Source organism: Nocardioides sp., from assembly GCF_047602075.1.
Classification (GTDB): domain Bacteria; phylum Actinomycetota; class Actinomycetes; order Propionibacteriales; family Nocardioidaceae; genus Nocardioides.
In genome coordinates this window covers 163,697-220,157 of record NZ_JASGIF010000001.1, presented here as the reverse complement: position 1 = coordinate 220,157, position 56,461 = coordinate 163,697, and the positions used below count along the sequence as shown (strand labels likewise).

Annotated in this window: 54 protein-coding genes, 2 tRNA genes and 2 pseudogenes (2 of these 58 cut by a window edge); 18 read left to right on the top strand and 40 right to left on the bottom strand. The window is 68.9% G+C overall.

Translation table 11 applies throughout. The features are described from left to right. Positions 1-1,598, bottom strand: the 5' portion of a protein-coding gene (locus QM714_RS01240; RefSeq protein WP_415096826.1) for an ATP-dependent DNA helicase RecG. It extends 634 nt beyond the left edge of the window; the window shows 1,598 of its 2,232 coding nt (coding positions 1-1,598); it begins with the start codon at positions 1,596-1,598; the stop codon falls past the left edge of the window. 10 nt (positions 1,599-1,608) lie between these two features. Continuing rightward, positions 1,609-3,258 carry a DAK2 domain-containing protein gene (locus QM714_RS01235; protein WP_415096824.1) on the bottom strand — a complete coding sequence of 550 codons (1,650 nt, stop codon included), beginning with the start codon at positions 3,256-3,258 and terminating at the stop codon, positions 1,609-1,611. 157 nt (positions 3,259-3,415) lie between these two features. Between QM714_RS01235 and rpmB the strand changes: the two genes are divergently transcribed. Continuing rightward, positions 3,416-3,601 (top strand): 50S ribosomal protein L28, encoded by a 186-nt coding sequence (gene rpmB, locus QM714_RS01230; protein ID WP_415096822.1) that lies wholly within the window; start codon positions 3,416-3,418, stop codon positions 3,599-3,601. Between the two features lie 581 nt (positions 3,602-4,182). Here the strand turns inward: rpmB and QM714_RS01225 are convergent. Further along, positions 4,183-5,133: a thiamine-phosphate kinase gene (locus tag QM714_RS01225; protein WP_415096820.1), complete on the bottom strand. Its 951-nt coding sequence runs from the start codon at positions 5,131-5,133 to the stop codon at positions 4,183-4,185. Positions 5,134-5,239: 106 nt separating this feature from the next. On the opposite strand from QM714_RS01225, the gene QM714_RS01220 reads away from it, so the two are divergent. Continuing rightward, a complete protein-coding gene (locus QM714_RS01220; RefSeq protein WP_415096818.1) occupies positions 5,240-5,476 on the top strand; it encodes an Lrp/AsnC family transcriptional regulator in 237 nt (78 codons plus the stop codon). Beyond that, positions 5,463-6,002, top strand: coding sequence for a DUF3515 domain-containing protein (locus tag QM714_RS01215; protein ID WP_415096817.1), 540 nt, complete (start codon positions 5,463-5,465; stop codon positions 6,000-6,002). The genes QM714_RS01220 and QM714_RS01215 overlap by 14 nt, the downstream gene beginning before the upstream one ends. Before the next feature lie 19 nt (positions 6,003-6,021). Here QM714_RS01215 and QM714_RS01210 read toward each other — a convergent pair whose 3' ends face one another. Then, complete coding sequence (locus QM714_RS01210; RefSeq protein WP_415096815.1) at positions 6,022-7,158, bottom strand: D-alanine--D-alanine ligase family protein; 1,137 nt, start codon at positions 7,156-7,158, stop codon at positions 6,022-6,024. 25 nt (positions 7,159-7,183) lie between these two features. Between QM714_RS01210 and QM714_RS01205 the strand changes: the two genes are divergently transcribed. Further along, positions 7,184-8,254 carry a trans-sulfuration enzyme family protein gene (locus tag QM714_RS01205; RefSeq protein WP_415096813.1) on the top strand — a complete coding sequence of 357 codons (1,071 nt, stop codon included), beginning with the start codon at positions 7,184-7,186 and terminating at the stop codon, positions 8,252-8,254. Positions 8,255-8,301: 47 nt separating this feature from the next. On the opposite strand, the pseudogene QM714_RS01200 reads toward QM714_RS01205, so the two are convergent. From QM714_RS01200 to leuC, 5 genes and pseudogenes are all read right to left on the bottom strand, one after another. Next, positions 8,302-9,304, bottom strand: a pseudogene (locus QM714_RS01200) (NAD(P)H-dependent glycerol-3-phosphate dehydrogenase). After that, positions 9,301-10,095 carry a lysophospholipid acyltransferase family protein gene (locus QM714_RS01195; RefSeq protein WP_415096811.1) on the bottom strand — a complete coding sequence of 265 codons (795 nt, stop codon included), beginning with the start codon at positions 10,093-10,095 and terminating at the stop codon, positions 9,301-9,303. The pseudogene QM714_RS01200 and the gene QM714_RS01195 overlap by 4 nt, the downstream one beginning before the upstream one ends. A gap of 125 nt (positions 10,096-10,220) precedes the next feature. Beyond that, a complete protein-coding gene (locus tag QM714_RS01190; protein ID WP_415096809.1) occupies positions 10,221-10,889 on the bottom strand; it encodes an HU family DNA-binding protein in 669 nt (222 codons plus the stop codon). Between the two features lie 140 nt (positions 10,890-11,029). Then, a complete protein-coding gene (gene leuD, locus QM714_RS01185; RefSeq protein ID WP_415096807.1) occupies positions 11,030-11,629 on the bottom strand; it encodes a 3-isopropylmalate dehydratase small subunit in 600 nt (199 codons plus the stop codon). A gap of 2 nt (positions 11,630-11,631) precedes the next feature. Then, positions 11,632-13,059, bottom strand: coding sequence for a 3-isopropylmalate dehydratase large subunit (leuC, locus tag QM714_RS01180; protein ID WP_415096805.1), 1,428 nt, complete (start codon positions 13,057-13,059; stop codon positions 11,632-11,634). Positions 13,060-13,179: 120 nt separating this feature from the next. On the opposite strand from leuC, the gene QM714_RS01175 reads away from it, so the two are divergent. Continuing rightward, positions 13,180-13,902, top strand: coding sequence for an IclR family transcriptional regulator (locus QM714_RS01175; protein ID WP_415096803.1), 723 nt, complete (start codon positions 13,180-13,182; stop codon positions 13,900-13,902). A gap of 215 nt (positions 13,903-14,117) precedes the next feature. Here the strand turns inward: QM714_RS01175 and QM714_RS01170 are convergent, their stop codons facing one another. The 5 genes from QM714_RS01170 to QM714_RS01150 form a co-directional block, all read right to left on the bottom strand. After that, positions 14,118-15,653 carry a hypothetical protein gene (locus QM714_RS01170; RefSeq protein ID WP_415096801.1) on the bottom strand — a complete coding sequence of 512 codons (1,536 nt, stop codon included), beginning with the start codon at positions 15,651-15,653 and terminating at the stop codon, positions 14,118-14,120. 68 nt (positions 15,654-15,721) lie between these two features. Then, complete coding sequence (locus tag QM714_RS01165) at positions 15,722-16,201, bottom strand: methylated-DNA--[protein]-cysteine S-methyltransferase (RefSeq protein ID WP_415096799.1); 480 nt, start codon at positions 16,199-16,201, stop codon at positions 15,722-15,724. A gap of 1 nt (position 16,202) precedes the next feature. After that, a complete protein-coding gene (locus QM714_RS01160; protein WP_415096797.1) occupies positions 16,203-17,702 on the bottom strand; it encodes an AlkA N-terminal domain-containing protein in 1,500 nt (499 codons plus the stop codon). A gap of 100 nt (positions 17,703-17,802) precedes the next feature. Next, positions 17,803-18,672: a DUF1707 SHOCT-like domain-containing protein gene (locus tag QM714_RS01155; RefSeq protein WP_415096795.1), complete on the bottom strand. Its 870-nt coding sequence runs from the start codon at positions 18,670-18,672 to the stop codon at positions 17,803-17,805. A gap of 29 nt (positions 18,673-18,701) precedes the next feature. Continuing rightward, positions 18,702-19,217 carry a cupin domain-containing protein gene (locus tag QM714_RS01150; RefSeq protein WP_415096793.1) on the bottom strand — a complete coding sequence of 172 codons (516 nt, stop codon included), beginning with the start codon at positions 19,215-19,217 and terminating at the stop codon, positions 18,702-18,704. A gap of 55 nt (positions 19,218-19,272) precedes the next feature. Between QM714_RS01150 and QM714_RS01145 the strand changes: the two genes are divergently transcribed. Together QM714_RS01145 and QM714_RS01140 are read left to right on the top strand one after the other, a co-directional pair. Then, positions 19,273-19,926 (top strand): TetR/AcrR family transcriptional regulator, encoded by a 654-nt coding sequence (locus tag QM714_RS01145; protein WP_415096791.1) that lies wholly within the window; start codon positions 19,273-19,275, stop codon positions 19,924-19,926. Positions 19,927-20,042: 116 nt separating this feature from the next. Continuing rightward, positions 20,043-21,209, top strand: coding sequence for a potassium channel family protein (locus tag QM714_RS01140; RefSeq protein ID WP_415096789.1), 1,167 nt, complete (start codon positions 20,043-20,045; stop codon positions 21,207-21,209). Positions 21,210-21,240: 31 nt separating this feature from the next. Here QM714_RS01140 and QM714_RS01135 read toward each other — a convergent pair. Next, a pseudogene (locus tag QM714_RS01135) lies at positions 21,241-21,414 on the bottom strand (winged helix-turn-helix domain-containing protein); the annotation flags it as partial. A 103-nt stretch (positions 21,415-21,517) separates the two neighbouring features. After that, the gene (locus tag QM714_RS01130) at positions 21,518-22,498 is read right to left on the bottom strand and encodes a YeiH family protein (RefSeq protein WP_415096787.1); all 981 of its coding nucleotides are present in this window, start codon (positions 22,496-22,498) and stop codon (positions 21,518-21,520) included. A gap of 70 nt (positions 22,499-22,568) precedes the next feature. On the opposite strand from QM714_RS01130, the gene QM714_RS01125 reads away from it, so the two are divergent. Continuing rightward, a complete protein-coding gene (locus tag QM714_RS01125; RefSeq protein ID WP_415096785.1) occupies positions 22,569-23,462 on the top strand; it encodes a LysR family transcriptional regulator in 894 nt (297 codons plus the stop codon). A gap of 22 nt (positions 23,463-23,484) precedes the next feature. Further along, the gene (gene tsaA / locus QM714_RS01120) at positions 23,485-23,976 is read left to right on the top strand and encodes a tRNA (N6-threonylcarbamoyladenosine(37)-N6)-methyltransferase TrmO (RefSeq protein WP_415096783.1); all 492 of its coding nucleotides are present in this window, start codon (positions 23,485-23,487) and stop codon (positions 23,974-23,976) included. A gap of 637 nt (positions 23,977-24,613) precedes the next feature. Here the strand turns inward: tsaA and QM714_RS01115 are convergent. Both QM714_RS01115 and QM714_RS01110 read right to left on the bottom strand, forming a co-directional pair. Further along, positions 24,614-25,459 (bottom strand): hypothetical protein, encoded by an 846-nt coding sequence (locus QM714_RS01115; RefSeq protein ID WP_415096781.1) that lies wholly within the window; start codon positions 25,457-25,459, stop codon positions 24,614-24,616. 381 nt (positions 25,460-25,840) lie between these two features. Then, positions 25,841-25,993: a hypothetical protein gene (locus QM714_RS01110; protein WP_415096779.1), complete on the bottom strand. Its 153-nt coding sequence runs from the start codon at positions 25,991-25,993 to the stop codon at positions 25,841-25,843. Between QM714_RS01110 and QM714_RS01105 the strand changes: the two genes are divergently transcribed. Both QM714_RS01105 and QM714_RS01100 read left to right on the top strand, forming a co-directional pair. Further along, on the top strand, positions 25,992-26,216 hold the full coding sequence (locus QM714_RS01105; protein ID WP_415096777.1) for a hypothetical protein: 225 nt from the start codon (positions 25,992-25,994) through the stop codon (positions 26,214-26,216). The two genes, QM714_RS01110 and QM714_RS01105, sit on opposite strands and share 2 nt — an antisense overlap. A 143-nt stretch (positions 26,217-26,359) precedes the next feature. Further along, positions 26,360-27,037 carry a DUF3800 domain-containing protein gene (locus QM714_RS01100; RefSeq protein WP_415096775.1) on the top strand — a complete coding sequence of 226 codons (678 nt, stop codon included), beginning with the start codon at positions 26,360-26,362 and terminating at the stop codon, positions 27,035-27,037. Positions 27,038-27,353: 316 nt separating this feature from the next. Here QM714_RS01100 and QM714_RS01095 read toward each other — a convergent pair. Next, a tRNA-Glu gene (locus tag QM714_RS01095) sits at positions 27,354-27,429 on the bottom strand. Positions 27,430-27,599: 170 nt separating this feature from the next. Between QM714_RS01095 and QM714_RS01090 the strand changes: the two genes are divergently transcribed. Next, a complete protein-coding gene (locus QM714_RS01090; protein WP_415096773.1) occupies positions 27,600-28,250 on the top strand; it encodes a dihydrofolate reductase family protein in 651 nt (216 codons plus the stop codon). A gap of 26 nt (positions 28,251-28,276) precedes the next feature. Here the strand turns inward: QM714_RS01090 and QM714_RS01085 are convergent. From QM714_RS01085 to QM714_RS01070, 4 genes are all read right to left on the bottom strand, one after another. After that, positions 28,277-28,351 (bottom strand) — tRNA-Gln (locus QM714_RS01085). Positions 28,352-28,386: 35 nt separating this feature from the next. Beyond that, a complete protein-coding gene (locus tag QM714_RS01080) occupies positions 28,387-29,571 on the bottom strand; it encodes a lysostaphin resistance A-like protein (protein ID WP_415096771.1) in 1,185 nt (394 codons plus the stop codon). Next, a complete protein-coding gene (gene gltX / locus QM714_RS01075; RefSeq protein ID WP_415096769.1) occupies positions 29,571-31,043 on the bottom strand; it encodes a glutamate--tRNA ligase in 1,473 nt (490 codons plus the stop codon). Before gltX ends, QM714_RS01080 begins: the two co-directional genes overlap by 1 nt. Further along, positions 31,036-31,857, bottom strand: coding sequence for a fumarylacetoacetate hydrolase family protein (locus tag QM714_RS01070; protein ID WP_415096767.1), 822 nt, complete (start codon positions 31,855-31,857; stop codon positions 31,036-31,038). Before QM714_RS01070 ends, gltX begins: the two co-directional genes overlap by 8 nt. A 60-nt stretch (positions 31,858-31,917) precedes the next feature. On the opposite strand from QM714_RS01070, the gene QM714_RS01065 reads away from it, so the two are divergent. From QM714_RS01065 to QM714_RS01055, 3 genes are read left to right on the top strand one after another with little or no spacing between them, the layout of a single operon-like run. Beyond that, complete coding sequence (locus tag QM714_RS01065; protein ID WP_415100927.1) at positions 31,918-32,811, top strand: 3-methyladenine DNA glycosylase; 894 nt, start codon at positions 31,918-31,920, stop codon at positions 32,809-32,811. Next, positions 32,808-33,080: an acylphosphatase gene (locus tag QM714_RS01060; RefSeq protein ID WP_415096765.1), complete on the top strand. Its 273-nt coding sequence runs from the start codon at positions 32,808-32,810 to the stop codon at positions 33,078-33,080. The genes QM714_RS01065 and QM714_RS01060 overlap by 4 nt, the downstream gene beginning before the upstream one ends. Then, positions 33,077-33,370 (top strand): DUF2087 domain-containing protein, encoded by a 294-nt coding sequence (locus tag QM714_RS01055; protein WP_415096763.1) that lies wholly within the window; start codon positions 33,077-33,079, stop codon positions 33,368-33,370. Before QM714_RS01060 ends, QM714_RS01055 begins: the two co-directional genes overlap by 4 nt. Before the next feature lie 33 nt (positions 33,371-33,403). On the opposite strand, the gene QM714_RS01050 is transcribed toward QM714_RS01055, so the two are convergent. The 3 genes from QM714_RS01050 to QM714_RS01040 form a co-directional block, all read right to left on the bottom strand. Then, positions 33,404-33,667 carry a hypothetical protein gene (locus tag QM714_RS01050; protein WP_415096761.1) on the bottom strand — a complete coding sequence of 88 codons (264 nt, stop codon included), beginning with the start codon at positions 33,665-33,667 and terminating at the stop codon, positions 33,404-33,406. A gap of 5 nt (positions 33,668-33,672) precedes the next feature. Then, positions 33,673-35,337, bottom strand: coding sequence for an IS1634 family transposase (locus QM714_RS01045; RefSeq protein WP_415096759.1), 1,665 nt, complete (start codon positions 35,335-35,337; stop codon positions 33,673-33,675). Positions 35,338-35,632: 295 nt separating this feature from the next. Then, positions 35,633-35,860, bottom strand: coding sequence for a hypothetical protein (locus QM714_RS01040; RefSeq protein ID WP_415096757.1), 228 nt, complete (start codon positions 35,858-35,860; stop codon positions 35,633-35,635). 858 nt (positions 35,861-36,718) lie between these two features. Here QM714_RS01040 and QM714_RS01035 point away from each other — a divergent pair. Then, the gene (locus QM714_RS01035) at positions 36,719-37,711 is read left to right on the top strand and encodes a hypothetical protein (RefSeq protein ID WP_415096755.1); all 993 of its coding nucleotides are present in this window, start codon (positions 36,719-36,721) and stop codon (positions 37,709-37,711) included. A 270-nt stretch (positions 37,712-37,981) separates the two neighbouring features. On the opposite strand, the gene QM714_RS01030 is transcribed toward QM714_RS01035, so the two are convergent. The 6 genes from QM714_RS01030 to QM714_RS01005 all read right to left on the bottom strand — a co-directional run bounded on the left by QM714_RS01030 (position 37,982) and on the right by QM714_RS01005 (position 45,307). Next, entirely contained in the window at positions 37,982-39,391 is a 1,410-nt protein-coding gene (locus tag QM714_RS01030) for an amidase (RefSeq protein ID WP_415096753.1), read from the bottom strand. A 19-nt stretch (positions 39,392-39,410) separates the two neighbouring features. After that, positions 39,411-40,991: a citramalate synthase gene (cimA, locus tag QM714_RS01025; protein WP_415096751.1), complete on the bottom strand. Its 1,581-nt coding sequence runs from the start codon at positions 40,989-40,991 to the stop codon at positions 39,411-39,413. A 240-nt stretch (positions 40,992-41,231) separates the two neighbouring features. Beyond that, positions 41,232-42,884, bottom strand: coding sequence for a serine/threonine-protein kinase (locus QM714_RS01020; RefSeq protein WP_415096749.1), 1,653 nt, complete (start codon positions 42,882-42,884; stop codon positions 41,232-41,234). A gap of 69 nt (positions 42,885-42,953) precedes the next feature. Beyond that, entirely contained in the window at positions 42,954-44,030 is a 1,077-nt protein-coding gene (locus tag QM714_RS01015; RefSeq protein WP_415096747.1) for a branched-chain amino acid aminotransferase, read from the bottom strand. A 70-nt stretch (positions 44,031-44,100) separates the two neighbouring features. Then, positions 44,101-45,156, bottom strand: a complete 1,056-nt coding sequence (locus QM714_RS01010; protein ID WP_415096745.1) for a 3-isopropylmalate dehydrogenase — start codon at positions 45,154-45,156, stop codon at positions 44,101-44,103. A 22-nt stretch (positions 45,157-45,178) separates the two neighbouring features. After that, a complete protein-coding gene (locus QM714_RS01005; protein WP_415096743.1) occupies positions 45,179-45,307 on the bottom strand; it encodes a hypothetical protein in 129 nt (42 codons plus the stop codon). 391 nt (positions 45,308-45,698) lie between these two features. Here QM714_RS01005 and QM714_RS01000 point away from each other — a divergent pair, with 391 nt between their 5' ends. Next, positions 45,699-46,265 (top strand): O-methyltransferase, encoded by a 567-nt coding sequence (locus QM714_RS01000; RefSeq protein WP_415096741.1) that lies wholly within the window; start codon positions 45,699-45,701, stop codon positions 46,263-46,265. On the opposite strand, the gene QM714_RS00995 is transcribed toward QM714_RS01000, so the two are convergent. After that, positions 46,246-46,920 (bottom strand): YczE/YyaS/YitT family protein, encoded by a 675-nt coding sequence (locus QM714_RS00995; RefSeq protein ID WP_415096739.1) that lies wholly within the window; start codon positions 46,918-46,920, stop codon positions 46,246-46,248. The genes QM714_RS01000 and QM714_RS00995 overlap by 20 nt on opposite strands. Positions 46,921-46,974: 54 nt before the next feature. On the opposite strand from QM714_RS00995, the gene QM714_RS00990 reads away from it, so the two are divergent. Next, positions 46,975-48,441 carry a PLP-dependent aminotransferase family protein gene (locus QM714_RS00990; protein WP_415096737.1) on the top strand — a complete coding sequence of 489 codons (1,467 nt, stop codon included), beginning with the start codon at positions 46,975-46,977 and terminating at the stop codon, positions 48,439-48,441. A gap of 6 nt (positions 48,442-48,447) precedes the next feature. Here QM714_RS00990 and serA read toward each other — a convergent pair whose 3' ends face one another. The 7 genes from serA to efeU all read right to left on the bottom strand — a co-directional run. Next, entirely contained in the window at positions 48,448-50,034 is a 1,587-nt protein-coding gene (serA, locus tag QM714_RS00985; protein WP_415096735.1) for a phosphoglycerate dehydrogenase, read from the bottom strand. Positions 50,035-50,274: 240 nt separating this feature from the next. After that, entirely contained in the window at positions 50,275-50,442 is a 168-nt protein-coding gene (locus QM714_RS00980) for a hypothetical protein (RefSeq protein WP_415096733.1), read from the bottom strand. 68 nt (positions 50,443-50,510) lie between these two features. Beyond that, a complete protein-coding gene (locus QM714_RS00975) occupies positions 50,511-51,353 on the bottom strand; it encodes a GNAT family N-acetyltransferase (protein WP_415096731.1) in 843 nt (280 codons plus the stop codon). Then, positions 51,350-52,468 (bottom strand): o-succinylbenzoate synthase, encoded by a 1,119-nt coding sequence (gene menC, locus QM714_RS00970; RefSeq protein WP_415096729.1) that lies wholly within the window; start codon positions 52,466-52,468, stop codon positions 51,350-51,352. Before menC ends, QM714_RS00975 begins: the two co-directional genes overlap by 4 nt. Continuing rightward, the gene (gene efeB, locus QM714_RS00965; protein ID WP_415096727.1) at positions 52,468-53,757 is read right to left on the bottom strand and encodes an iron uptake transporter deferrochelatase/peroxidase subunit; all 1,290 of its coding nucleotides are present in this window, start codon (positions 53,755-53,757) and stop codon (positions 52,468-52,470) included. Before efeB ends, menC begins: the two co-directional genes overlap by 1 nt. Position 53,758: 1 nt before the next feature. Next, positions 53,759-55,000 (bottom strand): iron uptake system protein EfeO, encoded by a 1,242-nt coding sequence (gene efeO, locus QM714_RS00960; protein ID WP_415096724.1) that lies wholly within the window; start codon positions 54,998-55,000, stop codon positions 53,759-53,761. Positions 55,001-55,022: 22 nt separating this feature from the next. After that, positions 55,023-56,461: the 3' portion of an iron uptake transporter permease EfeU gene (efeU, locus tag QM714_RS00955; protein ID WP_415096722.1), read on the bottom strand. 109 nt of this gene lie beyond the right edge of the window; 1,439 of the gene's 1,548 nt are visible here — the last part of the coding sequence; its start codon lies beyond the right edge, outside the window; it ends in the stop codon at positions 55,023-55,025.

The window sequence follows — 56,461 nt, the reverse complement described above, 5'->3', positions numbered from 1 at the left end:
CCCTCGTCGTCGAAGTCGACGATCTCGGGGAGGTCGTACTCCCCCTCGTCGCCGTCGATGCGCGGGCACAGCACATAGACCTGGTGCCCTGCCTCGACCTCCTCGCGGACGCGCGCCCAGACGCGCGAGATCCAGGCCGGGTGCTCTCGGAGGGGGACGACGCTGGTCTGGATCGGCGCCCGCCCGGCGGGCAGCTCGGTGAGCGTCGAGGTCTCCAGGTCGCCGAAGACCGTCATCGCGACCGTGCGCGGGATCGGTGTCGCGGTCATCACCAGCAGGTGGGGTGGCGAACCTGCCTTGTCGGTGAGCGCGGCCCGCTGCTCGACGCCGAAGCGATGCTGCTCGTCGACCACGACCAGACCGAGGTCGGCGAAGCCGACCTTCTCCTCCAGCAGGGCGTGGGTGCCGACCACGACACCGGCCTCCCCGGACGCGATGTCGAGCAAGGCCTGGCGACGCTGCGCGGTCGTCATCGAGCCGGTGAGCAGGGCGACCCGGGTGCCGTCGACAGCTCCGCCGAGCAGGCCGCCCTGGGCTAGATCACCCATCAGCTCGGCCACCGAGCGGTAGTGCTGCTGGGCAAGCACCTCGGTGGGCGCCAACAGCGCCGCCTGTCCCCCGGAGTCCACCACCCGCAGCATCGCGCGCAGGGCGACCAGCGTCTTGCCGGAGCCGACCTCGCCCTGGAGGAGGCGGTTCATCGGCCACTCGCGCGCCAGCTCCGTCTCGATGGTGTCTCCGACCTCACGCTGACCTGTGGTGAGCTCGAAGGGCAGCCTGCTGTCGAACGCGGCCAGCAGCCCACCCCCGCCTGCTCGGGCCTGTGCGCCGACGGCACGGATGGCGGCGCGGCGTCTGGCCAGGACGAGCTGGGTCACCAGCGCCTCCTCCCAGCGATAGCGGCGCTGGGCAGCGGCCACCTGGTCGCGGTCGTCAGGCGCGTGGATCCAGTCCAGGGCCGTCCGGGCATCGGGCAGCTGATGTCGCTGACGGATGTCCTCGGGGATCATCTCGGGAAGGTCGTCGACGACGGTGCGCGCGAAGTTGATCATCCGCTGCAGGTCCCAGGAGTCGAGCCCTTTGGTCAGTGGATAGAGCGGGTAGAGCCCACCCACCCCGCGCATGACCTGGACCGTCTCCGGGTCGTCGGCGGTGGCGCTGAACAGGACGGCCTTGGGATTGGTGAGCTGCCAGGTCTGCCCGAATCGGCCGACCTGGCCGGCGAACACACCTTGCTGGCCGGTCGTGTAGCGGCGCAGGAAGTAGTCGGCGAGGTGCTTCTTCTTGGCGAAGAAGGTCATCGTCAGCTCGGCACCGTCGGTCCGGAGCAGGGTCTCGACGCGGTAGGCCGGTCTGCCTGTGCGCCGATCCTGGTAGGTCTTCAGCTGGCTCTCCACGATCTCGCCGACCACGGTGAGCATCTGCCCGACCGACAGACCACGAACGGTGCTCAGCTCACCGGTCTCGAGGTAGCGGCGAGGAAAGTGGGCGAGCAGGTCCCCCACGGTCTGGAGCCCCAGCCCGTTGACCACGGCATCGCGCTTGCCCTTGGCGGCATCGCCGAGGACCGTCTGGATCGGTGAATCGCGGGTGATCACGGGACGGCTCCTACTCGACGGCGATCAGGAGCGGGTATCGCTCCTGTCCACCGTCGTACACCACGGCATCGACAACCGGGTGGTGCTCGGCGAGATAGTCCGCGCACCGCCCGGCGAGGCCAGCGTCGTCGGCGCCACCGACCAGGGTGACCAACTCGCCGCCGCCGCCCAGCAGCCGGTCGAGGACCCCGCGGGCGACGGCGTCCCGATCGTCGCCCACGATGACGAAGTCACCGCCGATGACACCGAGCACGTCGCCGGGCTCACAGGCACCTGCCATGGTGATCGCCTGCCGTGCGGCGATGGTCACCGCGCCGTGCCGCGCGTGCCGCGCCGTGGCCGTCATCTCCAAGACGTCCTGCTCGAAACTACGACCCGGCTCGTGCACCGCCAGAGCCGCAATGCCCTGCACCTGTGCCTGGGTGGGGATCACCGCGACTCGCAGGCCGTGGTCCTCCTCCGCGGTGCGGGCGGCGATCTCGGCCACTCGCACCGAGTCACGGTCGTTGGGCAGCACCACGACCTCCGCGCTCTGGGCACCGAGGATGGCGTCGAGGATCATCCCGGTGGACGGGCGCCGGGCCGGGCCGCCGGGCACGACCGTGGCCCCAGCCTCTGCGAAGAGTGCGGCCAACCCCTCGCCGGCCGCGACGGCGACCACCGCCCGACCGCTCCGGTGGGCGACCTTCTCCCTCGCTGCCGCCACCTGATCGGCGAAGTGGGTCACCCGGATGCGGTGGGGTCGCCCGGCCGCGATGCCCGCCTCGATCGCGGCACCGACGTCGTCGACGTGGACATGGATGTTCCACAGCCCGGAGCCACCCACGACGACCAGCGAGTCTCCGAGTCGGCCGAGCCGCTCCCGCAAGGCAGGGACCTGGGCGTCGTCCGCATCGAGGAGATACATCACCTCGTAGGCCGGTCCGTCCTCGCTCAGGTCGATCCCCGGTGTGGGCACGGGGATGTGGTGGCGTCCGAGAGACTCGCGTGCCGGGGGCGGCCGGCGACCGGTCAGCACCCGGTCGGCCGCGTCCAAGATCACGCTGACCCCGCGTCCACCCGCATCGACCACCCCTGCGGCCGCGAGCGTGGGCAACTGCGCGGGGGTGCGCTCGAGTGCTTCTCGGGCCGCCGCCGCGGCTACGCCGAAGACCTCGCGCCCGAGGACGTCGTCACGCTCCGCGACCAGGGCCACCGCTGCGTCCGCCGCTGCGCGGGCAACGGTGAGCATGGTGCCCTCGACAGGGGTGCCCACGGCGGCGTACGACGCATCGGCCGCCTGCTGCAACGCCTCCGCCAGCACGACCGCCTGCCGTTCGTCAGCCCTTGCGCGTGCCAGCCGGTCGGCAATGGCGCCGAGCATCTGGCTCAAGATCACCCCGGAGTTGCCGCGAGCGCCGAGCAACGCCCCCCGGCCGAACTGGGCCAGCGCGTCGGGCAGCGCGAGGTCCGGATCGGCGTCGACGGCCTCCCGGATCGCGTCGCGGGCCGCCGAGACGGTCAAGAACATGTTCGTCCCGGTGTCACCATCGGGAACCGGGTAGACGTTGAGGGCGTCGATCTCCTCGCGCGCCTCGCTCAGCGCGTCGGTCGCGGCATCCACGAAGCGGAGCACGACCCGCACGCGGAACGCGTCAGCCCCGGTCTCCACCGTGTCCATCCTCGCCTACCCTGCCCCTGCTCGGTCAGGCCGACTCTAGAGGACCGGTGGCAGCGATTTCCGGCGCGGCGCGACCGTCGGATACTCTGTTGCGGTTGCCCGCTGTGATGCGGGCCCCCGATCTAGATCCTCGATTCGATTTCTCCAGGAGTTCCCGGTGGCCGCCGTCTGTGACATCTGCGCCAAGAAGCCGACGTTCGGCAACAACCGTCCCTGGTCGAAGAAGATCACCAAGCGCCGGTTCAACCCGAACATCCAGCGGGTCCGCGCCACGGTGAACGGCACCCCCAAGCGCCTCAACGTCTGCACCAGCTGCCTCAAGGCTGGCAAGGTCACTCGCTGATCTGACTCCGTCCTGGCGTTCGTCGGCTTGCGGGCCGTAGGCGGTGCTGGCCGATAGGGCAGCGACGACGGGTGAGCTCCGCCGTAGCCGAGACTGCTGGCCGGGTCGCGGGCATCTTGCGGTCGCCGGTCCGCTGCGGGGTGGTGGCGTCTGCCGCGGCATTCTTGCGTCTCCCGCGCCCTTGTCGGGGCTGAGTGCCCGGTCTACCGGACACTCAGCCCCCACAACCGCGCACCAGACGGGCCGGGATGCAGTTTCGGCCCAATCGATGACCCTTCCCGGCCCGGACTCGGGAGCTCTGGTCACAGCAGGCACACGGGTTGCTGCTTTCCCCAGGTATGTGGTGATGCCTGCACTGACCGTGCGTCGTTCATCGAGGTAAGCGGAGCGATCCCTACATACCTTGTGAAAGCGGTGACAGGAGTGACCACAGCAGGCCAGCAACCCAGACAGCAACCCGAATCACGAACCGCCTCTTCCGGTAGCTGCCCTGTCGATCGCAACCCAAGACGACCAGCAACCCGGGCGGCACCCGGGAGTCGAGCACCGCGGGAGATGGGGCGGGGCCACCACAGCACAGCTCAGAAGTGGGTCCACCCGGGCGGACCGTCGTACTCCGCACCGTCCACGGTGACACCGGAGCCTTCCTCGACGCGGCCGATCACGGTCCAGCCGGGGGGTAGGGCGCTGTCGGTGGGGAAGGTCGCAAGCAGGGCGTGGTCGTCCCCGCCGCCGAGGACGAACTGCAGCGGGTCGGCGCCGAGGGCGGCGGCCACCGCGTGGAGCGGCCCGGGGATCTCCAGGGCGGCGCTGTCGAGGGCCAAAGCGACGCCGGACTCCTCGGCTAGATGGCCGGCGTCGGCGACCAGCCCGTCGGAGACGTCGATCATCGCTGTCGCGCCGGCGTCGGCGGCAACCGGCCCGGCGTCGTACGGCGGCTCTGGGCGGCGGTAGGCCTCCACCAGCGCGCGGGGCGAGCGGAAGCCGCGGCCGAGCACGGCCAGCCCGCCAGCTGCCCAGCCCTGCCGACCGCACAAGGCCACCACATCGCCGGGAGTGGCTCCGGAGCGGACCACCGGCTCGACCGTGCACACGCCCAGCACCGTCACTGAGATCACCACCTCCGACGCGGCGGACAGGTCACCTCCGACCACGCTGGCGCCGACCGACTGGGCCTCCTCGGCGAAGCCCGTGGCGAACTCGACGGCCCACCCAGCCGGCAGCTCCGGCGGCGCCGCCAACCCGATGGTGAGCCAGGCAGCCCGGCCACCCATCGCGTTGACGTCGGACAGGTTCTGAGCGGCAGCGCGATGCCCGATGTCGGCGGCCGAAGCCCAGTCACGGCGGAAGTGCCGGCCCTCCACCATCAGGTCGGTCGACACCACGACGTGCCCGGTGCGCACTCGGAGCACCGCTGCGTCGTCACCCGGGCCGATCAGCACGCTCTCGCTCTGGTCGAACAACGGGGTCAGCGAGCCGATCAGAGCGAACTCGCCGACCTCGCCGATGGTGGCATCGGGCTGAAAGGGCATGGCCCCATCCCATCAGAAGCGGGGGGTGGTCCTGGCACGTCTGCCGACCCGCGTGGCGGGCACGGTAGGTTGGGGCCGGACGTGCCGCCGAGTTCGAGGAGCCACCATGGTCGTGCAGGCCTACATCCTGATCCAGACCGATGTCGGCAAGGCTGCCGAGGTCGCCAAGGAGATCGCCCAGGTCAAGGGTGTCACCCTCGCGGAGGACGTGACCGGCCCCTACGACGTGATCGTCCGCGCCGAGGCCCGCAACGTCGACGAGCTCGGCAAGCTCGTGGTCGCCAAGGTGCAGACCCTGGAGGGCATCACCCGCACCCTGACCTGCCCCGTTGTGCACATCTGACGGCTCCGTCCCTCCAGCTTCGCGGCGCCTCGGGTCCATCCGGACCCGAGGCGCTGTTGCACTGACTGCGGTCCTCGCCATGGCGACGGTGTCCGGATGCGGCTCCGACGAGGTGGCCCTCCCCTCCCCCAGCCCCGCGAACCCCGCCCAGGAGCAGCGCTGCCGCGACCTCATCGACGCGCTGCCGAAGACAGTCGCTGACCAACCGAGCCGCGCCGTCGATCCCCCCGACGCGCTGGGCGCGGCGTGGGGAGACCCGGCGATCACCTTGACGTGTGGCGATCGGATGCCCACGGAGTTCGACCGCTTCTCGGCCTGCCAGGTTGTCGACAACGTGGCCTGGTTCGTGCCAGACCAGCAGTTGTACGACGACGATCGGGACGCCGAGCTGGCGACGGTGGGGCGGCGGCCGGTAGTCCGCGTGCACCTGCCTGCGACGTATCGACCCGACGGCCTCGCCGCCGTCATGGTCGACCTCGCCCCCGCGGTCACCCAGCACCTGCGGCTGGTCAAGCGGTGTCGGTGACGACACCACGGCAGAGGCGTCAGCGCAACCCGGTGCCGCGAGCGAGCGCGAGCCGGATCAGCCGATCGACCAGACTGGGATAGTCCAAGCCCGTGGCCGCCCACATCCGGGGGAACATCGAGGTCGGGGTGAAGCCGGGCATGGTGTTGATCTCGTTGATCACCAAGTCGCCGTCGGGCATCACGAAGAAGTCCACCCTGGCCAGTCCTTCGCAGTCGACGGCCTCGAAGGCTCGGGCGGCGAGCTCCTGCATGCGCGCCGTCGACTCGGCGTCGAGATCGGCGGGGACGTCGAGCTCGGTGTGCTCCTCGGGGAGATACTTGGCGGCGAAGTCGTAGAACTCGTGGTCGCCGCCGATCCGGATCTCTGCGGGCACACTGGTCTCCGGTGGGCCGTCGAAGGCCTGCAGCACACCGCACTCGACCTCCCGCGCGCCGACCGCCGCCACTTCGATGAGCACCTTGGGATCGTGTTGCCGGGCCTCGTGGATCGCCGACGCGACCTCGCTGGCGTCGTGGATCTTGGAGATGCCGAGGCTGGAGCCGGCGCGCGCGGGCTTGGCGAAGAGTGGGAAGCCGAGCGCCTCGATGCGTGCCCGGCAGCCCTCTGGGTCGGTCCGCCAGGCACGCTCGGTGATGGTCACCGACGGCATCACCGGAAGCCCCGCCGCCGCGAGCACCACCTTCATGAACGCCTTGTCCATGCTGACGGCCGAGGCGAGCACGCCCGCACCCACATAGCGCACCCCGGCCATCTCGAACATCCCCTGGATGGTGCCGTCCTCACCCCACGGGCCGTGCAGCAGCGGGAACACCACATCGACCTCACCCAGCGTCCGCGGCGGCTGCGCGGGCTCCGACACCACCAGGTCGGTGCCGTGGACATCGCGGGACAGGGAGATGGCTGCCCGATCGCCGTCGACGTGCGGGAGCCGGTCGGCGCTCTCGATGCGCAGTCGGTCGGTGTCGGCGGACTCCAACACCCACCGACCGTCGGTGGCGATGCCGATCGGGACGACGTCGTACCTGCTCCGGTCGATGGCCGCCAGCACGCTCCCGGCAGTCACACAGGAGATCGCGTGCTCCCCTGACCGGCCCCCGAAAACGACTGCGACCCGTGGCTTGCGGTCGCCTGCTGGCCGGTGTTCGTCGCTCATCGCCGCCGACCCTACCCTGGGCAGCATGCCCGCCCACGCCGCCTCGCTGTCCCCTGCCACCGTCGCTGTGACCGTCGGTCGACCCGAGATGTCGCCCGATGCTCCGCTCAACGAGCCGATCGTGATGGCGTCGACCTACGTCGCTGGTGGCGACCGGGAGTACGGCCGCTACACCAACCCCACCTGGGTCGCCTTCGAAGACGCCCTCGGTGCCCTCGAGGGCGGCCGCTGCCTGACCTTCGCCTCCGGGCTGGCGGCCTGTGCCGCCGTGCTCGACCTGGTCGGCCAGGGCAACACGGTGGTCGCACCACGGCACTCCTACAACGGCGTGATCGGGCAGCTTGGTGACCTGGAGGCGCGCAGGCGCGGCAATGCCGTCCTGGTGGACGTCACCGACACCGCGGCCGTCGTCGCGGCTGCCGAGGACGCGGCGCTGGTCTGGTTGGAGTCGCCCACCAATCCCGCCCTCGAGATTGCCGATCTGCCGGCGATCATCGCCGGCGCCCACGAAGCCGGCGCACGGGTGGTCGTGGACAACACCTTCGCCACCCCGCTGCTGCAACGACCGCTCGACCTCGGCGCCGACCTGGTGGTGCACTCGGCGACGAAGTACCTCGCCGGTCACAGCGACGTGCTGATGGGCGCTGTGCTGACTCGCGACGAGGAGGTGTACGCCGCAGTCAAGGGCCGCCGTGACCTGATCGGTGGCATCCCGGGCTCCATGGAGGCCTGGCTGGCGCTGCGTGGTCTGCGCACGCTGCATCTGCGCGTCGAGCGCGCCCAGACCAACGCTCAGGAGCTGGTCCGCCGACTGACCGGTCACCGCGCGATCGAGGAGGTCCGCTACCCCGGCTTCGGCGGAATCATCTCGATCGTGCTGTCGGGCGGTGCCCTCGCCGGGGACCCGCTCACGCATGCCACCCACCTATGGGTGCATGCGACCTCCCTCGGCGGCGTCGAGTCGACCTTCGAGCGCCGCCGGCGCTGGGCGGTCGAGCCCGCCACCATCCCCGAAGGACTGGTCCGGATGAGCGTGGGCATCGAGGACGTCGAAGACCTCTGGGCCGACCTCTCCCAGGCGCTCGACCAGCTCTGACAACGACGAAGAGGAGTGAGTCAGAGATCCCGCCAGTAGGGGGCTGGTCAGTCGGTCTCTGCCTTGGTGTCGCGAGACAGCATCGCGTCGATCAGGTCCGGGGCGGTGAGCTTCCCGGCGATGACGGCGTCCACGGCCTCGGCGATGGGGGCGTCGATGCCGTGCTTTCGGGCGAGGGCGAGCAGCGAGGAGCTGGACTTGGCGCCCTCGGCGACCTGGCGGGTAGAGGCGTAGATCTCCTCGGTGGTCATCCCCTGGCCGAGATGCTCACCGAAGGTCCGGTTGCGCGAGAGCGGTGACGAGCAGGTGGCGACCAGGTCGCCGAGGCCCGCCAACCCCATCAGCGTCAGCGGATTCGCACCGAGTTTGGTGGCCAGCCGCGCGGTCTCGGCGAGACCGCGGGTGATGACCGAGGCGGTGGAGTTGTCGCCGTACCCGAGTCCGACCGCCATCCCGACGGCCAGCGCAACGACGTTCTTGTAGGCGCCACCCAGCTCGCAACCGACGACGTCGACCGAGCTGTAGGGCCGGAACGCCGGAGAATGCACGACACCTTGCAGGTGCCTGGCGACCTCCTCGTCCGCACACGCGACGACGGAGGCGGCCGGCTCGCGTCTGGCGATCTCGCGGGACAGGTTGGGTCCGCTGACCACGGCGATCCGCTCGGGACCGGCACCGGTCACCTCGGCGATGACCTCGCTCATCCGCTTCAGCGTGCCCAGCTCGACGCCCTTCATCAACGAGACGAGGACGGCGTCGGAGGGCAGCACCGGCGCCCACTCGACCAGGTTTCCGCGCAGGGTCTGCGACGGCACCGCAAGCACGACGACCTCCGCGTCCGCAACGGCCTGCTCGGAGTCGTGGGTGGCCGTGATGGCAGACGGGAAGCTCGACACCTGGGAGGTAGTCAGGATTCTCCGCCCGCTCGTTGATGGACTCGCACACCTCGGGTCGGCGGCCCCAGATGGTGACCTCGTTGCCACCGTCGGCGAGCACGATGGAGAAGGCCGTCCCCCACGAGCCTGCGCCGAACACCGCCACCTTGGTCATGCCGACCGTCCCTTCTTGGTCCCATCGTTCTGGGGGTTGCCCGTCTTGTGCGGGTTGCCCGTCTGCGAGACACCGGCTCGGCGCGGGTCGAAGCGCTCGGCCGGAGGCTCCTCGCCTCTGATGTCAGCGACGAGGGCAGTGATGGCATCCATGATCCGCGCGGTGGCCCGGTTGACCACGGCCGCCGTGCGCGGCTGTTCGGCGATCAGGTCGCTGAGGTCGACCGGGTCGCCAGCCTTCATGGTGATGTGCTTGCGCGGCACCAGTTGCGGCTTCTTCGCATAGGGCCGCAAGATCTCCTGTGCCCCCCACTGTCCGACCGGGATCACCGGACAGCCGGTCTCCAACGCGATCCGCGCGGCCCCGGACTTGCCGGTCATCGGCCACAGCTCAGGGTCTCGGGTGAGGGTGCCCTCGGGATAGACGACGACGCACTCACCCGCCCTCACCGCGGCCACAGCAGCGTCGAACGCGCCAGCAGCGTTGGCGCTCAGCCGCTCGACGGGGATCTGGCCGGCGGCTCGCAGGAAGCCGCCCAGTGCCTTGTTCTTGAACACGCCGGCCTTGGCGAGGTAGCGCGGGATGCGGCCGTGGTCGTAGACGAAGTGCGCCATGAGCAGGGGGTCGATGTGCGAGACGTGGTTGCACACCACGACGCAGCCACCGGTCGCCGGGATCTTGGTGCCGTCGACCCAGGTCCGTGACGCCACCGCCAGCAGCGGCGGCTTGAGGGTGGGCACGGCAATGTTCCAGGCCCAGCCCCGCTTCTGCGACAGTTTGCGAACCGTCACCTCACCCTCCTACGACGTCGATGCCGGACGGGAGCAGGCTACCGGTCCCGTCCTCGCGCTCGGTTCCACCAACGCACGAGGCCACCGTCCGCGGGGGACGGTGGCCTCAGCGGCGTGCGAGTCGGCTAGGCCTTCTTCGCCGCGGTCTTCTTGGCGGCGGTCTTCTTGGCCGGTGCCTTCTTCGCCGGTGCCTTCTTCGCCGGTGCCTTCTTTGCCGCGGTCTTCTTGGCAGGGGCCTTCTTGGCTGTCGTGGTCTTCTTCGCAGCAGCCTTGGCCGGAGCAGCCTTCTTGGTCGTGGCCTTCTTCGCCGGCGCCTTCTTGGCTGTCGTGGTCTTCTTCGCAGCAGCCTTGGCCGGAGCAGCCTTCTTGGTCGTGGCCTTCTTCGCGGTGGCCTTGGCCGGTGCGGCCTTCTTGGTGGTGGTGGCCTTCTTGGCCGGAGCAGCCTTGGTCGCGGCGGCCTTGGCCGGAGCAGCCTTCTTGGCGGCGGGCTTGGGGGTGACCAGCTTCGGCAGCTTCTTGGCTCCAGAGATGACGTTCTTCAGGTCAGCGCCCGGAGTGAACTTCGGCACCGCCTTCTTCTTCGCCCTGATCCTGGCGCCAGTCTGCGGGTTGCGCACCATGCGGGACTCACGGATGCGCTTCTCAAACGACCCGAATCCGGTGATCGCGACCTTCTCGCCCTTGGCCACCTCGCGGGTGATCGTGTCGAGCACGGCGTCCAGCGCGTGTGCCGCCGCCTTGCGGTTTCCTTCGAATCGCCCGGCGAGCGAATCGATGAACTGTGACTTGTTCACGAGGTTTCCTTCCGATGAACGTGGTCGTCGGGCCTGTGCCCGACGGGTCAGGACTAGACGCTAGACAACCCCATCGCCACCTTGGAAGTCACACGCCGCAAGAGAACAAGGGAAAAACAAGGGATTTGCGGGCGTCTTCGTCACAACGTAGCGGGTTTGTACGACGGTCGGTGGCTCTCGAAGGCCGCGATCTCGTCCTCATGGGAGAGCGTGATGCCGATGTCGTCGAGGCCTTCGAGCAGCCGCCAGCGGGTGTAGTCATCGATGTCGAAGGAGTCCTCGAGGGCGAACTCGCCCTCTCCCGCGCGCACGGTGCGCGACTCGAGGTCGACGGTGATCGTGCTGCCTGGCGCGGACTCCACGATCTCCCAGAGTCGCTGCACGACCTTCTCGTCGACCTGGGCGGCGAGCAGGCCGGCCTTGCCGGAGTTGCCGCGGAAGATGTCGGCGAAGCGGGGCGAGATCACCACCCGGAAGCCATAGTTCTGCAGGGCCCACACGGCATGCTCACGCGACGAGCCGGTGCCGAAGTCGGGGCCTGCGACGAGCACCGAGCCGGCGGCGTACTCCGGCTTGTTCAAGACGAACTCCGGATCGTTGCGCCACGCTGCGAACAGTCCGTCCTCGAAGCCGGTGCGGGTCACCCGCTTGAGATAGACCGCGGGGATGATCTGGTCGGTGTCGACGTTGCTGCGTCGCAGCGGGACACCAACACCGGTGTGAGTGGTGAACGGCTCCATGCTCAGACTCCTACGGGCTCGAGGTCGGCGGGCTCGAGGTCGGCGGGCGACGACAAGGTGCCGCGCACGGCCGTGGCCGCGGCCACGGGGACCGAGACCAGGTGGGTGCGGCCGCCCTTGCCCTGGCGGCCCTCGAAGTTGCGGTTTGATGTCGAGGCGCTGCGCTCTCCTGGCGTGAGCTGGTCGGGGTTCATGCCCAGGCACATGGAGCAACCGGCGCCTCGCCACTCGGCACCGGCAGCCGTGAAGACCTGGTCGAGGCCCTCGGCCTCGGCCTGCATCCGCACGCGCACCGAGCCCGGCACGACCAGCAACCGAGTGTCGTCGGCGACGTGTCGACCCTCGAGGATCGAGGCCGCCAGCCGGAGATCCTCGATCCGACCGTTGGTGCATGAGCCGACGAAGACCGTGTCGACCTTGATATCGCGCATCGGGGTGCCGGCGGACAGGCCCATGTAGTGGAGGGCCTTCTCCGCGGCGATCTGGTCGGACTCCTCCTCGAAACTGGCCGGCTCGGGGACGCTCGCACCCAACGGCACGCCCTGACCGGGGTTGGTCCCCCAGGTCACGAACGGCGTCATCGTCGAGGCGTCGAGCACGATCTCGGCGTCGAAGGTCGCATCGGCGTCGGTGGCCAAGCTCTTCCAGTGCCCGACGGCCGCGTCCCAGTCCGCGCCCTGGGGTGCCGCCGGCTTGCCGGCGATGTAGTCGAAGGTCGTCTGGTCGGGCGCGATCAGACCCGCCTTGGCGCCCCACTCGATCGACATGTTGCACACGGTCATCCGGCCCTCCATGGAGAGCTCCTCGATCGCCTGGCCGCGATACTCCACGACGTACCCCTGCCCACCGCCGGTGCCGGTGTGGGCGATCAGGGTCAGCACCAGGTCCTTGGCGGTCACGCCGCGGGGCAGGCTGCCGTTGACGGTCACTGCCATCGTCTTCGGTCGTGCCTGGGGCAGTGTCTGAGTGGCCAGGACGTGCTCCACCTCGGAGGTGCCGATGCCGAAGGCGAGGGCGCCGAAGGCGCCGTGCGTGGAGGTGTGGGAGTCGCCGCACACGATGGTCATGCCCGGCTGAGTCAGGCCCAGTTGTGGCCCGACCACGTGGACGATGCCCTGCTCGACGTCACCCAGCGGGTGCAGGCGCACCCCGAACTCCGCGGCGTTCTTGCGCAGCGTCTCCACCTGGGTGCGGCTCACCGGGTCGGCGATCGGGCGGTCCCAGTCGACGGTCGGGACGTTGTGGTCCTCGGTGGCCAGGGTCAGATCGGGCCGGCGCACCTGACGGCCTGACAGCCGGAGGCCGTCGAAGGCTTGTGGCGAGGTCACCTCGTGGATGAGGTGGAGGTCGATGTAGAGAAGGTCCGGCTCACCCGGTGCCGTGCGGACGATGTGTTCGTCCCATACCTTCTCGGCCAGGGTCTTTCCCATGCCGTCCTCCTCAGCTGCTGCCTGATGAGCCGCCTTGGTGAGCGTGCCTCGTGGGCGCCGCCCACGGCCCACAGTCGAGTGTAACTTGCATCCCATGATCTGAGACGGCAGTATTGCCATATGGACAACTCCAGCGGTGTCGGCGTCCTCGACAAGGCTGCCCTCGTTCTCTCGGCACTCGAGGCTGGCCCGGCGACGCTCGCGGGGCTGGTGGCAGGCACCGGCCTGGCCCGACCCACCGCCCATCGGCTGGCGGTCGCGCTGGAACATCACCGCCTGGTCGCGCGCGACATGCAGGGCCGCTTCGTGCTCGGCCCCCGATTGGCCGAGCTCTCAGCCGCGGCCGGTGAGGATCGCCTGTTGGCCACCGCCGGGCCCGTGCTGGCGCGCCTGCGCGATATCACCGGGGAGTCCTCCCAGCTGTGGCGTCGCCAGGGCGACCACCGGGTGTGCGTGGCCGCGGCCGAGCGTCCTTCCGGTCTGCGCGACACCATTCCGGTCGGCTCGCAGCTGACCATGCGGGCCGGCTCCGCCGCCCAGGTGCTGCTCGCCTGGGAGGACCCGGAGCGGATGCACCGCGGCCTGCAGAACGCCGCCTTCTCCGCAGCCGCCCTGTCGGGCATCCGCCGTCGGGGCTGGGCGCAGAGCATCGGCGAGCGCGAGCAGGGCGTCGCCTCGGTCTCTGCCCCCGTGCGGTCACCCGGCGGCAAGGTGATCGCCGCAGTCTCCGTCTCCGGTCCGCTCGAGCGGCTCTCCCGGCAACCCGGTCGGATGCACGCACCTGCCGTGCTGGCCGCCGCCGAGCGCCTCTCGGAGTCCCTGCGTCGCGCCGCCGCCGAATAGCCCCGCCGGACGTCGTAGGACCTGGTCGCCCGAGCGACCGATGGTGTTGCCCTAGTGCCCTGTCGCAACCAATTCACGGTCTACCGCGACCCCCAGGCACGCACCTCGCCGCGTTGCCGTCGCTCGCAAGACAACAGCGGTAGGCTTCGCTCCGGCGCCTTGCGATGCACGCGCCTGGACGCCGCCCTCTCCCGCCCTTTGGCCGCGACAAGGCACTAGTTCTCCGGGTTGACGGCCTCGGCGATCCGGGCCAAGGCATCCTCGCCCACGTCACGGCGGACGTACCAGGTCCAGTAGGGGGTGACGTCGACCGATACATAGTCGCGATGGATCAGCTCGTCGACTACCGCGTCGTCGAACTGTGTCCCCACCGCGATGGCGGTCGGTGCCAGGTCCGCGACGGCATGCTCATAGCCGGCCAGGCCACCGGGGTAGGTGCGGTCGAGGTGGTCGTGCATCGAGCGGCTGAAGATCTGATAGGGCGTGGGGTTGTCACGACCCGAGAGGACCAGCACCTGGGGCGCGTTGACGGACAGCACGGTCGCCCCCGGCGGCAGTGCGCCGATCAGTGCGGCGACCTCGACGCGCTGATCGTCGAGGTGGTCGAGGTCGTGGTCGTGCAGCCCGAGAGAGTACGCCGTCCCGGTGGCGATCCCGGCAACACACACGACTGCGCTCACGATCACCCGGAGCCGACGACTCAGGCGATCGGTGACCACCTGCACCAACGCGGCCGCGCCCAGGGCTGCGAACGGCAGCACCACGAAGAGGTCGGGCGCACCGTTGACGACGAGGACGGTCCACCCGACGGCCCCGGCGCCGGCGGCCGAGCAGACGACCAGGCCGACCCGGCGAGCGGTTGCCTGGGGGCTCTCGAGGTTGGAGCCCCGACGGCGAGCAGCGAGGAAGCCGCGCACGAACAAGGTGAGCAGCCCGGCGAGTGCGACGATCAACGAGGCGTGGTAGCCGCGCCACATCATCTGCCAGATCCGCGATCCGTCGTCGAACATCGAGGGCTGCTGGGCATCGCGCACGTTGAAGACGATGAAGCCGCTGACCGCCTCCGCCAATGCGCCTTGAGCGGCGAAGTAGGCGACCACGACGGCGCTGGGGACCAGCCCACCCAGCAGGTAGCGGCCTGCCGCGCGGAGCCGCGCCCGCTCGGTGAGCAGGATCCCAACGACAGCAGCCACCGCGGCCGGCGCCAAAGCGGGCTGCCAGATCAGCGTTGTCAAGGCGGTGAAGCAACCCGCCCACCACCAACGCCTCCCCAGGACGCAGAGGAGGGCGGCGACCAGGAAAGCCACCATCGCGGTCTTCTCGCGCGGTCCTCCCGTAGCCAGGGCCGTGAACGTGCCGAACGTGAGGAACACCCCGAACGCCACCACTCCGGCAGCCGTCGAGCGCAGCGCCGCGCGCGCCAGCGCGAAGACGAGCGCGCCACACGCCGCGGAGATGACGGCGAAGGAGATCCTGACGGCGAGCACCGGGTCGGCGCCGAACCGGTCCCCCACCCAGATGATCATCGCCGGCACGCCGTCGCTCAGCGGGCCGACGGAGTTGAAGATCGCGACGTACGGCGGGATGCCGCGGGCCGCGTGCTCGCCGCCGTACAAGAAGACGGCTGGATCACGCGAGAGGCCGGCCTCGAAGCCCTGCAGCAGATAGATGGCCAGTGCGGTGAAACCGGCAAGCACGGGCGCGATCAGCCCTCCAGCCCGCGTTGACGCCGCCTCCCCCGTGCTTGCCACCCTGCCAGCCTGCCGCACGGGTGGCTGAGCATCCCGTCTGGGCTAGACGAGCTGGTCACACCTCCTGATCAGAAGAGCGCGTCCTGCTCGACCTCCAGCAACGTCTGCTTGCGTTCGATGCCGCCGGCATAGCCGGTCAGGGTGCCGTCCGCACCGATCACCCGATGGCACGGGATCACGATCGGGATGGGGTTCTGGCCATTGGCGTGGCCCACCGCGCGGGAGGCGGCGTTGGTCAGCCCGAGACGGCGGGCCAGCTCGCCATAGCTGGTCGTCTCGCCGTAGGGGATGCGGATCAGCTCCTTCCAGACCCGCTGCTGGAACTCGGTGCCGACCGGCGCCAGGGGCAGATCGAAGTCACGCCGCTCGCGAGCGAAGTAGGACCTCAGCTGCGCGGTGGCCTCCACCAACACCGGGTGATCGTCGTCTTGCTGCCCACGAGGTCGGCCGTCGGTCTCGCGGAACGGCGAGAACTCGATCGCGCTGACCGCGCCATGGTGCTCGACGATCCGCAGATCGCCGACGGGTGAGCCGATCACGGTCCACATGTCACTTCTCCTCCGGGTCGGACAGGTCCTCTGGGGCAGACAGGGTCTGCCACAGATGCAGCTGGGCATAGGAGCGCCAGGGGCGCCAGCGCTCGCTGAGAGTGGCGGCGCCGTCAGGGTCGTGACCGAGTCGACGCAGCGCGGTCTTGAGACCGAGATCGGTCGGCAAGAAGACATCGGGGTCGCCTAGCGCTCTCAGGGCGATGTAGTCGGCCGTCCAAGGACCGATGCCGGGGACCGCGAGCAGTTGGCTCCGCACCATCGACCGATCTGCGCCCCGGTCGAGCGCGAGCTCACCGTTGGTCAGCGCGGACGCCAGCGCGATGAGCGCCCGACCCCGAGCACGCGGCATCGGCAGATCGGTCGGGTCGAGCTCGGCGAGTCGACCCGGTGCCGGGAAGAGATGGGTGAGGCCGCCAACCGGTTCAGGCAGGGGTCGGCCGTGGGTGGCCACGAGTCGCGCCACGATGGTGCGGGCACCCGCGACACTGACCTGTTGGCCGAGGATCGCTCGCACCGCGATCTCGGGTCCGTCCACGTGACCGGGCACCCGAAGCCCCGGGTGGCGGCGGCAGTCGACCCGAAGGATCGGGTCGTCACCGAGAGCATCGTCGACCGCGATCGGGTCGCAGTCGGCATCCAGCAGGCGCCGGACGCGTTCCACGGCGGCTGCGGTGTCTCGCAGATCGGCGAGACGGAACGTCGCCGGCACCAACGCGACCTCGCCGACCCGGTCGTCGTCGTGCAGCTCGATGCGGACGGTGCCGGGTCCGTGGGGCAGGTCGAGGGTGCGGGCGTACCACTGCTCGCCCACCTCCTCGATGCCTGGAACCGCGCGGGGTGCGAGGAAGCCCCAGAGGGCTCTTCCGGCGAACGGCGTCCGCAGAGCTAGGCGCATGACGAGCTCTCCGTGGTGGCCGCGACGACCGCCGCGCCCGCGCAGCTCGGTCGGCGTGGCGGCGTACACCTCGCGCACGGTGTCGTTGAACTGGCGGACGCTGGCGAAGCCGGCCGCGAAGGCGATGTCGGTGAAGCCCATGTCGGTGGTCTCGATCAACACCCGCGCCGTCTGTGCGCGGCGGGCTCGGGCCAACGCGAGTGGACCGGCGCCGAGCTCCTGGCTCAACAGGCGGGTCAGGTGCCGCGGGGTGTAGCCGATCGCTCGGGCGAGGCCGTCCACGCCGTCGCGGTCCACGACGCCGTCGGCGATCAGCCGCATCGCACGGCCGGCGACATCGGCGGCGACGTCCCAGTCCGGGCTGCCGGGCGTGGCGTCGGGCAGACAGCGCCTGCAGGCACGAAAGCCGGCCGTCTGAGCGGCTGCAGCGGTCGGGAAGAAGCTGACGTTGTGCTGCGCCGGAGTCCGCGCGGGACATGAGGGTCGGCAGTAGATCCCCGTGGTGTGTACGGCGGTGTAGAACACACCGTCGAAACGCCTGTCCCGCGACTTCACGGCGCGGTAGCAGGACTCTCGGTCGAGTCGCTCCATGGTGGTGGCCACGGCTTCATCCTGCCGGACCCCACCGACTGAAACTAGCGGGAAACAGACACGGCGGTCGGCCTTGCTCTCGCCGGCCTCAGCTTCATTGGTCGACCACCGATCACGGCCGCTTGATCACCGAGCCGTCGCAGCGGAGAGACACGAACTTGCTCTCGGAAAACTCATTGGTCGCAATGGCCACGAGACACTCATTGTCGCCGTTCGGATCCGGCGCACGCAGGACGGCGTACCACGTGGTCGGGTCCTCGACACCCGCCTTCGCTCGCCTCACTCCGTCGGCCAGGATGGTGCCGTCGATCTGGTCGGCGGCGAACCGCTCGTCGTGGGAGGTTCCCGAGCCGCCGAAGTCACTCCAGTCGCCGTCGAAATACCAACTGTGCTTCCGCTGTGAGGTGCGGTCTACGGGAACGTCGACGACGGCGTACCCGGGGTAGACAACGAGCGAGAACGCCTCCCGAGAGCCGGTCTTCTCCTCCAACGCATCGAGGAAGATGTCGTAGCCCTCAGGGGTCAGCAGACTGACCTGGGGGCCCAGCCCCATCGGGCCCTTGGCGACACCATCGCGGCCACGGGTGGCCCGCAAGACCGGAAGGGCGACGGTGACCACGACGAAGACCAGAACGACGAGACCACCGATCACCGCCCACAGCCTGGACCGCGGGCGCGCGGCCGCAGCGGGGTTCGGTGACGACTTCCGCGCCGACGACGCCTTCCCGTACGGCGGCGGTGGAGGTGGCGTCGTCGTCTCACCGGTGACGGCTTCGACGACGTCGGTGACCTTCTCCTCGGGATCGCGGCGCAGGTCGGCGACCAGCATCTGCACTTCGCCCACGGTGACGGCCCGCAGCAGCCGGTCGACCCGCAACTCGTAGTCCGGCTGGGTGATCTGGCCGTCGGCGTAGGCCGCTTCGACGACTTCGATGGCGGCGTCCCGGTCCGCGTTCTTGGCCTTCTTCTGCGGGTCGATCACAGGGGAAGACTAGAGGCTGGCCTGCGTTGTCACTCCGGAATCGGCGGGCCGACCACTTCGAGTCCGTAGCGCGGTCCGACCTCGACCCACTTCGGAATCTCCACCTCCGGTGACACTGCGTCGGCACCAGGGAGGCGGAGCTCGGTTGCCGGCAGACCCACCTCGTCGTACAAGTTGAGCAGGCCGCCTGGCACCGTCAGTGCCAAGAACCGCGCCGGGTCGTCGCCACGGATGCGGAAGGCGTGGGGCAGGGCCGGGGGCAGATACATGAAGCAACCGGGCTCGAGGTGGAACATCTCGTCGCCGGCGCGATAGTCCATCACGCCGGCGAGCATGAAGAACGCCTCGGCCTCCTTGGTGTGGCGGTGCAGCGGGGTCGCGACGCCGGGTGGCTGGGTCACCATCGCGACACCGAGGTCATCGGCGGTTTCGTGCGCCTCGACGAGGTGCTCGAAGAGCGACTGCATCGCCCAGGTGCCACGCCCGCTCCCGACCGCCCGCATCACCGCGCGGCGGGTCCCTTCCTCGCTGACCGCTTCACTCATCACGACACCCATATTTCATCCGAAGATGCTTCTGATGAAATGTAGACTAGGGACCATGCCCCGACAGGTCAAGACCCGTGCCTACGACGGAAGTCGCCGCAAGGCAGCGGCGGCACAGACCCGGCAACGGATCCTCGATGCGGCGCGGGAGCTGTTCCTCGCTCGCGGCTACGACCAGACGTCGGTCGCCGACATCGCCGAACACGCGGGCACGTCGATCGACACTGTCTACGCGACCGTCGGCCGCAAGGCACAGTTACTGCTCGCCGTGCACGACATGGAGCTGGCTGCCGCCCCGCAGCCGGTGCCCGCGCAGCAGCGGGACTACGTGCAACACGTCCATGCCGCGACCACCGGTGCCGAGATGATCCGCCGCTATGCAGCCGCCATGGCCGAGCGGCTGCCCCGCACGGTGCCGCTGATGGAGGCGCTTCGCGCTGCCGGGGCGAAGGATCCAGCGTGCGCGGCGACGTACCACTCCCTATCCCAGCGGCGACTGGCGAACATGCGACTCTTCGCGGCGGACCTCCGCTCGACCGGGGACCTGCGCGACGACCTTGGCGACGACGAGGTCGCGCGCGTGATCTGGTCGATGAACTCCCCCGACTACTTCCGCCTGCTCGCCGACGCCGGCTGCACGCCGGAGGAGTACGCCGCCCTGGTCGGCGACGTCTGGACCCGCACCCTGCTGACCCGAGTGAGGGCCTGAGCACCACCACGACGAGACGCCCGAGTCGGCGACAGGTGTATCGGGCGGAACCTCTGGCGACTCCTCTCATCTCGGTGGGATGATCCGAGCGCGGGGCGTAGGACAGGGGTGTCAGTGTGAGGCTGTTCCGACACTTGACGGCGCGCCTGCGCAGGCCGCTCTCCGTCCCGTTGTTCTACCGCTTCGGGTTCCACTTCCGCCGCATCACGCAGGGCGTCGACAGCGGCTTCTACGTGCGGCTGCTCTGTTGGCTGGCGGGGATCGTCGTCGCCGCCGCCGCACTGATCGTCACGCTTGCCGAGGCACCCGACTACCGCGCCCGCGACCTGAGCGGGAAGTACGCGGACACCTTCTACTGGGGCGTCACGACCGTGATGGGTGCCGGTGACGCGTCGTACGTCACGACCCCGGTCGGGTACGTCGTCAGCTGGCTGCTCGTGCTCTTCGGCGTCGCCATCGTCGCCGCCGTCACCGGGGCCCTGGTGGGCTTCGTCATCGACTTCATGCTCAAGGAGGGACAAGGGATGGGCGCAGCCGGTTATCGCGACCATGTGGTCGTCTGCGGGTGGAACCCCACCGCGCGCGAGCTGATCGCGGAGCTCACCTCGGACGAGTACGACGCCAAGGTCGTCCTCATCCACGACTCCGACAAGAACCCGGCCGGCCACGGCGTCTACTTCGTCAACGGCGACATCACGAACGCCGACGACCTGCGCCGGGCCGGCATCGAGGAGGCCATGTCGGCGGTGGTCTGCCCGCTGGACAACAGCAACGAGGCCGACATGAAGTCGATCCTGTGCGTGCTCGCGATCGAGTCCATCGCTCCGCAGGTGCGCACCGTGGCCGAGGTCAACAACCCCGCCCACGTCGACCATTTCAAGCGCGCCGACGTGGACGAGGTGCTGGTCACCTCCCGCATGGCGTCCCGCCTGTTGGCACGGACCTCGCTCTACTCCGGCCTCTCCGAGCTCGTCACCGACATCGTGTCCGGCGGCCAAGGCTCCGAGCTCTACCGCATCGGTCTGCCCGACGACTACACCGAGCTCACCGTCGACCAGCTGTCCGCCAAGCTGCGCGCCGACCACACCGCCACGCTGCTGGCCATCGCCCGCAACAGCGTCACGGTGGTGAACCCTCCGCCGGACTACGAGCTCCTGGCGGGCGACGACGCCGTGGTGGTCGCCGAGTCGCTCCGCGCTCTGCACCCCCTCACCGCCCGCGAGATCGAGGCCATCCCCCACCCCGGAGACGGCGAGGACCTCGTCACGCCCCAAGGCGTCTGAACCCCGCATCCACCTGGTCCCGCCGTAGGAGCTACATCTTGGTCGACGGTGCGAAGCGGTAGCCGATGCCGGGCTCGGTGACGAACAGGGTCGGGTTGGCGGGGTCCGCTTCAAACTTGCGGCGGATGCTGGCGAGGTGAACGCGGAGGTAGTTGGTCTGGCGGTCGTACCCGGGTCCCCACACCTGGCGGAGGAGGTCGGTCTGGCGGACGAGGCGACATCGCGGCCGCCACCCGCGATCTTGACGCGAACTTAGCGGCGCTTGACGCGCTCTTGCCGGCCCGGCGGCGCCTCTCGTGTCGGACCGATCAGATCAGCGTGAGGACGAGAGCGAGAGAGACACCACCAGCGACGAGCGTCGAGAAGGTTGCCAGCCCGAATGCCGCCCATGGGAGCGGCCACATGTCCTTGATCATGAAGCCGACGCCCAGGCCGAACATCCCGGCGGCGAGGAGCAGGGTCGTCGCCTGGCTGGCGAGGTCGAGCGCCGTGCCGGGGAGGAGTCCGGTCGACCGGAGAGCGACCGCCGCCACAAAGGCGATCACGAACCACGGCACGAGCGGCATCCGGGTGCCGTCTTCACGCCGGGCACCACGCGCCGCGATCGCGTAGACAGGCGCCAGGAGCATCACTCGCCCGAGCTTCACGGTGGTGGCCACCGCAAGAGCACCTCCACCTAGGAGCGATGCCGCAGCCACGACCTGGGCGACCTCATGAATGCTGGCGCCGGCCCAGACTGCCGCTTGATCGTTCGTCAGGTTGAGAGGTCCGGAGAACCAAGGAACGAGCGCGATCATCGCGGATCCGAAGAGCGTCACCATGGCAACGGCCAGCGCCACGTCCTTCTCGCGCGCGCTGACCGCATCGTCGATGGCGGCGATGGCAGCCGCCCCACAGATCGAGAAGCCGGCAGCAAGGAGCGTCACGAATCTGGGATCGAGCGCCATGCGCTTCCCGACGGTCTTGGTGACCGAGTAGGTGACGAAGACAGTGGCGAGGATGATCGCGAGACCGGGCAGGCCGATCCGCAGGACGTCGCCGAAGGGCAGCCGCAACCCCAGCAGAACGACACCGAGCCTCAGCATCAGCTTGGCCACGTGCTCCTGCCCTGCAGGCAAGCGGTCCGCAACGAACGAGATGTTGGCGACCGTCGCACCGAGCAACAAGGCAATGAGGAGCGGCCCGAGGAGAGGTATCCATGTGCTGATCGCAAGCGCCACGACAGCGGCGAGCAGCGGGGGTGCGATGCGCACGACGCGGTCAGGGGTGACGGTCTTGATCGCGGTCATGCCCCCACGATCTGGGTGGATGGCCCTTGCCAGTAGACGCCAAAGTGAGCATGGGATATTACTCTGCGTTATGACTCCGGACATCGACCTCGACACCCTGCGGCTCTTGGTCGCGGTGGAGCGGCTCGGGAGCCTCAATAGGGCGTCCGCTGAGCTGGGCGTCACGCAGCCGGCCGCAAGCAAGCGAATCAGGCACTTCGAGGCCCGTTGGCGTCTTGCAATTCTCCATCGCTCGGCGCGAGGGTCGACGCTCACCACCGACGGTGCGGCGGTCACGGCATGGGCTCGCGAGGTCCTTCACTCCGTTGACACCATGGGGGCGAGCCTGGCCGCGTTGAGCACGGAGCGTCGGGCAGGCCTGGCCGTCGCCGCGAGCCTGACGATCGCCGAACACGTCCTACCGCGATGGCTCGGGGAGCTCCATGCCCGCCACCCGGAGATCGCCCCGATGCTGAAGGTGGTGAACAGCGAGCAGGTGCTGGCCGAGGTCAAGGCCGGCACGGTGGACGTTGGTTTCATCGAGTCGGCGGGATTCCCGATCGATGTGGCGTACAACGTCGTCGGCCGTGATCGACTCGCCGTCGTGGTGTCGCCAAGGCATCCATGGGCGAGGCGCGGCACTCCGGTGCGGCGGGCCGAGCTTGAGCGAACCCGGTGGGTGCTGCGGGAGCCGGGAAGCGGAACCCGCAGCACCTTCGAGGTCGCCTTGCGGCGGGAGCCGAAGGTCGCGATGGAGGGCACATCGACCGCCGCGTTGGTCGGCGCGGCCGTCGCGGGGGTGGGTCCGGCGGTTGTCTCCGCTCGGTCGGTCGGCAGTGAGCTCGAGACCGGTCGGCTCCGTGAGGTCGACACCGAGCTCGACCTGCTGCGCCCGCTGACCGCCGTCTGGCGGCGTCAGCAGCGAATGACCGAGCCAGCGGCGGAACTGCTGCGCATCGCCGCCGAGGCGTCTCGCCGCCCGTAGCTCGATCGAGGACACTTGACCCATGGTTCGTGAGAACGAGATCCGCTCCGGCGAGGTAGCCGTCCCGGCACCACCCCCGACGGACGCGGGTCTCGTGTTCATCGGATCGATCCGGACCCCGTGGACCTCCCGCCTCGAGACCCCTCGGCAGGGGCGCACCGACGGTCCGGTGTGTCGGATCGAGGTCTTCGATCCCTGGGTCGACGCGCTCGACGGACTCGAGGCGTTCGAACGCGTCGAGGTCCTCTACTGGCTCCACCTGTCCCGGCGTGACCTGGTCCGTCAGAGCCCCCGCAACGACGGCACCACCCGAGGGACCTTCTCGCTTCGCTCACCGGTCCGCCCGAACCCCATCGGGACGTCGATCGCCGCCCTCGACCGGATCGAGGACGGCATCGCCTACGTCCGCGGACTCGACTGCCTCGACGCCACTCCCCTGCTCGACCTGAAGCCCGCAAGGGATCTGTTCACCCCTATCGCGCCACCGCAGCCCGGCGACTTCCAGATCGGGTAGAGCATCCGACCTACTACCTACGCAAGATCATCGAGAAGCGCTTCAGTTCCTGACCTCGCCGTGAGAGGTCATCGGGGCATGGATACCAAGTGGTGCCACCGAGCCGATCTTCCAACCGGGCAGCCCATCATTCGCCCACTCCCTCGTCTCGGCTCAGGTCGCTCGCCCGATGCTCGACCCGCGTCAGCCCGGCGATGGACGCCGCCCGGAAAGCAGCCCGCAAACGCCGCGAGAACCCCGCAGTCGAGAGTAGACGTTGACCTTCTTGCGGCCCCCACGCGGCCCCAGCCCCTCCGAAGACTCTCCCAGCCGGCGAAACTGAGTGCCCACGCAACTGCGTCTCCGCAGGTCATAGGGGTCGTCCGTGTTTGGTACCCCCGACCGGATTCGAACCGGCGCTACCGCCTTGAGAGTTCGATCGATGGGCTGTGGATGCTCGTTGAAAGTTGACGAACGCGCAGGCCAGCGCGGGTTCTGACTGTTGATTACTGTTGGCCGAGCCGAGTAGTTCTCGGTCGTCCCGCGGCCCCGGTGCGGCCCGCCATGCGGATGGCGTCTTCCCGCAGTCGCCAAGCGAGACGATGGGGGAGACGGTCCAAACACCCAGCCTGAACGAATGGCCCACGCTCAACTGCGGTCACATGGATTCGTCGAAGTTCTTCGGCTCGGCGAGAATGAACTGGCCGCGGGCGCTGTTGGTCATCGAGTAGGGCAGCGCTCGTTTCGGGTACTCCTCGCAGGTCGCACTCGCCGGCTCGCAGACGAAGCTGCGCACCCCTGGATCGGACGCTTCGTCGTTGGCGCCCGAGACCACGAGTCGCGAGTCTGGGGTCCATTCCACGCTGGCCACGAACCAGCCTTGGGGCAGTGGCAGCTCGACGGGCTTCATCTCTGGGAGCGTCAGCACCGCGAAGTCGTCGCGATCGTCGAAGGTGATCCACCTAGCGTCCGGGCTGATCCGCCCCCACCCGTTGTGAATTCGACCCAGCGCGAAGATCTGGGTCTGCCCCGACATCACCCGGTAGCCGCCTTCCTCGTTCATCAGCCCGACGAACCCGTCTCGCGCGGTGTCCACGTGGTCGCCCGGGCGGGTGATCGGCTGCGGGGTCGGCTCTCCGCCGACGGTCCACTGCATCGTGCCTGTCTTGGCGGTGTAGTAGGCCGTGTCACCGTTGCTGAACCACAAGAAGTCCGCCGGTCCCGGCGACACGGGCTGGGTTGTCACCGTCTTGCGCGAGTCGGTGTCGTAAGCGGTGATCTGGTGGTCCGCGGTCATCCAGAACAGCCAGGGACTGGTCGGATCGGCCACTGGCAGGCCATCGACGTCGTTGGCCACTCGGAACCAGTCACCATCTTCGGTCAGCAACCAAAGCTCGTGTTTGCCATCGATCGGGCCGAGCAGGAACACGCCCGCGCTCTCGGTGGAGGTCGTGCCCAGCTGCCTGGTGATCCGGTATCCGTGGTCATCAAGCTGAGACCTCACCTCGACCTGGTGCCCCCCAAAGCCGAGCCAGAACGAAGAGTCATCGAGCTCAGTAGGCAGCGCATAGGCGATCCCCACCTCGTCCCAAGCGCTGTCGGACTGACGAGAACGGTCTGCCCGAGACGACGCGGCCTCGTCACTACAGCCGGCCAGAGAGGAGGCAAGACAGCCCGCAAGCATGGCGATGACTCCCCATCTCACCATGCTGCATCTCCCTATCGCACTGCCTTCGCCCCGCACTCTCGACGTTTATCGCATCGACGGCGTCGATACGCGAGTGGCTATTGCGGTTCCTGACTCGGTTGCTCGGCAAGTCTAGGTAGTTGGGGTCGTCGAGGGGTCCAAGCCGAGCGAATGGCCGGACGCAATTCGGAGGACCAGTTAGGAATCAAGATACGCATCAGTTCTCTCGTCGGGCGGCACTGCGTGCTGGGCGGACGGAGTGAAGATCATGGCAACCACTGCCGCGATCAGCACCAGGATTGCGGTCGCGGTGAAGGCGTGCTGATATCCGGTCACGACGGCGTGGAGCATGTTGGCACTGTCGGATCGTTCGCTGGCCTTGACCGCAACGGTGGTGAGAGCTGCCATCCCCGCCGGCGCTGACGTCAAGGTCGTTCAGCAAATGCTCGGCCACGCCTCCGCCGGCATGACACTCGACGTCTACGGCCACCTATTCCAAGACCGCCTCGACGAGGTCGCCACCGCCCTGGACGTCGCCCGCGAAGCAGCCCGCAAACGCCGCGAGAACCAGTAACCCGCGGCCGGCGCTGGCCTCGTCTCGGCACCGTCATGTGGCACCATGCGCGTGGTACCCTTGAGTCACTGGGTTGGCTGAGATGTCTAGACCCACATGGTGGCGGGGGAAGTCCCCCGCCATTCCCTTTTCTGAGGGGGATCGTGGCCGAACTCAGCATCTTCATTGACGAGTCCGGCCACTTCGATTCAGCCCACACGGGCTACTACGTCCTCTCCTTGGTGCTCCACGAGCAGCGGCACAGCATCGCCGAGGACGTCGCCGTCCTCGACGCAGCGTTGACAGACCTAGGCTTTGCTGGCGGCCACGTCGTTCACTCCGGAGCCGCCATCCGTGGCGAAGAGGGTTACCGCGGCATGGACATCGCCACGCGTAAGGCGATCTTCACTCGCTTCCACGGCTTCGCACGCCGAGTCAATGTCACCTACCAGCACTTCGTCTTCAAGAAGAAGGAGTTCGCTGACGCCCTGAAGCTCGAAGGCGCTCTGGCTCGGCAGTTGGCGCTGTTCCTCCGCGACAACGCCGAGCACTTCCTGTCCTTCGACAAGGTGATCGCCTACTACGACAACGGCCAGACCGAGGTGACACGAACATTGAACGCGGTGTTCAACGCCTTCTTCTTCGATGTCGACTTCCGCAACGTCAAGCCGATGGACTACCGGCTCTTCCAGGCAGCAGACCTGTTCTGCACACTGGAACTGCTCCGAGCCAAGGCCGAGGACAACGCACTATCTCGGTCGGACCTGTACTTCTTCCGGACCAAGCAGACACTGCAGAAGGACTACCTACGCAAGATCATCGAGAAGCGCTTCAGTTCCTGACCTCGCCGTGAGAGGTCATCGGGGCATGGATACCAAGTGGTGCCACCGAGCCGATCTTCCAACCGGGCAGCCCATCATTCGCCCACTCCCTCGTCTCGGCTCAGGTCGCTCGCCCGATGCTCGGCCCGCGTCAGCCCGGCGATGGACGCCGCCCGGAAGGCAGCCCGCAAACGCCGCGAGAACCCTGCGGTCGAGAGTAGACGTTGATCTTCTTGCGGCCCCCACGCGGCCCCAGCCCCTCCGAAGACTCTCCCAGCCGGCGAAACTGAGTGCCCCCGGAAGTTTGTCTCTGCAGGTCAGAGGGGTCTTCGGTGTCTGGTACCCCCGACCGGATTCGAACCGGCGCTACCGCCTTGAGAGGGCGGCGTGCTAGGCCGCTACACAACGGGGGCTAGCTCACGAGCAACAGCGCGAGACTCTACCGAAGCGCCGACCCTGGGGCCAAATCCCGGCCCCGGGCAGGATGGGCGTCGGGGCGGCCATCGATGAGGTCATCGGTCGGACCGGTCCATCCTTCTAGCACCGGACAAGGCCGGACCGCCGAGCATCGAGGAGCAAGCACATGTCACTCACCCGGATCCACAACCTCGCCATCTCCCTCGATGGGTTCACCACCGGTGAACCACAGACCCTCGAGACGCCGTTCGGCCATGCCGGCGAGCGACTACACCAGTGGATGTTCGCCACCCGGTTCTGGAACGAGACGGTTGGCAAGCCCGGAGGCTCGGAGGGCGCCGACCACGCCTTCGCGGTGCGTCACGGCCAGGGTTTCGGCGCCGAGATCATGGGTGCCAACAAGTTCGGACCACCCGGCTGGCAGGACGACCCGGCCTGGCAAGGCTGGTGGGGGCCGAATCCGCCCTTCCACACGCCGACCTTCGTGCTCACCCACCGACCACGCCCGCCGCTCGTAATGGAGGGCGGCACGACGTTCCACTTCCTCGACACCAGCCCCGCCGAGGCGCTCGAGATCGCCCGCGAGGCCGCCGACGGTCAGGACGTGCGGGTCGGCGGCGGTGCGAGCGTCGTACGCGAATTCCTGAGCGCCGGCCTCGTCGACCGCATGCATCTGGTCCAGGTGCCGATCGTGCTCGGTCGCGGTGTCCGCGTCTGGGACGGTTTGGAGGCGCTCGAGGAGACGTACGACGTCGAGGCGGTCTCCACACCCAGTGGCGTGACCCACCTGAGCTTCACGCGGAAAGTCCCTGCATAGCGCTGCGAAGAATGCGCCGAAACGAATGGCTGGGGTACTAGGACTCGAACCTAGACTAACTGGACCAGAACCAGTCGTGCTGCCAATTACACCATACCCCAGGGGGTGTCCCGGACCTCGTGCACGATGCCTGGTTTCAGACCGGGTACGACGGGGGCTGGGCCGAGGGGAAACGATACACAAGCCCGCGAGAGGCGGCCAAAACGGCCGGCTCGGCCCGGGTCGTCAGCCCCAACGCGCGAGCGGCCCAGGTGGCCAGGGCCAGATAGACCAGAGACTGGGTCAGGGTGGGGATGATGTCCCACCACGACCCCGGCGGCGGATTGAGCGCGGAGGCCATGTCGCCGAAGGCGAGCGCGAGCCCGAAGGCCACGAAGTTGTTGAGCACATGCATGGCGATGCCGGCTTCGAGTCCACCGGTGAGGATGACCAGCAGACCGGCCACCAGCCCGAAGGCAAACCTGTCGAAGAAGACCGGCAGACTCTGGCCGAGCCCGTGGGCGAGTCCGAACAGCAGAGCCGGGATCACCACCGCGATGCTGCGGGACACGATCGGTGCACTGCGCGCGAACAGCCCACCGACCGCCTGGGTCAGATAGCCACGGAAGAGGTACTCCTCCCCCGCTGCCTGGAACGGCGTCAGCAATGCGATCACGAGCAGGTAGTCGCGCGTGGTGGAGGTGAAGTGGTTGAGATGCGCCGATGTGTCGCCCATCGAGCCGCTGCCGGGAAGCACCGCTCCTACGGCGACGGTGGCGGCCAGCGCGAGAACGGAGATCCCCAGGCAGACGGCGAAGTAGCCCCACCGGATCCGCGGCAGCACCGACGCCAGCCACCTCGGCTTGAGTGCGTGGAACACCCTGGTCAGGAACCACGAGATCGGGATGGCCGCAGCCAGGGTGAGATTGACGTAGGCCAACAGCGCGGGCGTGGGGTGAGCCACGTCGGACAGCGCCTGTCCCTCGGTCACCGGATCCAGGCCGGCGAGCGCGAACCCCACCATGAACACCAGCAGGATCAGCACCGGCACCACGAGCACGAACAAGACGAGCCCGGCCATGATGCCGATCAGCGGCCACCACCAACCCTTCCTGCCGGCACGGTGCAGCAGGTGATACTCCAGCGGCTCAAGCGGTTCTCCAGTCGGAGGCTCCGGTGGATAGGGGGCGTACTGGCCGTACGCCGGCGCTGAGGGGTACGCCGGATAGCCGGGTGGCTGCTGACCCGGCGGCGGATACCCCGGCGGTCCGGGCGGCATCGGCTGACCGGACGGCGCCGGCTGGCCAGGCTGTCCGCCGGGCGGGACCCACGAGCCGGACATCAGCCCAGCGCACCCTGCAGGCGCGCCAGCGACCGATCGCGGCCGAGCAGCTCCAACGACTCGAAGAGGGGCGGCGAGATCCGGCGACCGGTCACCGCCACCCGCACCGGCCCGAAGGCCAACCGCGGCTTGAGCTCCAGCCCATCGATCAGCGCGGCCCGCAGCGCCTCCTCGATGGCGTCCGTGGTCCACGAAGCCAGGCCGGCCAGGGCGTCGTACGCCGCCTGCACGACCTCCCGGCCAGCCTCGTCGACGGTGTCGACCCGCTCGAAGTCATCCTCGTCGACGAGGAGGAAGCCGAGCATGGCCGAGGCTTCGGTCAGCTTGTTCATCCGTTCGTGCACCAGCGGCATCGCGGCGTCCAGGGTGGCGCGCTGCCCGGTCGAGATCGGCGTGGACACCAGCCCGTCGGCCTGCAGGAAGGGGATCACCCGCTCGGTCATCTCCTCGAGCCCGATCAGCCGCATGTGGGCGGCGTTGATCGCCTCCGCCTTCTTGAGATCGAAGCGGGCCGGATTGGGGTTTACATCGGCGACGTCGAAGGCGGCATACATCTCCGCCATGGTGAAGACGTCGTTGTCCGGCGCGATCGCCCAGCCGAGCAGGGCGAGGTAGTTCAGCAGGCCCTCCGGCAGGAAGCCACCGTCGATGTAGCCCAGGAAGCTCGCCTCGGGGTCGCGCTTGGAGAGCTTCTTGTTGCCCTGCCCCATCACATAGGGCAGGTGGCCGAACTGCGGGGTGGCCTTCGCGACGCCGAGCTCGACCAGCGCGCCGTAGAGCGCGATCTGTCGGGGCGTGGACGACAGCAGATCCTCCCCACGCAGGACGTGGGTGATCTCCATCAGCGCGTCGTCGACCGGGTTGACCAGTGTGTAGAGCGGGTCGCCGTTGGCGCGACACAGCGCGAAGTCGGGCACGAACTCGGACTGGAAGGTGATCTCACCACGCACCAGGTCGGTCCAGGTGATCTCGCCGTCCGGCATCCGGAAGCGCACGATCGGGCGCCGTCCCTCGTGCTCGAAGGCTGTCCGCTGCTCGGCGGAGAGGGTGCGGCAGAAGCCGTCGTACCCCGCGACCTTGGAGCCACTCGCCTTGCGTCGTGCCTCGACCTCCTCGTTGGTGCAGAAGCAGTCGTAGACGAAGTCGGTCCCCCGCAGTCGGGTGAGGACGTCGTCGTAGATCGGGCGTCGCTCGCTCTGGCGGTACGGCGCGTGCGGGCCGCCCTTCTCGACCCCCTCGTCCCAGTCGAAGCCGCACCAGCGCATCACCCGGAGCACGGTGTCGTAGGACTCCTGGGAGTCGCGGGCGGCGTCGGTGTCCTCGATCCGGAAGACGAAGGTGCCGCCGTGGTGGCGGGCGAAGGCGTAGTTGAACAGGGCGGTGCGGGCCATGCCGACGTGCGGAGCACCGGTCGGGCTGGGGCAGAACCGGACCCGGACGGAGGGGTCCCGGTCGAGGGCAGAGTCAGTCACGGGAGGCGACTCTATTCGTCAGCGCGCCGATCCCCTGGATCGAGACCTCCACCTCGTCACCGACCGCCATCGGGCCGACGCCATCCGGGGTCCCGGTCAAGATCACGTCGCCAGGCAGCAGCGTCATCACGCTGGTGATCTGCGCGACCAGGGTGGGCACGTCGAAGACCAGATCGCCGGTGTTGCCGTCCTGGACGAGGTCGCCGTTGAGGTGAGTCTGGACCTGTCGCCCGCCCGCCTCGGGGCCGAAGTCGTGGGGATCCAGGTCCGTCTCGATCCACGGGCCCAACGGACAGAACGTGTCGAACCCCTTGGCCCGGGTGAACTGCACGTCCGCCCGCTGCAGGTCGCGCGCGGTCACGTCGTTGGCGATGGTGTAGCCGAAGATCACGTCGGTCGCCTGCTCGGGCGGCACGTCCTTGCAGATCCGGCCGATCACCAGCGCGAGCTCGCCCTCGTAGTGCAGCTCCTGGGTCTGGCGCGGGTAGACGATCTCGTCGTCGGGGCCGATCACCGAGGTGTTCGGCTTGAGGAACATCAGCGGCTCGGTGGGCACCTCGCCACCCATCTCCGCGGCGTGGGCGGCGTAGTTCTTGCCGATGGCCACCACCTTGCTGCGCGGGATCACCGGCGCGAGCAGGCGGACGCTCTCCAGCGAGAGGTGCTCATCGGTCGGCTGGATGCCGTTGTAGAGCGGGTCGCCGGAGAGGACGACGAGCTGCGCGTCCTCGCTCGGCTGGCCGAAGCGGTCCAGCTCCCCAGTCACCACGCCGTAGCGTGGGTCCTCCCCCGTCGTGAATCTCGCGATGCGCACGCGGATGAGCCTATCGGCCGCCGGGCTGCCTACGATCGCGTGGTGGAGAGCCCGGTGACGATGGCGGAGCAGGACTGGGTCCGCCGGGCCGAGGCGCACCGGCAGCGGCTCGCGCCCTATGTGGAGCCGCATCTGACGCGCCGCCGGGCAGGCGTGGCCCATCCTGTCCACGACTTCCTCTTCACCTACTACTCCCAGCGGCCGGCGCAGCTGACGCGGTGGCATCCCGGCTACGCCGTCGGGCTCACTGGCCCACGCGCGTCGTCGTACCTCGGTGAGAAGGGGTACGCCGAGTCGCCCGCCCGCGGCGTGAGCGTGACCCAGGAGCATCTCGCCTCGCAGCAGAAGCTGATCGAGAGCATCGCCAGGCTGCTGCGAGCCACCCAGAACCGCGCGGGCAACTTCGGCTGCTTCGGCTGGCACGAGTGGGCGATGGTCTATCGCCTCGGCGAGGACCAGACTCGCCATGCGGCCTGGCCGCTGCGACTCGGCGGCACCGGAACCGACGAGGTCGTCGAGGCCCAGCGGATCAACTGTTCACACTTCGATGCCTTCCGCTTCTTCACCGAGCCCGCGCGTCCGCTGAACACCCTCCAGCCGGGACGCGACGACCGGGCAGCCTTCGAGCAGCCCAGCTGCCTGCACGCCACCATGGACCTTTACAAGCACGCCTTCCGACTCACTCCCCTGATCGACTCCGATCTGGTGGCCGACTGCTTCGAGCTGGCCTGGGAGGTGCGCATCCTCGACATGCGCGCGGCGCCGTACGACCTCACCGGGCTGATCCTCGACCCCTCCGGCGAGGAGTGGGCCCCGGTGAAGATCGAGACCGCGGAGGGCCGACACTCTTATGCTGCGGCGCAGCGCGAGCTCGCGGAGCGGGCCGCGCCACTGCGCCATCGGCTCGTCGAGGCGTGCGAACGACTACGAGAAGGTGTCAGGCTGGAGGCATGACGATCGCGCGAGACATCGTCGTGCACGGCCTGGTCCAGGGCGTGTTCTTCCGCGGCACCTGCATGCAGGTCGCCCGCAGCCTCGAGGTCGCCGGCTGGGTGCGCAATGAGTACGACGGCACGGTGCGGCTCCATGCCGAGGGCAGCGAGGACGCCGTGGAGGCGCTGATCACCTGGTGCCGCGAGGGGCCGAAGCACGCCTCGGTCACCAAGGTCGACGTCACCGAGGCCCCGGTCGAGGGGCTCACGAACTTCGACGTCGGGTGGTGACGACGACGGCTAACATTCCCGATCCGGCCGAGCGGGTGGTGGCGAACTTCCTCCGTGAGGACGGCAGCCTGCACACGATCCCCCGCAAGCACACCAAGCGACTGGCCGTGCTCGACCACGTGGCCCAGTCCTTCGAGCCGGGGCGCACCTACCCCGAACAGGAGGTCACCACCATCCTGGTCCGCTTCCACCCCGACCACGCCGCGCTGCGGCGCTACCTGGTCGACGAAGGGTTCCTCACTCGCGAGGGTGGGGTCTACTGGCGCTCGGGTGGCACCTACTCGGTCTAACCACAATGCCGTCAACTTAAGCTGTGGTGGTTGTCACGGCGGCGCGCCGGTGTGGATGTCGATTCTGGTCGTGGTGCGGTGGGCGGGACCGCGGAGTCTGCCGCTGGCGGTATGTGGGGTGTAGTTCGAGATCGCTCGTTTGACCACGCGGGGGGCGTTACGGGCTCGGCGTTGGGGTAGCAGGTCGGCCAGGACTTGGCCGATGACGCCGACGATGTCGACCATGTTCTCGGCAGCGGTGGCGACGATCCCGGCGGCTGTGATGATCTGGTCGGCCTTGAGCCTGAGTTGGGCCAAACGCGTTAGTGCGTGACGCCGGGCGAGTTCAGTGCGTCGAGGATCTCTTGGTGCCCTGAGGTGACTTCGGGCCTGAAGGTCTGCCGGGCACCGTTGATCGCGATGGTCGCGCTGCGCAGCGGGCGTAGCTGTCGGACGATGTTGCCGATCGCCAGCCCGGTGCGGTTCTGGGCCTCGCGGGCGACGGCCAGTGCGGTAAACACGACGGTGAGGTGGGCCTCGATCGCGTCGCGGGTGTGGTGGAAGATCGGCCTGGCGCGCAGGTCGGTTTTGGACATGCGGAAGGACTGCTCGACGTGCCACAGGTCGTGGTACTTCGCGATGACCTCGGCGGCGGGCATCGTCGTGGCGTCGAGGTTGGTGACGTAGCCCTTCAACCCGACCAGCCGGCGAGCCCGTGCCAGTGATGCCTCGTCCAGGGTGGGTTTGCCCTTGCTGGTTTTGACGAACCGGGTGGCCTTCGCCTTCTTCTCACCGGCGATGACGTCCTTGGCCCGGTTCTCCTGAATGGTGAGCGTCTTGTTGTCACGCGCCGCGCGTTTGGCCGAGTAGGCCCACACCACCCGCCACGATCCCGGATGCTGCTGCCGGTCCCAGATCGGTTCGACCCTTTCCAGTTCGTCGTTGTCGATGACCCGGGCGTTCTTGGGTGTGGTGGTGTCGATGATCTGCCCGTCGGTGAACGCGTCCCCATGCCAGCGGAAGTGGGAGGCCAGGTCGATGGGTGCCTTCGTGGTGCGGGAGCCGACGATGAACCTCAAGTTAGCCCCGTCCAGAGCGGTGAGGTTCTTCGCCGAGAGCATCCCGGCATCGGCGACGATGACCATGTCAGCGATGCCATGCCGGTCAGCGAACTGTTCGATGATCGGGACGATCGTGGTCGTCTCTGCCGTGTCGCCCTCGAAACAGCCGATCTCCAGGGGGAATCCCTGCCGGTCGACCAATAGGCCGACCACGATTTGTGGGTCGATGCGACGCTCCTTGGAGTAGCCTACTTTGCGAAACGCGTCCTCGTTCTCGGCCTCGAAGTAGAGCGTCGTCACGTCGTACAGGCACAGTGAGACGTCCCCGGCCGAGAGGGCATGGGCAAAGCACCTGGCGGCGATCTGGTCGCGGTACTTGGCGGTCTTGACCCGTCGCAGGGTGCGTTTCATCGTCGAATACGACGACGCAGCAACACCCAGGTCGGCCAGCACCCGGGCACTGTCAAGCAGCGAGGTCGGCTCCACGATCCGCGCCACCACCAGGCTCCGGAACGTCTCGTCGCCCAGCACGTCGAATCCCAGCTCGTCGTAGACCGCCGTGAGAGCCTCGTACAGCAGCCGTGACCCCGTCGCCACCACCCGGCCGGGCCGGTCCCTGCCAGCACCCCGAGCAACACGGTCCTCCTCGATACCCGAGTCACGCCCGGCAACGTCGAACAGGAGCGGCTCGCCGACCTCGGGCACCAGCCCAGCCACCGCCGGCGTTGGCTCGACCTCGAGCGGCAGCAGTCCTTGTGACGGATCGGCCAGCAGTTCGCGGGCCTGCTCCAGCAACAGCCCGAGCTCGGCTTCGGTATGGGCCGAGCCGAGGTGCTTCACGATCCGCTGACGGCCCTGGCCGGCGTACTCCGCGACCTGCACCGCCGTCGCGCCCGACGCCGTTCGGACCCGTCGGATGAACGCCATCCAGTGACCCTAAACCGACCCCGTTAGTGCGTGGAAACCCACCAAACCCACCGCATCACCACAGGTCACAGGCCTACGACCCGACACAACCCAAGCGCGTGACCCAAGTCAGGGTGGCGACGATCCCGGCGGCTGTGATGATCTGGTCGGCCTTGAGCACCGCCAGGATATGGGTGTTGGCGTTGTTGCGCACGGTGTGGGTGAACGCCCAGCCGGTGTGACACAGGTGAGGTTCACCGTGCGGGCGAACTTCAGGGACGGCCCGCAGTGCGCGACGGTGTCGCCGTCGCAAGGATCAGCCGGGCGTCGTAGGAGAACTGTCCGCCCGCTGCTTCCTCGGCTTCGCAGCGACCTGGCGCCCCGCATCCGGTGGCCGTTTCGCAGCCGCTGTCAGCTGGCGCCGGGCGTTGTCACGCGACCAGCCCGTGACCGCGACCACCTCGTCGAGAATCTGGCCCTCAATCTTCGTGGCCTGCTTGTACGCCTTCGCGTACCTCGTCGTGATCTCGGCACGTGACTGCATCGACAACCCCTCGTCCATGCCCGATCACGCTCACCGTTTCGCGGGCATTCCTACGTGAGGCACGGAACGCGTTTCGCGGGCAGTTTTCGTGAGTCTCGTCGACCGATTGCGCGCCATTCTGGTGTGCCGTACGCTAGAAATTCGAGACCGTATGGACTCAACTCGGGGAGGTTGCAGTTGTGCCGAGGCTATGGGTTCGGGTGGGAACCCTAGGTCTCATCTTGGCGACAACGTTCACGGCCGGGCTTTCGCCAGATGCGTCTGCAGCCGGTCAGGACGGCTCGTCTACCACGCATCATGGACCTGGTTCGTCATCCCAGTACATGTACTGGGACATTAGCGAACATCGTGTCCGCATGAGGTGAATCCCGGAGATGCGATGCCCGATACTGTCTGCCAAGAGGTCAAGTTGGACTGGGGAACCGAGGGCTCTGGCCACTACGACGCTCGAGTGACTCGTGTCTGCAAGCCCGGGGGGCACATTCAGACCAATGGGGACTCCAGTACCAGCGGCCACTGGGTTGAGCCCGCTGGCTTCGAAGGGCGCGATGTCGAGCGAATCCGCGAGGCTGTTGCTTACACCATCAGCGATGATTCGCCGCTATGGGTTCTCTCTTCGCCCTCGCCCAGTTGGGCGTTCAAGGTGTCAGGCGACGACAACGTATACAACAACGGGGATACTGCTCACCCACTCGGGCACGCTCCTAAGACGCGGACATCATGGTGGGCGCGCGTTCGAACCCGCTACAACAACGGTGACGCCAACTACTCACAGAACCTCTCGCTTCCGTTCAGCTGTCCCCGGGGTCCAGCTGGGGGTGCTTGCTCATGAAGGGCCCCCGTGCATGCCGACGCTCCGTGACCGCGCTCGCGCTCGGTGCGGTAGTCCTCGTCGGTTCCTGCGGGACGCAGACGGCGACTAGGCAAGGACCACCCTCGCCATCGAACGCAGTCGACAGCGAGGCTCAGGCGATTCGGAAGGAGACTTACGCCTTCTACGACTCCTGGACGGGCGGACGGTCGGGACAGACCGCGGCGGAGGTGCTGATCGTCCACGACACCAACGGCCCGCTCTCGGAGTGCCTGAATCGAGCAGGCTACGACGTCACCTGGGAGCGCGGGATCTCAGGCACCACTTTCATGGACGGGTTGAACGCAAGTCGATGGCTACGGGATCCGCTCAGCCGCCGCTACACCTGGATGGCCGTCATGGACGCGTTCAGTGCCCGAGTGGAAGACCGGCAGATGCACGACAAGCGGGTGCCCGACGATGTCGTTGACTCCTGCCTACGTTCGTCCCGACCGATCGGCGACGAAGGCGTCCTCAAGACCAGCCTGCCCCCGGTGCAGCAGAGGCTCATGGCTGACTGGGATGCCCGCATCACCGAAGCGGTGGCATCCGTAGCAGGTGACCGCGAGGGCTACGAGACCTGCGTGCTCGACGGCGACCTCCCTGAAGCCTTTGCCGAACCGGAAGACACCGAAGAACTCCTCGACGCAATCGACGCCGCGATGCCGCCTGTTGAGGAGGTCCCGCTCGGAGACGAGGAGCCCTCCCCAAACTGGCAGAAGTGGTTGGACGTGGAAGAGCAGCTGCTCGAGGTGGAGTGGACCTGCGCCGAGCCCGTTTACTCCGATGCCATGCGGCAGCTCCCAAGGGTGATTGATGAGTTCGCCGCCGACCACGAAGACGAGATCGCCGAGTTGGTGGCGCACTGGCAACGCGTCAAGAGTGATGCCCGCGCCCTGGGCTGGACCGAGGACCGCCCATTCCTCTCCAGTACTCTGGAAGGCTGGGTCAACCCTGAGACGGAGTACCCGCCAGCACTGGATGAGGTTGCCGCCCCGTGAGGCAGATGCTGCTCCACGGTCGTGAGGATAGGAGGCGTGTGTAGGTCTAGTGGCAATGCCGTCAACTTAAGCTGTGGTGGTTGTCACGGCGGCGCGCCGGTGTGGATGTCGATTCTGGTCGTGGTGCGGTGGGCGGGACCGCGGAGTCTGGGGAAGGAGAAGCTTCTTGGTCGTTGTCTCTCTTACCCGGACTCCGTTGCACCCACAGCCCAACACGCCGACAACAGAGCTTGACCCCATCGCGCCAGCCTTAAGTTGACGGCATTGGGTCTAGCCAGCCCAACCCGGAGGACGTCGGTCTGCCCACGGATGGGCGGCCTCGACCTGCGCCGAGAGGGAGAGCAGGAGCGCCTCCTCGGCCGGACGAGCGGCGAGCATGATCCCGACCGGGAGACCCTCGGGGGTCCAGTGCAGTGGCAGTGACACCGCCGGCATGCCGGTGACGTTCCAGGCGGAGGTCCACGGAGTGAAGGCCTTCTGCGCCTCGAAGTCCGCCATCGGATCGGCATCGTTGCGGAGCGCACCCACGGGCAACGGAGGCTGGGCGAGAGTCGGGGTCAGCACGGCGTCGTACGGCGCCAACGCGGCCAGCGCGGCGGCGGCCACTCGGCGGATCTCGCCCAACGCGAGCCCGAACTGCGGACCGGACACGGCGCGGCCGCGCTCGGTCAGCCACCGGGTCAGCGGCCGGAGCTGCTCCTCGCTCGCCCCAGGTGGCAGCACGGTCAGCCCGGTGAGCACCGCCCAGCAGGTCTCGAAGACCGGGACCGCAGCCTCGGGCAGCGGCACCGGAATGTCGACGACCTCGTGACCGAGCGACTCCAGCAACCGGGAGGCGTCCTCCCAGACGGCGACAACCTCGGGGTGCACGGGAGCGTCGGCGATGACCGGCTCGACGAAGCGGGCGATCCGGAGGCGGCCGGGGTCGCGGTCACAGGCGGCCAGGAAGGGCTCTGCCTCCGGGGGCGCCCAGAACGGGTCGCCCACCTGGCGTCCGGCCAGGATGTCCAGCATCGCCGCGGCGTCGCGGACGGTGTGCGCGATCGGACCGGCGGTCGACAGCCCCACCGGGTCGCCGTACATCGGCGCTCCCGAGACCCGCCCGCGAGACGGCTTGAGCCCGAAGAGCCCGCAGCACGAGGCCGGGATCCGAATGGAGCCGCCACCGTCCGAGCCCTGCGCGATCGGGACCAGGCCGGCCGCCACCGCGGCAGCCGCGCCGCCGGAGGAGCCACCCGCCATTCGAGTGCGGTCCCACGGGGTGACCGCAGCGGGACGGCCCTCGGGCTCGGTGTAGCACGGTGAGCCGAACTCGGGGGTGGCCGTCTTGCCCAGACTGATCAGGCCGGCCTGCTCCAGCGACAGCACCACCTGGTCGGAGAACGGCGGCACGTAGCCGACGAACGTCGGCGATCCGAACTGCGTCGGCACGCCCGCCGTCAGGTTGAGGTCCTTGATCGCGGTCGGCACGCCGAACAGCGGCGACGGGTGGTCGCTCTCCGTCATGCTCGCTGCCAGTGCCTCCGCCCGCTCCAGCGCAAGGTCGGTGGTGCGGGTCACGAAGGCGCCGACGTCGTCGACGCGCTCGGCGAAGTGTCGGACCAGCTCCGCTGGCGAGACGGTACGGCGGTGCACCAGGTCGCCGAGCTCGAGTGCGGTCAGGTCATGGAGCTCGCTCACCCCGCTGACGCTACCCGGGTCAGCGATGGTGCTTGCGCAGCCCGAAGGTGAGCCCGTCGACCAGGGCACCCCAGGAGGCCTCGACCACGTTGGCGCCGATACCGACGGTGTCCCAACTCGACTCCCCGTCGGTGGTCTCGATCAGCACCCGGGTGACCGCGTCGGTGCCGTGCCCCTGGTCGAGGATGCGCACCTTGTAGTCGATCAGCTCGAACTTCGCGACCTCCGGGTAGGCCTGGGTGATGGCCTGCCGCAGCGCCGAGTCGAGCGCGTTCACGGGGCCGTTGCCCTCGCCGGTGACCACATAGCGCACGCCGCCGGCGACCAGCTTGACGGTCGCCTCCGAGATCGCTTCGTCGCCGGGGCGGGTCTCGGTGATCACCCGCCAGGACTCGGTCTCGAAGTAGGTCGGCCGGTGGCCTTCGACCTCCTCCACCAAGAGCAGCTCGAAGGAGGCGTCGGCTGCCTCGAAGGTGAAGCCCTTGGCCTCCATCTCCTTGACCCGGGCCGTCACCCGCTCCACCAGCGCCTTGTCACCGGAGAGGTCGAAGCCGAGCTCGCGGCCCTTCAGCTCGATCGAGGCGCGACCGGCCATGTCGGAGACCAGCAGCCTCATGTCGTTGCCGACCTCGACCGGGTCGAGGTGCTGGTAGAGGTTGGGGTCCACCTTGATCGCCGAGGCGTGCAGGCCTGCCTTGTGCGCGAACGCCGAGGTGCCGACGTAGGGCTGCCGCGACGCCGGCGGGACGTTGGTCACCTCGGCGACGGCATGCGCGATCCGGGTGGCCTCGCGCAGCATTCCTTGCGGCAGCACGGAGCGCTCGAGCTTGAGTTCGAGGTTGGCTACCACCGCGACCAGGTCCGCGTTGCCGGTGCGCTCGCCGTACCCGTTGATGGTGCCCTGCACGTGCGAGGCGCCCGCACTGACGGCAGCCAGGGTGTTGGCGACCGCGCAGCCGGTGTCGTTGTGGCAGTGGATGCCGACCCGGGCGCTAGTGGCGTCGATGACCTCGCCGACCACGTCGCCTACGCGATCGGGCAGCATGCCGCCATTGGTGTCGCACAACGCGATCACCTCCGCGCCGGCCTCGGCTGCGGTGCGGAGCACCTCGAGTGCGTACGCCCGATTGGCGCGGTAGCCGTCGAAGAAGTGCTCGGCGTCGAGGAAGACCTGCTGCCCCTCCGCGCGCAGGTGGGCGACGGTGTCGCGCACCATCGCCAGGTTCTCCTCCAGCGTGGTGCGCAGCGCGAGCTCGACATGGCGGTCGTGGGACTTGGCGACCAGGGTGACCGTGGGGGCGCCGGAGTCACGCAGCGCGGCCACTAGCGGGTCGTCCGCCGCCGCGACGCCGGCGCGGCGGGTCGCGCCGAAGGCGACCAGCCGTGCGTTGCCCAGGTCGAGCTCGGCCGCCGCCCGGCGGAAGAACTCGGTGTCCTTCGGGTTGGCCCCCGGCCAACCACCCTCGATGAACCCCACCCCGAGTCCGTCCAGCTGCCGCGCAATGGTCAGCTTGTCGGCCACGGAGAGGTTGAGCCCCTCCTGCTGGGCGCCGTCGCGCAGCGTGGTGTCGTAGACGTGGAAGGAGCCCTGCAGGTCCATCGGTCTCTCTATCTGTTGATCTGTGATGTGGTGGTCTGGTGATCTGGCAGTTGGTAGACGGTCTCGGAGCAACAAAAAACCTCCCGTGGGAACGAGAGGTTGGCGCGTCGATGAGTAATCGACGCGCTAGCAAATGATGACGGTGCAGTTCTGCATGCCGTCCATGGTGGCACGCTCCACCTCGTCGGCGGACACCGGGTCTCGCATCGCGGGCAGCCCGGCTGATCTCTTGGGCGCCACTCAGGGCAGGGTGACGTTGTGCACCGGCGCGGTGTTCGGACCGCGCTCGAGGGCCAACTCGGCCACGCCGCTAGCGGCAGCCAGCACCACCAAGAGGGCGATAAACCACGCCACCGGCCGAGCGGCGAGCGGGTGCGTGATCCGTTGCAAGGGCCCGCGCACCCGAGAAGCCCCAGGACCACACCAGAGCGCCACAGCCAGCAGCAACCCGGCGGTAGCCAGGATGCCGATCGCCGCTCGCCGCTCCCCGGTGCCGAAGAACGCATAACCCAACAGCCCGCCGGCCAGGGAGAGCCCGCCCGCCCACAGGGCCAGCATGATCGTGCCGGGGATCGACTGCACCAGATGCCACGGCGTGGCCAGCATCACCTGCGGAGAGTCGTACCACCTGCTCCCCCGCAGCTGGCGGCGAGTTGACGCAGCCGATCCCGCCAGCGAGCCGCTGCGCAGCAGCCAGGCGAGGAACAGCACACCGACGGTGCCCCAGACGGGGTACGCCGCCACCACGGCGGCCACCAACAGCCCCACCGCGGCCGTGAACGCAGCGCGCCGGAGTCGCTCACCCAGTGGTGCCGGTGGTGGCTCGAGCCAGACGGGCAAGGGGTAGTCCGCCACCGGAGGCGCCGGATAGGGCGCCGGAGAGGGTTGGACTGGCAACGGCTGCACCGGCGGCGGGTAGGCCGTCTCCACCCGAGTCGGCGGGAGCGGCCGAGCGATCTCCGCCGGTGCCGCCTCCGGCACGGTCGCCTCGCGGGCGGCGCCGAGCGCGGCGACCGCGAGCGGCATGGTGAACGGATCCTCCGGCGGCGCCGGACGCGGCGCGGTGGCGGGTGCCGGCGACTGCAGGGTCCGCAGGTGCGCCAGGATCTGCGACAGGTCCGGCCGGCGATCCGGATCCGGATCGAGCGCGGCAGCGACCACGCGGCGCAACGGGTCCGGGAGACCGCTGAGGTCGTGCTCGCCGCGGCGGACCCGATCCATGATCGCCATCGACGGCCCACGACCAAACGGCGGATGGCCGGTTCCGGCGTAGGCGACCGTGGCCGCCCAGGAATGCACGTCGGAGGCCGTCGTGGCGTCCTGCCCGTAGAGGATCTCCGGTGCCAGGTAGCCCGGCGTGCCGAGCAGCCAGCCGGTGTGCGTGAGCCGCGGGTCGTCGGCGACCCGGGCGAGGCCGAAGTCGATGAGGACCGGTGAGCGGCCCTCCATCAGCACGTTGGAGGGTTTGACATCGCGGTGCAGCACGTCGCAGGCGTGCACCGCAGCCACGGCCTCGGCCAGACAGACGGCGAACCAGGTCAGGTCGGCGCCCTCGATCGGGCCCTCCTCGATGACATGGTCGTGCAGCGAGAGCCCGGGGACGTAGCGGGTGGCCACGAACGGCACCGGACCCCACGGATCGGCGTCCACGATCTCGGCGATCCGCGCCGACTGGATCCGACTCAACGAGCCGACCTCACGGGCCAGCCGGGCCCGGGCCTCGTCGTCGCCGACGATGTGCGGCCGCAGCACCTTGAGCGCGACGCGGGGGCCACCGGGCTGCTGGGCGAGGTGCACCACGCCCATCCCGCCCTCGCCGATCCGCGTGAGCAAGGTGTAGCCGCCGACCGTCAGGCCAGGCGGGGCCACCGGCGGCCGCGGAGTCGTCGTCACGCCACGAGAGTACCTGTCGGCACTCCCGACTCCGGTCTCCTCGAGATGCTCGTCGTGGTCAGCGGAGCGTCAGCAGACTCGGTGCATCCATGCGTGGGTGTCCTCGGCACGGCCGTACTGGATGTCCACCAGCGCCTGCCGCAGCCGCATTGTCACCTCCCCGGCCGACTCCACTTCGGGGGTCTGGCCGCCCTCCCATCGCAGCGACCCGACGGGGGTGACCACCGCTGCGGTGCCGCACGCGAACACTTCGCTGATGGCGCCGCTGGTCACGCCGTCGCGCCACTCGTCGATCGAGATCCGACGCTCGGTCACCTGGTGGCCGAGCTTGCCGGCCAGCTCGATGATCGAGCGGCGGGTGATGCCTTCGAGGATGGTGCCGGTCTCGGGGGTGACGATGCGGCCGTCGGCATACACGAAGTACATGTTCATGCCGCCGAGCTCCTCGACGTAGCGCCCCTCCTGGGCGTCCAAGAAGACGACCTGGTCGCAGCCGTGGGCCATCGCCTCCTGCTGTGCGACCAGGCTGGCGGCGTAGTTGCCGCCAGTCTTGGCTGCCCCCATGCCTCCTCGCCCGGCACGGGTGTACTCCGTGGAGAGCCACAGATCCACCGGACGCACACCCTTGGCGAAATAGGCCCCAGCGGGGCTGAGGATCACCGAGAACGTCACATGCCGCGCGGGCCGCACCCCGAGGAAAGCCTCGGAGGCGAACACAAACGGGCGGACGTAGAGGCTCTTCTCCCCCGCGTTGTCGGGGACCCAGCGCTGGTCGACCCGGATCAACTCGTCGATGGCCTCGATGAAGTCCTCGGTCTCCAGGACCGGGAGAGCCAGCCGCGCCGACGAGCGTCCCAACCGCTCTCCGTTGGCCTCCGGTCGGAACGTCCAGATCGAGCCGTCGTCGTGACGGTAGGCCTTCATCCCCTCGAAGATCTCTTGGGCGTAGTGCAGGACAGCGGTGGCCGGGTCCAGCGAGAAGGGACCGTACGGCGTGATGCGGGCGTTCTGCCAGCCGCCTTCGGGGGTCCACTCGACCACGAACATGTGGTCGGTGAAGTGCACGCCGAAGCCGGGGTTGGCCAAGATCTCGGCCAGTCGGTCGTCGTCGACGGCGTTCGTCGACAGGGTCGTCGTGATCTGCATACCAGGCACGGTAGCCCACCTTTCCGGGCGGAGGTCGAGGGCCGAGGGTGGAGGGTGGAGGAGCCGAGGATCAGGCGGATACCCGGGCGGCGACGGCGTCGCCGATCTCGGCGGTGCTCCGCTGCGTGCCGGGAGCACGCTCGGTCAGGTCGGCGAGGACCGCCGACTCGACGGTCGTCGCGGCGTCGGCATGCCCGAGGTGGTCGAGCAGCAGACCGACGGAGAGGATCGCGGCGGTGGGGTCGGCCTTCTGTTGCCCGGCGATGTCGGGCGCCGAACCGTGCACGGGCTCGAACATCGAGGGCGTGGTGCGGTCGGGGTTGATGTTGCCCGAGGCAGCCAGCCCGATGCCGCCGGTCACGGCCGCGGCGAGGTCGGTGATGATGTCGCCGAACAGGTTGTCGGTGACGATCACGTCGAAGCGCGCCGGGTCGGTCACCAAGAAGATGGTGGCCGCGTCGACGTGCAGGTAGTCCACGCTCACCTCGGGGAACTCGCGGGCGACCTCGCCGACCAGGCGCGACCACACTCCGCCGGCGTGGACCAGGACGTTGGTCTTGTGGACCAGGGTCAGCTTCTTGCGGCGCCGCATCGCCCGAGCGAAGGAGTCTCGAACGACCCGCTCCACGCCGTACGCCGTGTTGACCGAGACCTCGGTTGCCACCTCCGCCGGCGTGCCGGCGCGCAGCACGCCGCCGTTGCCGGTGTAGGGGCCCTCGGTGCCCTCGCGGACCACCACGAAGTCGATCTCGCCGGGATCGGCGAGCGGCGACGCGACGCCGGGGAAGATCCGCGACGGACGCAGGTTGACGTAGTGGTCCAGCTCGAAGCGCAGCCGCAGCAGCAGGCCCCGCTCCAAGATCCCGGGCGGGAGGTTCGGGTCGCCGGGCTTGCCGCCCACAGCGCCGAGCAGGATCGCGTCGTGCCCACCGATCTCCTCCAGCACCGAGTCGGGGAGCACTTCGCCGGTCGCGAGGTAGCGCTCGGCACCCAGGTCGTAGCGGGTCGGCTCGATCTTGACGGGTGCGACCGCCTCGAGCACCTTCAATGCTTCGGCGGTCACCTCTTGGCCGATCCCGTCGCCGGGGATGACAGCGAGGCGGATGGCGTCTGTGGTGGGGGGCATGGGTGGCAACGCTACTAGTCGTCTAGTTGTCGTCGGGGCGCTGGCCGCCGTTGTCTCGCAGGTCAAGCGCGGCCTGGACGGCCTCGGCGCTCATCGGGTTCTGCGGGTCGTGGCTGGCTGGTCCCCACTCGGGGTACATGTCGTAGAACATCGGTTCGGCTTTCACAAACTGGAGGAACGGGCGGTGTGGACGGACCTGGCCTCTCGACCCGGCGCGCCCCCCGCGGCGAGCGATGGCGGGCGGACGCGGATCACGCGTCGTCGGCCGGTCATCGAACCTCGTGAACCGCGGATCGCACGTGAACCGGAGGCGACCCGCCGCGGAGGCAGCTACTGGGCTGAAGAGAGGAACTGCAAGGCCACGCCACGCCGAACACCGCGGCGAGGTGGCCTTGCTACGAGGCCTCGCCGCGGCAGTCGATGAGTACGAACACGCTCCGCATAGTGAGCCAACCGTACGACGACCGTCGCCGGTGCGCCCACCAGTCCGCGCACCTTCTCATCATCCGAGACATCGATCTCGAAATGACACACTCTCCGACATGAGCGCGCCCCCCGAGGTCCCCGCGATCGTCTCGCGAGCCTTCGAGGTGTCGCGGCGCGCCGGCTACGCGTCGTTCTGCCGCAACGAGACGGGGCGGCTGCTGGCGACCCTTGCCGCCACCAGGAGCGGGACCCTCGCCGAGTTCGGCACCGGCTGCGGGGTCGGCACTGCATGGCTGCGTTCGGGGGTCCGGGGCGACACCCGCATCCTCAGCGCGGAGCTGGATCCGAAGCTGGCCCAGGCGGCGGCCGACATCTTCGTCGACGACCCTCAGGTCGACGTGCTCGCGGCGGACTGGTCCACGCTGCTCGACAAGGGCCCCTTCTCGCTGCTGTTCCTCGACCCCGGGGAGTTCGCCGAGCTCCGGGTGGATCAGGTCGCCGACCTGCTCGAAGAGGGCGGCATCGTGGTGCTGGACGACTTCACGCCGTGCGAGAGCTGGCCGCCGATCGCCTACGGCCGGGTGGACACGCTCCGCGAGGAGTGGCTGACCGACGAGCGCTTCACGGCTGTCGAGGTGATGCTCTCCCCCGATGCCTCTGCCATCATCGCGACGCGTCGCTGACCGGCTCCCGCTCCTCGAGCGGGACGGTGAACAGCGGCAGCAGGTGCTGGGTCAGCGGGCCGATGGCGATGGCGTAGAGGACCGTGCCGACCCCGAGGACGCCGCCCAGCAGCCACCCGACGGCGACCACGACGACCTCGAGTGAGGTCCGGACCAGGCGGAGCGACCAGCCGGTGCGACGCGACCAACCGGTCATCAGTCCGTCGCGCGGTCCCGGACCGAGCTGCGCACCGATGTAGAGCGCCGTCGCCAGAGCGTTGCCGAGGATGCCCACCACCATGAACGCGATCCGGATCGCCACCGCCGACGGCGCCGTCACCATGGCCAAGGTGACATCGAGCGCCACCCCGATCAGCACCGCGTTGAGGATGGTGCCGAGCCCGGGCGCCTGCCGCAGCGGGATCCACAGCAGCAGGACCACGAAGGACGCCACCACGACGACCTGGCCGATGCTCAGCGGCAGATGCAGCGCGAGACCGTAGTGGAGCACGTCCCAGGGCACCTGACCCAGGCCACTGCGGATCATCAGTCCCATCGACACGCCGTAGAGCCACAGCCCGACCAGCAGCTGCGCAAGGCGGCGCGGCATCCGGCCGGCGCGCAGCTGCTCGGCCGGGCCGAGGTTGGCCAAGGGGGTCTGAGTCACGGTGCCCATCGTCGCGCGGAATTGGCCTTGGAATAAATAGCCAATCGTGCGAGAGTGGCCTTCATGCCTACCAGCGTGTCCCGTGTCGTGACCGCGAGCCGGGTGGCCGAAGTGGTCGGCACGCTGACCCGACCGGCGTACGCCTCACTCGCCGACGCCCTCCGGCTCGCGATCGGCGACGGACGCATCCCGGTCGACGTGCGACTGCCCAGCGAGCGGGAGCTCTGCGAGCGTCTCGGCGTCTCCCGCACCACCGCGACCCGGGCCTACGCGCTGCTCACCGAGCAGGGGTACGCCGCCGCGCGACGCGGTGCGGGCACCTTCACCCGGATCCCCGGCGGCCGGGCCCGGACCCTCGATCGGGCGCTGACCACACGAGTCGGCGACGATCTCGCCGTCGACCTCAACTGCGCCGCCTCGAGTGCCCCACCGGGGCTGGCGGCCGCCTACCAGGCCGCGGTGGCCGACCTGCCGGCATACCTCTCCGGGCATGGCTACTACCCCGCCGGCCTGCCCGAGCTGCAACGGCTGCTCGCCGAGGGCTACACACAACGAGGGCTGCCGACCGCCGCGGGCCAGATGATCGTCACGCCCGGCGCGCAGACCGCCACCGCGATCGCGGCGCGGGCGCTGGTCCGCCCGGGTGACCGGGTGCTCGTAGAGGTGCCGGGCTATCCCAACGCCGCGGCGGCCTTCGCGGGCGCGGGCGCCCGACTCAGCCCGGTGCCGGTGGGGCCACAGGGCTGGGACTTGGACCTGCTCGAGTCGACCGCCCGGCGGCTCCGGCCGAAGGTGGCCTACCTGGTGCCCGACTTCCACAATCCCACCGGCCAGCTGATGTCGGAGGAGCAGCGTGCCCGGGCCGCGCGTGCCCTGGCCGATGCCCGCACCGTGGTCGTGGTCGACGAGTCGCACCAGCAGCTCGCGCTGGCGGACCGGCAGATGCCCCGGCCGCTGGCCGCCCACGTCGCTGCCGCCGGTGGCACAGCGCTGACCGTCGGCGCCGCCAGCAAGGTGCTGTGGGGTGGTTTGCGGATGGGCTGGACTCGAGTCGACCCGGACCTGGCCGAGGCGTTCACCCGTGCCCGGCTCACCCTCGACCTGGGCACTCCGGTGTTGGAGCAGCTGGCCCTGGTCCACCTGCTCGGCGACCTGGCACCCACGCTCGCCTTCCATCGAGAGCGGCTGCGCGAGCAGCGCGACGCGTTGGCCGATGCTCTCCGCGAGCAACTGCCGGACTGGGACTTCGAGCTGCCGCAGGGTGGGCTGGCGCTGTGGTGCCGGTTGCCGACACCGAACGCCGCCGCGCTCACCGAGGAGGCCGAGCGCCGCGGCCTGGCCGTCGCCGCGGGGCCGGTGTTCGCACCGCAGGGCGGGCTGGCAGCGTGGGTGCGAGTCCCCTACACCCGCCCCGTCGGCGAGTTGCGGCGGGCCGTGGAGATCCTCGCCGAAGCCTGGCCGATCGTCCGTGGCGAAGGCCTCGACGCGACGTCGACGGCCCGCCGCCGAGTCCGCTCGATCGTCGCCTGAACGTTCTCAGCGCAGGTTGGCGGCCCGGACCGAGGTGGCGGAGATGGCGTCCTCGACCTCGGCCAGCGTCTCGGCCGGGATGGGTGAGTCGACCGACAGCGCGACGAGGGCGGCGCCGCCCCGCTCGTCGCGGGCGACCTGCATGCTCGCGATGTTGACCTTGGCGTCCCCGAGGATCCGGCCGAGGATGCCGACCACGCCCGGCCGGTCCTCATAGCGCAGGAAGGCCAGGTGATCGGTGGGCTCCAGGTCGACGTCGAAGTCGTTGACCTCGACCAGCCGCTCCCGCTGGGCGATCCCGACCAGGGTGCCGCTCACCGAGACCTGCGACCCGTCGGCGAGCGTGCCCCGGATCGTGATCAGGTTGCGGTGATCGGGGCTGTCGATGTCGGTGACGAGGCGCACGGCGGTGCCCCGCTCAGCGGCCAGGAGCGGCGCGTTCACATAGGACACCTGCTCCTCGACGACGTCGGCGAAGATGCCTTTCAGCGCGGCCAGCTCGAGCACCTTGACGTCGTACTCCGTGATCTCACCACGGACCTCGACGTCGACGGACTGCGCAACCTCGCCGGCGAGGGCGGTGAAGATCCGGCCCAGCCGCTCGGTCAGCGGGATGCCCGGGCGGACCTCCTCGGCGATGACACCGCCCTGCACATTGACGGCGTCGGGCACCAGCTCCCCGGAGAGGGCGAGCCGGACCGAACGGGCCACGGCGATGCCTGCCTTCTCCTGCGCCTCGTCGGTAGAGGCGCCGAGGTGCGGGGTGGCGACCACGTTCTCCAGCTCGAAGAGCGGGCTGTCGGTGCACGGCTCGGTGGCAAACACGTCGAGCCCGGCCGCGGCGACCCGACCCTCCTTGAGGGCGGCGTAGAGCGCGTCCTCGTCGACGATCCCGCCACGAGCCGCGTTGACCAGCACCAGTGATGGCTTGACCTTGGCCAACTGCTCGGCACCGATCAGTCCCACCGTCTCGGGAGTCTTCGGCAGGTGCACCGACATGAAGTCGGAGGCGGCCAACAGGGTGTCCAGGTCGACGAGCCGGACGCCCATCTGCGCGGCCCGGCCGGGCTGCACGTAAGGGTCGTAGGCGATCACCGACGTGCCGAAGGCGTTCAGCCGCTGGGCGACGAGGACGCCGATGCGACCCAGCCCGACGATGCCGACGGTCTTCTCGTAGAGCTCGGTGCCGGCATACTTCGACCGCTTCCACTCGCCCTCCTTGAGGGCGGCGTGGGCCGGCGAGATGTGGCGGGCGGCAGCCAGCATCAGCGCCACGGTCAGCTCGGCAGCGGAGACGATGTTGGAGGTCGGGGCGTTGACCACCATCACCCCGCTCTGGGTGGCGGTCTTGACGTCGACGTTGTCGAGGCCGACGCCGGCGCGGGCCACCACCTTCAGCCGCGGCGCCGCAGCCAGGGCCTCGGCGTCGATCTTGGTGGCCGAGCGCACCAGCACGGCATCGGAGTCCGCGAGCGCCGGAAGCAGCTCACCGCGATCCGCACCGTTGCAGTGCCGGATCTCGAAGTCGGCGCCGAGCTCGGCCACCGTCGCGGGGCTGAGCTGTTCGGCGATGAGGACGACAGGCTTGCTCACAGCGTGACCTCGGAGGTGTCAGAGAAGAAGTGAAGGTGGCACGACGCTGTGCCCGGACAACTCTACCCGTCCACCGGCCACCCAGCGGTGAGTGGTCCACATCCACGCAGAGCGCGGTGCTGTGGTGGCTCTGACCCATCTCCCGCGGTGCTGTGGTGGCTGAGGACCCGGCTTGCAGGGCACTTTGCCACCACAAGGCCGCGGCAGCCGAAGGAAGACCGCGGCAGACCGGCGTCGACCTCAGCGCAAGCGGGCGGTGAAGGTGTGGTTCGTGGTGCGAGTCTTGTGCTTCCCCGGCCCGATCGACTGCTCCTTGAGGGTCGCATAGAACTGCACGAACAGGTTGTACTTGCCCGACGTCACGCTCTTGGTGATCTTGCCCCGCTTGGCGTTCGAACTCGTGCTCACCAGCACGTTCCCGTCGTTGTCGGCCAGGTAGATATCGGCCAGCTGGCCGGCGCCCTTGTGGTGCCAAGTCAGGTCGGAGATCCCCCGCTGCGCGCACCTTTTCCGCGTCGGAGCAGGTAGCCGCCGGCCGTCGGACCGACCAGCGGCTGCCACCCCACAGCCACCCAGCCGCTACCGAGCGCGCCCGCGAGACACTCGCGCAGCGCCCGCCGCCAAGCCGCGGCGGTGGCCGGATCGCGCCGACGCAGCCCGACGTAGTCACCCGGGACCTCGACCCGGATCAGCCCCGCGCCCTCGGCCGAGGATCGGATGGGCGCGCCCTCGGCGCCAGCCGCGAGCACCGCCACCGCGTCATCGGTCGCCACCGTCGGTGGTGGCCAGGGGCGATCGAGCTGCCAGACCACCACTACCCGGTCGGTGGGGTCGCCGGCGTTGTAGTCGTCGTCCAACTCCCCGTAGAAGTCGGGGTGGTAGGTGAGCGGAAGAGCTCCCAGACGCCCGAGATTGAAGGCGGCGTTACGCGCCAGGATCGGGTCGAAGGTCCACCGGATCTGGTGGAGGTCCTGGCCGAGCGCCCACTCCCGCTGGTGCAGCTTCACGGCGAGTCCCACCCCGGTCCGCTCTCGACCAGGGCGCACGCCGACGATGTGGGAGTGCAGGTGAAGCGGGCCACCGACGTCGTCTCGACCGAGCCACCCGGCTCCCGCGCCGACCAACTCGCCGTCGCGGAAGGCACCGCCGACATAGCCCCCGGCATGGGCGAGTGCGCGCAGGACGTCGGCCGTCAGGGACGCCTCGGCGGCACCCCAGGTCTGCGTCCACAGGTCATTGGCTGCCTGCAGCTCGGCCGGATCGGTCAGCTCCCGCACGACCAGGTCGGCACCGGTTGGGCGAAGCTCCGCACCGGTCATGACACCGACGCCGATCCGGCGTACACCTTCCGCGCAACGGTGAACTCGTCGAGCGCATCGAGGTCGACGGTGACCCCCGAGCCGGCTCCTTGCGGCACTCGTAGGCAGCCGTCTTCGAGCTCGAATGCCTCGGTCAGGTCACGCTCGAAGTAGCGCGAGGTTGCCGAGATGTCGCTGGGATAGGTGAATCCGGGCAGCGCCGCCAGGGCAAGGTTCTGGGCGCGACCGACCCCGGACTCCAACATTCCGCCACACCACACGGCGACGCTCGCGGCGGCGCAGACGTCGTGGATCCGGCGGGCCTCCAGATAGCCGCCGACGCGGGCCGGCTTGATGTTGACCACGCTGCAGGCACCGGTCTCGATAGCGCGCAGGGCGTCGCGCGCCGACTTCACCGACTCGTCCAGGCAGACCGGCACGCCGGTCGACCTCGCCAGCCGCTCGTGGCTGCGCAGGTCCAGAGCCGGGAAGGGCTGCTCGATCATGCTCAACCCGAACCGCTCGAACGAGGCGAGGTGCGACACCTCGGCGGGCCCGTAGGCACCGTTGCCGTCGACCTGCAGGTCGAACTCGTCACCGAACTCCGCTCGCACCCGCTTCAGCAGGGCGACGTCCCAGCCAGGCTGGACCTTGAGCTTGATCCGCGGATAGCCCTCGTCGAGGTAGCCGGCGACGAGGTCGACCAGCTCGTCCAGGGTGTCGGTGATGCCGACCGAGACCCCGACGGGCACCGAATCCCGGACGCCGCCCAGGTAGGCGCTCAGGTTCATCCCCGCGGCGCGCAGCTCGGCGTCGAGCACCGCCATCTCCAGCGCCGACTTGGTGGCATGGTGACCCACGACCCCGCGCAGCAGGTGCGCGACGGCAGATCCGGTCACCTCGCGACCGAGCAGTCGTGGCGCCATGATCGTGCCGAGGGCCGGCCAGGTCGCGTCGATGAACTCGTGACCGAAGATCGGTTCGTCCTCCACGGCAAGGTCGGCCCAACCGGGTCCGCGGTCGGTGTCGACCCGCACCAGCATGGCGCGGCGGGAGACCTCCAGGCTCTGCGAGGTGCGGAAGGGCGTGACCAGCGGCATGTCCACCACCCGCGCCTCGATCTGGCGGATCTGCATCAGGCGAACATATCCTCCGCCAAGAAGTGCCCCTTCGTCGGCGCGGGCGGCACGGCGAAGATCCCCGAGCCGACATGGGCGATGTACTCGTTGAGTCGGTCCGAGGCTCCCAGTCGACGCTGGAGCGCGATGAACGAGGCTGGAGTGCGCTGGTAGCTCACGAAGAGTAGACCGGCATCGAGCTGACCGAGGTCGTTGATGCCGTCGGTGAAGTTGTAGGACCGCCTGAGGATCTTGATGCCGTCGTTGTTCTCGTGGGCGGCTAGAGCGACGTGAGAGGTCGGGTCGATCACCAGGTCCCCCGACGCGTCCGTGGCACTGAAGTCCGGGGTGTCGAACTCGCTCTTCCCGGTCAGTGGTGCACCGGAGATCTTCTTGCGGGCGAAGATGCCCTGCTGGTCGGTGATGTCGTCGGCGTCCCAGATCTCGATGTCCATCCGAATCTTGCGGACGACCTGGTAGGTCCCGCCCGTCATCCAGTCCACGTCGGTGCCGTCACCGAGCCAGACGTGCTCGTCGAGTTCCCCGGCCGAGGTGAGATTGCGGGTGCCGTCCTTGAAGCCGAGCAGATTGCGGGGGGTGGTCTGACCGCTTCCGGCGGAGGCGCGACCGAAGCCGAGCACCACCCATCGGGTGTTCGCCGAGCCGCGGGCCATCCGAGCCAGGTCCCTGATCGCGTGGTAGGCCACCTGGGGGTCGTCGGCACAGGCTTGGAGGCTGAGGTCTCCACCGGTCAGCGGCGGCCTCAACTGGTCGCTCGGCAGCTCCGGCAGGTCCTCCAGCAGGCGCGGTCTCCGGTCCGCCAGCCCGAACCGCTCGTCGAAGAGGCCCGGCCCGAGCCCGAGGGTCACCGTCAGCCCGCTGGGGGCCAGGTCGAGCGCTTCTCCGGTGTCTGCGGCCACGGCACCCGAGCGCGTGGGCTCGATCGAGCCGACCGGTAGCCCCGCCATCAGCTGCGCGATCGCCGCAGACCAGCGGGCGAGCAGCACCTTGACCGCCTCTGCCGTCACGGCGGTCACGTCGAAGGTCATGAACACGCAGTACCGCTGCGGCAGCGTGGCTATCCCGGCCTGATGCCCGCCGGTGTAGAACTCGTATCGCCGTGACAGGTCGAGGATCTCGCCGGCCTCCCCGGGTTCGGCTGTCGCCCGACCAGTGAAGAAGCCGGCCGCCGCCCCCGCCACGCCGAGGGCACCTGCGCCGGCCACCAGCCGTCGCCGAGACAGTCCCCGGGCGGGCGCCGCGGGGACCGTCTCGGACGACGACCCGTCGGGACGGGAGTTGCTCATCTCAGGCCGTCGCCACCTTCTCTGCCAGCCGCGACAGCGAGTCCTGCAACGCCTGGACACTCTGGCTCAGCTTGTTGGCATCAGTCTTGCGCAGAGCCGGCGTGTACAACACATAGCCCCCCAGAGCGTTCGGGTCCCGGTAGTCATCCAACATGTCGTCGACCGCATCGAACCGATCGGTGATGGTGGCGGTCAGCTCGGGATCGATCTGCTCCAGACCGGGTTGGAGGTAGGCGAAGGCCTCCTTGGCGCCCTCGACGTTGCCGGCGAAGTCGAGCAGGTCGATGTGGCTGAAGGCCTCTTCCTCACCGCTGATCTTGTTTGCCTGGACCTCCTCGAGCAGGCCAGCGGCACCATTGGCGAGGTCCTCGGGTGCGTAGGTGAGCGTCTTGGCGACGTCGACGAGCTTGGTGACGTTCTTGGTCAACTCGGCGGCGTACTTCTTGGTGCCGGCCGTGATCTTCTCGCGACCGAAGAGGTCGCGCTCGATCGCGTGGAAGCCGTGCCAGCCGACCGCCGGATCGATGTTGGAGGCCCGCATGTCGATGAGGTAGTCGAGGTTCCCGTTGTTGTCGGTCGGCTTGAAGCCAGGCAGCACGAAGCCTTCGACATCGGACTCGATCCGCTCGTAGTAGACGCGCGACTGGGCGTAGGCCTCCTGGGCCGCGGCGAGGTCACCGGAGTCGATGGCATCCTGGAGCTTCTTGACACCGTCGAGCATGGCGCTGACCTGCGTGTCGACGTAGGTGCCGTACTCCGTCGCACCCTCCTGCAGCGCCTGCTGGGTGCTGCCTCCCGTCGACTGGCTGGCTTCGCCGGTAACGGTGAAGGGCAGGGACTCCTCCGTGGCGCCAGGGCAGTAGATCTCGTAGTCCCCGCCCCCGAGGGTCAGGGTGAAGTTGACCGGCCCGAGGCCCGGTGCGAGATTCTCCTTCTCACCGAGGATCTTCAGCCCGCTGAGCAGTTCGACCTCGGTAATGCCGGTTGCGCTCTCGTTGGTCACCGTGAAGGTCACCGGCCCCGCCTCGACCGAGTCGGTGTCGAGCGTGCAGGTGTCGCCGGACCCACCGCTGGCCAAGGTGACCGCGACCTGGGCGGCGCCACCGCTGCTGGCGGACGAGCTCTTCGCGTCGGGTGAGGCGTTGCCCGACGAGTCGTCGTCGCCACCACATGAGGTCAGGCCCACGGTGGTCAACACACCGAGGGCGGTCAGCAGTGCGCGCACGCGCATAGATCGGGACATGGATGGACCTTTCATCGTCGGATCAACCACCGACTGAGCGCGCGAACGGCTCGGCGGAGACGGCGGCTTGGGAGGAAAGTCGGACAGCACGCCGACGCCGGAGACCGGCGACGGTGAGCGCTGCCGCGACCAGGAGTAGGAAGCCTGGGAACCAGTGCTTCCACAGGACTCGTTCGCGGGCCGTCGCCTGGGCGGTGGCGATGCGCTCTTGAGCCGAACGAGTGTGAGTCGTCGACACCTGCCAGGAGTCGGCGGAATCCGAGACGGTGATGACGCGTGGCGAGGTCAGACCACCCCCGGTGAGCGTGAGCAGGAGCCGAGTGTCGCTGCCGCCGGCGACCAACCCGCCCTCGAACGTGTCGATCACAGCGCTGCCCTGACTGTGCCAGCTCGCGGAATAGGGCCCGCCAGCGCGGTTGACGTCCAGCCCCACCGGCACCCGATTGCCGGTGTAGGTCAGCAGTTCGTCCAGGGTGAGCGTGTCCGGCCGGTCCTTGATCTCGTCGGCGACGGTCCAGCGTGTGTCCGCGCCCGTGACCGGGCTCGGCTGGGGATCAGCCACCGCGAGCGTGCGCTGGTCACTGCCCTCTCCAAGCGTGAGCGTGCCGTCCCGGGCACTGACGTGCACCTGCGCGGAGCCGCCGCCCTCGAGCGGAGCCGACGTGGAGACGTCGACCTTCGGCAGGGGTACGGCGAGCAGCAGCGCCGCCGCGAGGACGAGCAGACCGACCGCACCGCCGAGTTGAAGCCGCGGCACCGCGGCCGGCGAGGGACGTCGCGAGGCCGGCCAGTAGGTGAACAGCAGCATCGGCACGAGGTAGCAGGCCCAGCCCAACAGCTCGACCGCTCGGGGATCTGCTGGCATGCCCAGCACACCGGTGATCACAGCGGTCCGGATCGCCCCGGGAGGAGCGAGCCAGGAGAGGTCGACCGTGCGGGCCTGACCGAACTGGATCCAGCCCGCTTCATGGGCCGAGCGCAGCGAGGAGAGCACCAGTCCAGCGGCGACGAAGACGAGGAAGACCCCGGTGATCTTGAAGAAGCGGGCCAGGTTGAGCCGGACGCCGCCGGAGTAGATGCCGTAGCCGATCACAGCCGCAGCCACCAGACCCAACGCGGCTCCCGAGGCGGCTGCCGCCGGACTGGTCGCCGCCTGGAAGGTGCTGAGCAGGAAGACGGAGGTCTCGAAGCCCTCGCGGAGTACCGCCAAGAACACCATCACGCTCAACGCCGTGGTGGTGCCGTCGCCGAGTGCGGCGCCGGCGGCGCTCTCCAGATCGTGCTTGAGGTGGCGGGCGTTCTCGCGCATCCACAACACCATGCCGGTCACGAAGCAGACTGCGACGAGGCCGATCACGGCCTCCATCCCCTCCTGGCCAGCTTGAGGCAGACTCTGCTCGACCAGGCGCAGCACGACCCCGACCACCACGCTCAACGCGATCGCGCTCGTCAGCCCGATCC

What these genes read in the sequence shown, in the direction of transcription:
- QM714_RS01045 (WP_415096759.1), bottom strand. Translation starts at nt 35,337, where the DNA reads ATGGCGTTCATCCGACGGGTCCGAACGGCGTCGGGCGCGACGGCGGTG.
- QM714_RS00990 (WP_415096737.1), top strand. Translation starts at nt 46,975, where the DNA reads ATGCCTACCAGCGTGTCCCGTGTCGTGACCGCGAGCCGGGTGGCCGAA.
- QM714_RS01110 (WP_415096779.1), bottom strand. Translation starts at nt 25,993, where the DNA reads ATGCTCCACGCCGTCGTGACCGGATATCAGCACGCCTTCACCGCGACC.
- efeB (WP_415096727.1), bottom strand. Translation starts at nt 53,757, where the DNA reads ATGAGCAACTCCCGTCCCGACGGGTCGTCGTCCGAGACGGTCCCCGCG.
- QM714_RS01040 (WP_415096757.1), bottom strand. Translation starts at nt 35,860, where the DNA reads ATGCAGTCACGTGCCGAGATCACGACGAGGTACGCGAAGGCGTACAAG.
- QM714_RS01175 (WP_415096803.1), top strand. Translation starts at nt 13,180, where the DNA reads ATGGACAACTCCAGCGGTGTCGGCGTCCTCGACAAGGCTGCCCTCGTT.
- tsaA (WP_415096783.1), top strand. Translation starts at nt 23,485, where the DNA reads ATGGTTCGTGAGAACGAGATCCGCTCCGGCGAGGTAGCCGTCCCGGCA.
- QM714_RS01225 (WP_415096820.1), bottom strand. Translation starts at nt 5,133, where the DNA reads ATGCCCTTTCAGCCCGATGCCACCATCGGCGAGGTCGGCGAGTTCGCT.
- QM714_RS01235 (WP_415096824.1), bottom strand. Translation starts at nt 3,258, where the DNA reads ATGGACACGGTGGAGACCGGGGCTGACGCGTTCCGCGTGCGGGTCGTG.
- QM714_RS01105 (WP_415096777.1), top strand. Translation starts at nt 25,992, where the DNA reads ATGTTGGCACTGTCGGATCGTTCGCTGGCCTTGACCGCAACGGTGGTG.
- cimA (WP_415096751.1), bottom strand. Translation starts at nt 40,991, where the DNA reads ATGGACCTGCAGGGCTCCTTCCACGTCTACGACACCACGCTGCGCGAC.
- QM714_RS01130 (WP_415096787.1), bottom strand. Translation starts at nt 22,498, where the DNA reads ATGACCGCGATCAAGACCGTCACCCCTGACCGCGTCGTGCGCATCGCA.
- leuD (WP_415096807.1), bottom strand. Translation starts at nt 11,629, where the DNA reads ATGGAGCCGTTCACCACTCACACCGGTGTTGGTGTCCCGCTGCGACGC.
- QM714_RS01000 (WP_415096741.1), top strand. Translation starts at nt 45,699, where the DNA reads ATGAGCGCGCCCCCCGAGGTCCCCGCGATCGTCTCGCGAGCCTTCGAG.
- menC (WP_415096729.1), bottom strand. Translation starts at nt 52,468, where the DNA reads ATGCAGATCCGCCAGATCGAGGCGCGGGTGGTGGACATGCCGCTGGTC.
- QM714_RS00995 (WP_415096739.1), bottom strand. Translation starts at nt 46,920, where the DNA reads ATGGGCACCGTGACTCAGACCCCCTTGGCCAACCTCGGCCCGGCCGAG.
- efeO (WP_415096724.1), bottom strand. Translation starts at nt 55,000, where the DNA reads ATGTCCCGATCTATGCGCGTGCGCGCACTGCTGACCGCCCTCGGTGTG.
- leuC (WP_415096805.1), bottom strand. Translation starts at nt 13,059, where the DNA reads ATGGGAAAGACCCTGGCCGAGAAGGTATGGGACGAACACATCGTCCGC.
- QM714_RS01145 (WP_415096791.1), top strand. Translation starts at nt 19,273, where the DNA reads ATGCCCCGACAGGTCAAGACCCGTGCCTACGACGGAAGTCGCCGCAAG.
- QM714_RS01010 (WP_415096745.1), bottom strand. Translation starts at nt 45,156, where the DNA reads ATGCCCCCCACCACAGACGCCATCCGCCTCGCTGTCATCCCCGGCGAC.
- QM714_RS01090 (WP_415096773.1), top strand. Translation starts at nt 27,600, where the DNA reads ATGTCACTCACCCGGATCCACAACCTCGCCATCTCCCTCGATGGGTTC.
- QM714_RS01005 (WP_415096743.1), bottom strand. Translation starts at nt 45,307, where the DNA reads ATGTTCTACGACATGTACCCCGAGTGGGGACCAGCCAGCCACGACCCG.
- QM714_RS01015 (WP_415096747.1), bottom strand. Translation starts at nt 44,030, where the DNA reads ATGCAGATCACGACGACCCTGTCGACGAACGCCGTCGACGACGACCGA.
- QM714_RS01205 (WP_415096813.1), top strand. Translation starts at nt 7,184, where the DNA reads ATGCCCGCCCACGCCGCCTCGCTGTCCCCTGCCACCGTCGCTGTGACC.
- QM714_RS01125 (WP_415096785.1), top strand. Translation starts at nt 22,569, where the DNA reads ATGACTCCGGACATCGACCTCGACACCCTGCGGCTCTTGGTCGCGGTG.
- QM714_RS01080 (WP_415096771.1), bottom strand. Translation starts at nt 29,571, where the DNA reads ATGTCCGGCTCGTGGGTCCCGCCCGGCGGACAGCCTGGCCAGCCGGCG.
- QM714_RS01150 (WP_415096793.1), bottom strand. Translation starts at nt 19,217, where the DNA reads ATGAGTGAAGCGGTCAGCGAGGAAGGGACCCGCCGCGCGGTGATGCGG.
- QM714_RS01210 (WP_415096815.1), bottom strand. Translation starts at nt 7,158, where the DNA reads ATGAGCGACGAACACCGGCCAGCAGGCGACCGCAAGCCACGGGTCGCA.
- QM714_RS01220 (WP_415096818.1), top strand. Translation starts at nt 5,240, where the DNA reads ATGGTCGTGCAGGCCTACATCCTGATCCAGACCGATGTCGGCAAGGCT.
- QM714_RS00975 (WP_415096731.1), bottom strand. Translation starts at nt 51,353, where the DNA reads ATGACCGGTGCGGAGCTTCGCCCAACCGGTGCCGACCTGGTCGTGCGG.
- QM714_RS01165 (WP_415096799.1), bottom strand. Translation starts at nt 16,201, where the DNA reads ATGTGGACCGTGATCGGCTCACCCGTCGGCGATCTGCGGATCGTCGAG.
- QM714_RS01065 (WP_415100927.1), top strand. Translation starts at nt 31,918, where the DNA reads ATGGCGGAGCAGGACTGGGTCCGCCGGGCCGAGGCGCACCGGCAGCGG.
- QM714_RS01060 (WP_415096765.1), top strand. Translation starts at nt 32,808, where the DNA reads ATGACGATCGCGCGAGACATCGTCGTGCACGGCCTGGTCCAGGGCGTG.